We start from the raw sequence: 54,031 nt of genomic DNA on the forward strand, positions 1-54,031 counted from the left end.
GCGAAGGGCGAAGATGAGCCTCGCTCCAAGAGACTTGGCATGAATCTTTGAAAACAGGCCTTCGGTCTATTTCCGCGAAAGCCCGATATACGAAAAGGGCCGGCAGGGTTTCCCCCGCCGGCCCTCTATCGTTTCGCCTGGGCTCGAAGGATCAGACGCCGGCGACTTCCGTCGTATCGATCTTCAGGCCGGGGCCCATCGACGAGGACAGCGAGACCTTGCGGACGTACTTGCCCTTGGCGCCCGACGGCTTGGCCTTGACGATCGCGTCGACGAAGGCGCTGAAGTTCTTCTTCAGATCCTCGTCCGAGAAGCTCATCTTGCCGATGCCGGCGTGGATGATGCCCTGCTTTTCGACGCGGAACTCGATCTGGCCGCCCTTGGCGTCCTTCACGGCCTGCGTGACGTTGGGCGTGACGGTGCCCAGCTTCGGGTTCGGCATCAGGCCCTTGGGGCCCAGCAGCTTGCCGAGACGGCCGACGACGCCCATCATGTCGGGCGTGGCGATGACGCGGTCATAGGCAAGGTTACCGGCCTGCATGTCTTCCATCAGGTCCTCGGCGCCCACCTTGTCGGCACCGGCGGCGAGTGCCTCGGCCGCCTTGTCACCCTTGGCGAACACCGCGACGCGCACGGTCTTGCCGGTGCCGGCGGGGAGCGAGACCATGCCGCGCACCATTTGATCGGCGTGACGCGGGTCGACGCCCAGGTTCATCGCGATCTCGACGGTTTCGTCGAACTTGGTGGTCTTGAGGTCGCGCAGGGTCTGCAGCGCCTCGCCCACAGGATAGAGCTTCTGGTTGTCACCCAGCTTCGCGGCGAGGGACTTCTGCTTCTTGGTCTGCTTTGCCATATCCTCAGCCCTCCACAACCTGCAGGCCCATCGACCGGGCCGAACCTTCGATGATCTTGGTCGCTGCCTCGATATCGTTGGCGTTGAGATCCTTCATCTTCAGCTCGGCGATCTCGGAGAGCTTCGAGCGAGCGATGGTTCCGGCCGAAACCTTGCCGGGCTCCTTGGAACCGGACTTGAGGTTGGCGGCCTTCTTGATGAGGAAAGTGGCCGGCGGCGACTTGGTCTCGAACGAGAAGCTGCGATCCGCGTAGACCGTGATGATGGTCGGGATCGGCATGCCGTTCTCGAGTTCCTGCGTGGCGGCATTGAACGCCTTGCAGAATTCCATGATATTCACGCCGCGCTGGCCCAGCGCGGGACCGATCGGCGGCGAAGGGTTGGCCTTGCCCGCGGGCACCTGCAGCTTGATATAACCTGTAATCTTCTTGGCCATGAGGCCGCTCCTTTTCACACTTTCGCGCCCGCGTTCGCGGACACTCATGTTAAGCGGTCGAGCAGGCGCCAAAGCGCCCTTCCGCACAGAATCGCACCGGCGAGTGCCGGTCCGAAGTGCGCGCGCCTAGCCGAGTTCGCGGCAAAAGGAAAGAGGCGCGGCGCGGTAAAGCGCGCGCCGTTCAGGCAAGGTGGGCATCACGCCCCTTCGCGGCCCGCGCATGGCGCCCCCAGGCCGCCCGAATCGCCCGGCGCGAGGGCAGTTCGACGAAGCGGTAGCATAAGTCGGAAACGGCCAGCACCGCCAGGGCGAAAGCCGCCGTCACCGCCCAGACCATCGCCATGCCGCCGGCAAACGGTGCCCACCAGCGCTCCGCCACCGCCAGCATCGGCCAGTGGGCGAGATAGATCGCATAGCTTCGATCCCCCAGCCAGCGCATCGGCGCACTCCCCATCCACGGCGCGCGCAGCGCCAACAGCAGCAGTGCCGGCCAGGCGTAAAGGCACAGCGGCAGCAGCGAACTCATCGTCCCCATGTCGAGCGCCAGCCCGAAAGCGAGAAGGCAGGCGAGCAATGCGACCGGAGCCGCCATCAGCCGCTCGCGCAAGTGCCACAGCATCTGGCCCATGAAGAAGCCGAGCAGCCCGCGCGGCAACCCGTCGCCGACCCACGGGCCGCCTGGACGACCCTGCACGACGAAGTGCAGCAAGGCGCCGGCGATGGCGATCACGGTAACCCAGCGCAACATCCGCCTGCCGCCGCAAGCACCAAGCGCGAACAGCACGTAGCAGACCACCTCGACCGAGATCGACCAGCTCGGCCCGTCGAACGTATGGGCCACCGGCGGCACGAAGGCCTGCAGCATCAGCAGGTGCGCCGCGAAAGCGAAAGCGGTGTTGGCCGGGTCCGCGCCGAACAGCAGCGCGCACAGGCACAGCATGAGCAGATGGAGTGGATAGAGCCGGGCCACGCGCGCGGCGGCGAAGGCGCCGAGCCGGTCGCGGGTGAGAGCCGGCCTCGTCGATCCGAACGCAACAAGCCCCTCCCCTTCAGGGGAGGGGTTGGGGCGGGGTCTATCGATCGAACGCCGCGCTTGCTGAGAGACCCCACCCTGCCCGCCGTCCCGCAGGTATACATGCGCGAAGATATAGCCGGAGATCAGGAAGAACAGGTCCACCAGCGTCCAGCCCCAGGCCTGGAACCACGCCAGCACGCGCGGTGCATCGGCCAGCGAAGAGGATGTGAACAGCGATTGCGGATGGTAGAGGAACGCGACGCCGCAGGCGGCCAGGCCGCGCAGGCCGTCAAGCTGGGCAAGGCGTTGAACGCTGCTCTTCATGGGGCCGTTCCTCACAGGCCTTCCTCGAAACAACTGGAAAATCCCTCCGGGCCGCAAGCTTGTCGATATCGATGGGCCTGCTCCAAGCCGCTCCAGCATTGCAGCGAATGGTTAAAATCGCGCGACCACGCTTGCCTTGAATTTCCATACCATGCTATATATCACGATATGGAATGGAGGATGGATTGTCCGCGGATCTGATCGCCGAACTGGGTTACTTGTGTCTCGGAAGCCGTTTTCGCCGCCTTGGCGAACGCTTGCAGGCGGGCGTGGCGGAACTGGCAAGCCTCGAAGGCATCGCGATTCAGCCGGCGCAGTTCCCTGTCCTCGCCGCCCTCGCCGACGGCCCGCTCACGGTGGGCACGCTGGCCCGGCGGCTGGACCTCAGCCAGCCGGGCGTGACCCGGGCGGTCGGCAAGCTCGTGAACGATGGCCTGGTCGAACCTGCCGGTGACACCGGCGACCAGCGCCACCGGGCTTTCCGCTTGTCGAACCGGGGACGTGAACTGCTCGAACATGCGCGGCGGCGTGTTTTCCCCCTCGTCGAAGAGACCGTGGCAAGGCTGTGCGCCCGCCCCGACGACGACCTGCTCGGCCACCTCGCGCATCTCGACAAGGCGCTGGCCGAAGTGCCGTTCGAAAAGCGGCTGCGGGCGCGGCGCGATCGCGCGGCCGGGTCATGAGCGAAAACCCGCTCGACAACCCGATCTGGCACGCCCTTGCCGGAGAACAGGCACGGTTCGCGCTGAGCGGCGGCGCGGCCCGGCGCTTCCGCGCCGATATCGGCCCGCTCGCCGCTGTCCGCGACCAGTCCGACGATGGGCTTGCGGACCTTGCCGCGCTGGCCCGCAAACATGGTGCGCTGGTGCTGTTCCAGCCCGACGACGATTCACGGATGCCCAACCGCCACGCCGGCTTGCGAGTGGTGAAACAGGCCCGAGGCGTGCAGATGATCTTCCGGGAAGCGGTATCCTTCCGGGAAACCGACGATGCGCAGGCCAGGCCGCTCGGGCCCGAGAACTACCCCGAGATGCTCGCGCTGGCGCGCTTGACCGAACCCGGTCCCTTCGCCGCGCGCACCGCCGATCTCGGCGGTTTCTGGGGCATTTTCGACGACGGCCGGCTGATCGCCATGGCAGGGCAAAGGCTGCGCATACCCGGCCATGCCGAAGTGAGCGGAGTCTGCACGCATCCCGATGCGCGCGGCCGCGGCCTTGCCGCCCGCCTGACGCGCAAGGTCGTGGGGCAAATCCTGGCTGAAGGACGCCTGCCGATCCTTCACGCCTACGCCGACAACGAAGTGGCGCTGGCGCTTTACCGGCGGCTCGGCTTCGCCGAGCGGACGCATTTCCGCTTGACGGCCTGCGAGGCCGCACCCTGACGGGCGCGGCGCCCGGGCGTCACTTGCTGAGTTCGACGTGCTCGAAATCGAGCTCGACCGGTGTCGCGCGGCCGAAGATCGAAACCGAGACCTTGACCCGGTTCTTGTCGAAATCGAGTTCCTCGACCACGCCGTTGAAGCTGGCGAACGGGCCGTCGAGCACTTTCACCGAATCGCCGATCTCGTAATCGATGTTGATGTGCTTGCGCGGCGCGGCGGCGGCGGCTTCGGCGGCACCGAAGTAGCGCGCGGCCTCCGTCTCGCTGATTGCCTGGGGCTTGCCGCTGGCGCCCAGGAAACCGGTCACCTTCGGGGTGTTCTTGATGAGGTGATAGACATCGTCGTTCAGCGCCAGCTTGGCGAGCACGTAGCCGGGCATGGTCTTGCGTTCGACCTGCACTTTCTTCCCGCGCTTGACCTCGGTGATGGTCTCATGCGGGACCTGCACGTCCTCGACAAGCTGCGACAGGCCCATCCGCTCCGCTTCGGAGAGGATGGATTCCTTCACTTTGTTCTCGAAGCCGGAATAGGCGTGGATGATGTACCAGCGGGCCATGGTTCTCTCTTCGTATCTAGTTTCAGGCGATCACAGCAGCGACAGCAGCGAGCTGACCACCCAGCCGAACAACGCATCGATGCCGAGGAAGAAGGTTGCCAGCAGCACCGTCATGATACCGACGAAGATCGCCGTCGTCACCGTCTCCTGGCGCGAAGGCCAATGGATCTTGCGTGTTTCCGTCTGGACCTGGCGCATGAATTCGCCGGGATTGATCTTGGCCATGTCAGTCGCTCTCGTGTCTCTTGCCTGATGCCTGAGCAATGAATCTCTCGTTTCTTCCGCCTAGGGGCCATCGCCGCCCCGGCCGAGGCCGGGAGGGGCAAATGAAGTCCGCATGTCGGAAGGAATGGGGGACTTAGCTCCCGTCCGCCGGATTTGCAAGGTCCACCGCGTCGGGAAGCCGTGCCAGGAACGAGTTGGGCGTGCTGTAGACTATCCGCGCGCCGTCCGGCAGCGCCACCGGCTGCGCATTGCCGATGAACCACAGGTAGTCCGCATGGCGCGCCGGCTTGAACTTGCGCAGATCGATGTGCTGGGTGGGCGAATAGAGGATGCGCTGGGTGGGATCGTTGAACCGGTATTTCGTCTCGCGCATCGAGAGCATGTGCACGTCGGGCAGCGCGAAATTGGAATTTTCCATGGCACTGCGCCTCACCACCGCGAAGCTGCCGAAATGTTCGAACGGCCCGAACAGCCACTGCGTGCGCGGGATGGCGACGGCGGTGGCGACTCGCGCGCCTTCGGGCACATGATCGAGCGCGCCGATCAACTGCCGCGCGGTCTGCGCATCCTCGTACCAGACCACCGTGGTAACCGCGATGCGCGAGGTGAACAGCAGTCCCGCCAGTGCCAGCCCCCAGCGCGGCACCTGCCAGTCGATCGCCAGGCACGCGACCAGCAGCGCGGCGGTGCTGAGGCGATAGTCGGCATAGTCGCCGCCGAAGATCTGGCGCGGCACGATCAGCGTCAGCACCAGCAGGATCAGCGCGGCCCAGCCAGCGCGCCCGTCGAAGCGCTTGGAGACCAGCGCGAACACGATCACCGCGAGCACGACGCAGAGGCCGGCGATGTCGAACACCGGATCATAGCTGCGCATCGCTTTGTAAAGGATGCCCCACTTGTAATCGAGCACGCCCCAGCGGCCGTAGGAAACCTGCGAATTGGCGCCCATGCCCGCCAGCATCGGCACAAGCGGAAAAATCAGCGGCCAGGGCTTCTGGAATGGCCGCCAGTCCCGCCAGTTCTGGCGCTTGGTCCACTCGTAGCCGAACACCAGCACGCCCATCACCCCCCAGCCCGAGACGTGGCACAGCCATACCCCGAAGCTGATCGGCACGAACGCCACCAGGCGCCATGGCGATCGTTCCATCCGCACCCATAGCGCGAAGGCGAAGAACGCCATCGCCAGCGACAGCGAATAGTTGAGGAAGCCCATCAGCAGCGACGGCGACCAGATCATCGCGAAGGCCAGTATCGCGCCGACGCCGATGCGCCTGCGCAAACTCCAGACGACGGCGATGATCGACAGCCCGGTCAGGAACGGGATCAGCGCGACGATCAGCCGTCCCGCTTGCTCGAGCCCGAAAATCGGCGCCAGCGGCACCATCAGCAATTCGGCGCCGAGGTTGCCGGTCCACTCCCACTTGAACAGGAAATACCGGGTCATGAACGGATCGTCGCCGTGATCCAGCATGACCTTGAAACCCGCGAGATGCGAAGGATAGTCCGTCATCTGCGGGGTCCAGGCCACCATCACGGGCAGCGCGGCCAGAACCGAAAGCACTATGCCGAGCCAGAGCGCTTCGTTGCGCTTGCCGCTGGGCGTTTCGGTTATTTCGTCCGCGTCAGGGTGCGCCGTTCCGTGCATGTGCGACTGAATCTTTCCCCGCTACGCCCGAATCGCCTGGACGCGGTTCTCCTAATCGTCACCGCGTAATTGGCAAGGCATGCACACGCTACAGGCCTTCTCGGCTCGTCGCAAATCCAGCGGCGAACCCGCGTGATTCGAAGGTTCGGATGCCTGCGGAACGGCCGCTTACCGTCAATTCCAGGGAAATACTGGCAGGAGTGGCAGGATTCGAACCCGCGGCCCTCGGTTTTGGAGACCGATGCTCTACCAACTGAGCTACACTCCTGCGGGCGCCGGTGCGTCTAGATTGAGACGGAACGGATTACAAGGGAATCCGGCAAGATATTCCAAGTCGCGCGCAATCTGGTAGAAGCCGCAAGGTGCACGCTCCCCGTTCCGCTCCCCTGATCGAGCCCGACCTGCTCATGCTCGCTTACCGCAGCGGGATATTCCCCATGGCGGACAGCCGCGAGGATCCGGAGATTTTCTGGATCGAACCGAGGCTGCGCGCGGTGCTGCCGCTCGATGGATTTCGCATGTCGCGCTCGCTCGCCCGCACCTTGCGCCGCGGCCGCTTCACGGTGACCTGCAACGCGGCGTTCGAGGAGGTCATGGACGCCTGCGCCGCCCCGCGCCGCGTCCGGCCCGACGACGATGCGGAAGGTGACGGGGAAAGCGGAAGCTGGATCAGCCACCGCATCCAGGCGAGCTATGAGAATCTCCATTATCTGGGCCACGCCCACTCGATCGAGTGCTGGCAGCAGGCCCCGGAGGGCCGCCGGCTGGTCGGCGGGCTCTATGGCGTCGGCTTCGACCGGGTGTTCTGCGGCGAGAGCATGTTCAGCCGCGTGCCCGATGCCTCCAAGGTCGCGCTCGCCTGGCTGGTCGCGGCCTTGCGGCGCGGCGGTGCGAGCCTGCTGGACTGCCAGTTCATCACCCCCCACCTCGCCTCGCTCGGCGCGGTGGAGATGAGCCAGAAGCGCTACCTGGCACTGCTCCAGGCGGCACAATCCTCGGCGCCTCACTCGTCAGTGGTGCCAGCGGCCGTTTCCGGCGCCGCCGTGGCGGTGGGCGAAGAGGACGGAACCGGGGCCGAAGCGGGTCGAGAGGGGGGCGGAGGGGTGCTCACCCTGCCCGAGGCCTTCGCCGCGCTGCTGGAGGACGCAGCGTCCGCCGGACTGGCCTCCTCGCCCGGGAAATGCATCGCGCAGGCCTTGACCCAGACGTCGTAGACCGGGTGCTGAACGACGTTGAGGGCCGGCGAGTTCTTGAACAGCCAGCCCGAAAAAATCCTGTGCCAGGCCAGCTTCTCGTTGGAGTTGCTGCGTTCCTCCACGAAGACCTGGACGAAGGCGCCCTCTTCCTGGGGATGCTCCCAGGGCAGCGTCTTCTCACATGTGGCGACCTTGACCACCAGGTTGCCCAGGCGCTTCGATTCGCCCGGCTTCATCACCACGTCCTGCGTGATGTTGTTGCGCTTGTTGAGAACGCCCAGAGTGACCACGCGGTCCTTGTTGGGCGTGCCGAGCTGCTGCCCCTGCATCGCCTGCGCCGGCCCTGCCTGCATCCCGGCGATGGCGTCGGGAACGCTGGTGTCCTGCTCTTCGGGCTTGGGTTCACCGCTGCAAGCCGCGAGCAGCACGGCGATGCACGACAGACAGGCGGCGGCCCGCTTCACGGGACCGTTCCTCAGCCTTCCGGCGACGCTACAAGACTGTCACCATCCGGCGACCAGGCCTCATAGTCTCCGGTCGCCGCGGCGCGCTTGCCGCCACGTTCCAGCGCGCCCTGCGGACGATAGGCGCTCGGCGTGCCGGTGACATTCGGCGTGTAGTCCACTTCCCAGATCCGCGGCGGCGGCAGATGGCTTTCGGGCACGCCATCATAGGAATGGTGCAGCCAGCCGTGCCATTCGGCCGGGACGTTGCTGGCATCGTTGGCGCCCGCGTAGATCACCCAGCGACGATCATAGCCCTCGGTGGTCTTCGCCTTCGTCGCACGGTAATACTTGTTGCCCTGCGCATCGGTGCCGACGTGCTCGCCGTTCATCGCGCTCCAGAGCGAAGTGCCGATGGTGGCGCCGTCCCACCAGGTGAAGATCTTGGACAGGATTCCCATGAGCCGCGCGTTAGCCTTTCTGGCCCCCTCTAGGCAAGCGTGTTGAGGCCTCCGCGCCGACAGGCCGCGCAAATGACAACGGCCGCTCCCGGAAGAGCGGCCGCTTTGCATTCTTCCCGAAGGAGCTGCCGGGCTCAGGCCTCGGCGTACTCATCAACCTCGGTGTTCACCGGGCCCGAATCCTGGCCCTTGGCATCGGTATCGCGGTCGACCAGTTCGATGATCGCGATCGGGGCGGCGTCCGAGGCGCGGATACCGGCCTTGATAATGCGGGTGTAGCCGCCGCTGCGACCAGCATAGCGCTCGGCGAGGACTTCGAAGAGCTTCTTTTCCTGAGTCTCGTCCAACAGCCGCGCATGGGCGAGGCGGCGGTTCGAGAGGCCGCCATGCTTGGCGAGGGTGATGAGCTTCTCGACGTAGGGGCGCAGTTCCTTGGCCTTGGCGGTGGTGGTCTGGATCTGCTCGTGCTTGACGAGGGCAGCGGCCATGTTGCGCATCAGGGCGGCGCGGTGGCCGGACTTGCGCTGCAGCTTGCGGCCGGACATCTTGTGACGCATTTCTTGTACTCCGTTCGTAAAGGGCCCGTGTCAGGTAGCCCAGTGCTGGTGGCCATTGAGGGCCGCCACCGTCCGCCCGAAACTCATGATCCGAAAACGCGTCATCCCGGCTTTCACCGGGATGACGGTATAGCTTAGCCCAGCAGCTCCTGTTCGAGCTTCTTGGCCATCTCCTCGATGTTTTCCGGCGGCCAGCCGGGGATGTCCATGCCGAGGCGCAGACCCATGGAGGAAAGCACTTCCTTGATCTCGTTGAGCGACTTGCGGCCGAAGTTCGGCGTGCGTAGCATCTCGGCCTCGGTCTTCTGGACCAGGTCGCCGATATAGATGATGTTGTCGTTCTTGAGGCAGTTGGCCGAACGCACCGAAAGCTCCAACTCGTCCACCTTCTTGAGCAGGTAGCGATTGAGCTGGTTGGTGTCGCTTTCTTCCGGAGCCGCGCCGGTCGCCATGCCGATCATCGGCGAAGTACCGACCGGGGTGATGTCCTCGAAGTGGACGAACAGCGCCAGCTGGTCCTGGAGGATGCGCGCGGCATAGGCCACGGCGTCTTCAGGGGTCACGGTGCCGTCGGTCTCGATCGAGAGGCTCAGCTTGTCGAAGTCCAGCTCCTGGCCGATACGGGCGTTATCGACCTTGTAGCTGACCTGGCGGACCGGCGAGTAAAGCGAATCGACCGGAATCAGGCCGATCGGCGCGTCGATCGGGCGGTTCGCGACCGCCGGGACATAGCCCTTGCCGGTATCGGCGGTCAGTTCCATGTTGAGCGTCGCGCCCTCGTCGAGGTGGCAGATCACGAGGCCCTTGTTCATGACCTCGATGTCGCCAGAGACGGCGATGTCGCCGGCCTTGACTTCGGCCGGGCCGGTCACCGAGAGCTGGAGACGCTTCGGCCCTTCGCCCTGCATCTTGAGGGCGATCTGCTTGACGTTGAGCACGATGTCGGTGACATCCTCTCTCACGCCGGCGAGCGAGCTGAATTCGTGCAACACGTTCTCGATCTTGATCGAGGTGATGGCCGCGCCCTGCAGCGAGGAGAGCAGCACACGGCGCAACGCGTTGCCGAGCGTCAGGCCGAAGCCGCGCTCAAGAGGTTCGGCGATGAACGTCGCCTTCAGCTTGGGGTCGGGTCCCGGCTTGATCTCAAGGCTGTTGGGCTTCTTGAGTTCCTGCCAGTTCTTGATGTTGACAGTCATGGACTTCCCCTGGGATTTCGATGGCGGTTACGCCCCACGGCCTGGTGGAAAGGCATGGGGACGTTCCGGAAAACGGGCGACGACCGGTTCGCCGCCCGAAAAGGCTCGATCAGACGCGGCGGCGCTTGGAGGGGCGGACGCCGTTATGCGGGATCGGCGTGACGTCCCGGATCGAGGTGATGGTGAAGCCGACGGCCTGGAGTGCGCGCAGGGCGCTCTCGCGGCCCGAACCCGGACCCTTGACCTCGACCTCGAGAGTGCGCACGCCGTGCTCGGCGGCCTTCTTGCCGGCGTCGTCGGCGGCGACCTGCGCGGCATAGGGCGTCGACTTGCGGCTGCCCTTGAAGCCCATCATGCCGGCCGAGGACCAGCTGATGGCATTGCCCTGAGCGTCGGTGATCGTCACCATGGTGTTGTTGAAGCTGGCATTCACATGTGCGATGCCGCTCGTGATATTCTTGCGTTCGCGGCGCTTAATGCGCTGGGGTTCGCGTGCCATATCCGTGTATCCTGTCGATAATTCGCTGCGGAAACCGAGAGCCGGTTCGGCGGCTTACTTCTTCTTGCCGGCGATCGGCTTGGCCTTGCCCTTGCGGGTGCGCGCATTGGTGTGCGTGCGCTGGCCACGAACCGGGAGACCCTTGCGGTGACGCAGGCCACGGTAGCAGGCGAGGTCCATCAGGCGCTTGATGTTCATCGCGGTTTCGCGACGAAGATCACCCTCGACCGTGTGATCGGCATCGATGGTTTCGCGGATCTGGAGGACTTCGGCGTCCGACAGATCCTGCACGCGGCGGCTGTGATCGATGCCGAGCTTGTCGGCGATCTCGATAGCCTTGGTGCGACCGATACCATGGATATACGTGAGCGCGATAATCACGCGCTTGTTGGTGGGGATATTCACCCCGGCAATGCGAGCCACTTAAATCTCCTGCTCCACAGAGGCGCGATACGCGGCCCCTATCTCAACGCTTGACACCCGCAGCGCACGAAATGGCAAAGGACCGGTTGGCTTCACAGGCGGTGCCGAAGCACGCGCAGCCTGAGCCATCCGGACTTGCCGTTGCTGTCGAGTGAAGGGGGCGCTTAGGATGATTCGCAAGGAGTGTCAACGCCTGCGAGACAGGAAACAACCGTCACCCACCGCAATAGCAGTGCATGGATCGGCGCTGTGTTCATTCTGTAGCGTAAAATGACGCCGCAGTCAAAGCAGGCCGCCGCCTGCTTCCGGTCAGCGCCCAATTTCCTTCCCGGACGCCTGCGGCGGCTGTTCCGAAAGCGGCAGCACGTCGAGGGCCGGCACTTCCGTCTCGGCCTTGGGCTCAACCTGAATCTCCGGCAGCGGAAAGGCCGCCGCGAAAGCCCCGCCCAGCTTGGCCGCGAGGTGACCGACCTGCTCGCCGAGCACGCCGTCCACCGCCGGGGCAAGCTTTTCGAAAGGCGTGCGGACATAGCCGCCGACGACGTATTCGAGCAGGATCTGCGTTCCCTTGCCCTTCTCCGCCGGCTTGAGTTGGATCGTCAACGTGCCGTTCGCCGCATCCGCCTGCAGCGGCCCTAGCGCTCCGACCATGCGCAGCGCGCGCGGCCGCTCGATATAGACGACCCGCATGTGTTCGACGCCGCCGCGCGGCGCCGCCTTCGGGGACGTCTGGTTCGGCAGGACTTCGCAAAAGCAGCCGCCGGCGCGCGGATCGATCGACAAGTGGGCCGCATCGCCCGACCAGGTATGCTCCGAATTCCACCACTCGGCCGGCTTGAGCAGCATGGCCCAGGTCTCGTCCAGGTCGGCGGAAACCTCGGCCACATGACGCACGACGAAACCGCGGTCGGAAACTTCCGCCACCTTGGCGACCGCCGGAACGCTTACCCCCGCGACGACCACGACAGCGGCGACCGCAAAAGTCAGCACCGAGACCAGCCCCCGGGTCAGGACGCGTATGAATGGCTTCATCGACGGCTCCCTTGTCATGGCCCGGCCATGCCCCGGCCTTGTCCCCGGTTATGGCCGAAACCGCGATCAGGAAGCGAGAATCGCCTCGATCGCGGCGGTAACTTCGTCCATATCGGCCATGCCGTCCACCTTGCCGACGATCCCGCGCGCCTGGTAGATCGGCAGGATCGGCGCGGTCTTGGCACGGTATTCGGCCATGCGCGTGCGCACCGTCTCGGCATTGTCGTCCGGACGGCGCTTGAACTCGGTGCCGCCGCACTTGTCGCACGTGCCGGGCACCTTGGGCTGTTCGAACTTGTCGTGATAGCCCTTGCCGCAGGTGGCGCAGGTGAAGCGGCCGGTGATCCGTTCGACCAGCGCGTCCTCGTCAACCCCCAGCTCGATCACATGGTCGAGCTGGCGTCCGCGCGCGGCCAGGATTTCATCGAGCGACTCGGCTTGCGAGGCGGTGCGCGGATAGCCGTCGAAGATGGCGCCGGCATCCGGCCCCATCGCGTCGAGCTCGTCGCCGATCAGCGCCGAAACGATCGCGTCGGAGACCAGTTCGCCCCGTTCCATGACCGCCTTCGCCTCAAGCCCGGTCGGCGTTTCCGCCTTGACTGCCGCCCGCAGCATATCCCCGGTCGAAAGCTGGCGCATGCCATGTTTCTCGACAAGACGCTGCGCCTGGGTTCCTTTACCCGCTCCTGGCGGCCCCAGCAGAATGATATTCACGCCATACCCCTCATTAACGCCCTGCCCTGGCGTGATTCGCCTCAGCGCAGCCGGCCTTTCAGTTTCGCTTTCTTTATGAGGTCGCCGTACTGGTGTGCCAGCAGGTGCGACTGGATCTGCGTGATCGTGTCGACGGTTACGTTGACGACGATCAGCAGACTGGTGCCACCCATGAACAGCAGCGGCAAGCCCGTCATCGACAGGAAATACTCCGGCACCGTGCAGACCACGGTGAGATAGATCGCGCCGATCACCGTCACGCGGGTGAGCACGTAGTCCAGGTAAGTCGCGGTGTTCTTGCCCGGCCGGATGCCGGGAATGAAGCCGCCGTTCTTCTTCAGGTTCTCGGCCGTCTCCTCCGGATTGAAGACGACGGCGGTGTAGAAGAAGCAGAAGAACACGATGCCGGCGGCGTAAAGCAGCATGTAGAGCGGCTTGCCATGGCCGAGGTACTGGTTGAGCGTGACCACGACTTTGCCCATCGTCGAATCCGGGCTCAGCGAATTGCCTGCGAACTGGGTGATGGTCAGCGGCAGCAGCAGCAGCGAGCTGGCGAAGATCGGCGGAATCACGCCCGCGGTGTTGATCTTGAGCGGCAAGTGGCTGCGATCGGCCTGCATCATGCCGCGCTGCGTGGCGCGCTTGGGATACTGGATCAGCAGCCGGCGCTGGGCCCGCTCCATGAAGCAGATCAACAGGATCATGCCGACGATCAGCGCGATCAGCGCGATAATCAGGACCGAGCCGGTGTCACCCGCGCTGTAGGCCTGGCCCAGGTTGCCGGCGAACTTGGGCATCTGCGCAACGATGCCGGCCATGATAATCAGCGAAACGCCGTTGCCGATCCCGCGCGACGTGATCTGTTCGCCCAGCCAGAGCAGGAACATGGTGCCGCCCACCAGCGAAATCACCGCGCCGACGCGGAACATGATGCCCGGATCGACCACCGCTTCAAGGCCATTGGAAGCGCCGTAGGCCTCGAGACTCACGGCCAGGAACCAGCCCTGCAAGGCGCAAAGGCCCACCGTGCCATAGCGCGTGTACTGGTTGAGCTTCTTGCGCCCGGTCTCGCCTTCCTTCTTGAGCGCCATCAGCGCCGGATGGAGCGAGGCCGCGAGTTGCACCACGATCGAGGCAGTGATGTAGGGCATCACGCCCAGCGCAATCAGGCTCATGCGCTCCAGGCTGCCGCCCGAGAACGTGTTGAACAGATCTAGGATGCCGCCCTGCGTCTTGCTGTAGAGCGTTTCAAGGACCAGCGGGTTCACGCCCGGCAGCGGCACGAAGCTCAGGAAACGGAACACGATCAGCGCTCCGATCGTGAACCAGATGCGCTTCTTCAGCTCGGTTGCCTTGGAAAAGTTGGCCAGGCTGAGCGAGCTGGCGATATTGTCGGCGCGGGAAGCCATGACGTTCGGGATGCCTCGAATGATCTCTTGGGATTCGCCCTTAGCGGCTGGTATCCGCCTTGTCGAACCCCGGAACGGAACTGGTCATATAGAGATTCGCCTGATCTCGAAAAGACCCGTGCCCTGAAAAGCACGGGAGGGCGAAGCGCCTGGCGCCCGCCCTCCCCGTTTCAATCGGCGATCGCGATCCGCCCTCAGGCCGCGGCAGCTTCCGGCGCGGGAAGGATGACCGAACCGCCCGCCTTCTCGACCGCGGCGATGGCCCCCTTCGAGGCGCCGGTGACATTGAAGGTAACCTTCGAAGTCAACTCACCCTTGCCGAGCAGGCGCACGCCGTCCTTGCCGCCACGGGCCAGGCCGGCCGCCTTGAGCACGGCGTGGTCGACAGTGCCCGAGATATCCAGCTTGCCGGCATCGATCGCCTTCTGAACCAGGCCGAGGTTGACCTCGGCATAGTCCTTGGCGAACTTCTTGTTGTTGAAACCACGCTTCGGCAGGCGCATGTGGAGCGGCATCTGGCCGCCTTCGAAGCCGGCGATCGAGACGCCCGAACGCGCCTTGGCGCCCTTCTGGCCGCGCCCGGCGGTCTTGCCCTTGCCCGAGCCGATACCGCGGCCAACGCGGAGACGGCGGTGACGGGCGCCGGAATTGTCACGAATTTCGTTCAGTTTCATGTCTTGCACTCGCTTTCGCTTGAAGTCGCGCTTGATGGGAAGTGCGCGCCCCTAGCGGATGCAGGTGCGAATGTCACGCCCCCTTTTCAGCGATTCGCGCAGGGAGTACCGGTCGGCAGCCCCCGCCCGTTTCCCGGAGACCTGTCCTTGCCCCCTTCCCTCGCCGACCACCGGCCCGCCGGCACGTTCGGCGCCTGGTCCTTCGCCATCCTGCTGCTGGCCGCGCTGGCCCTGCGCGCCAGCACGTTCGGCGATCCCAATCTTGGCGGTGACGAAACCTTCTACCAGACTGTGGGCATCGCCATGCACCATGGTGCGGTGCCCTATGTCGACGTCTGGGACAGAAAGCCCTGGGGCCTGTTCTTCCTGTACTACCTGATCGCCGGCATTTCGGCCGCGCCGATCGGCTATCAGTTGGCGGCCACCGCCTTCGCCGCGGCAACCGCCTGGACGATCGCGCGGATCGCGATGCTCTGGACAAACCGGCGAGGCGCGCTGCTGGCAGGGCTTGCCTACCTGATCTTCCTGATCCCGTTCCAGGGCTATGGCGGCCAAAGCCCGGTCTTCTACAACCTGTTCATAGCGATTGCGGTGCTGCTGGCATTGAAGGCGACGCCGGATCTGCGCAGAGGCCATGCGCCCTGGCACAGTCACGCGGCAATGCTGCTGGCGGGCATCGCCATCACCGTCAAGACCACCGCGGTGTTCGAAGCAGCCTTCCTTGGCCTGTGGTGCGCCGCGATGCTGCTGCGCTCGCCGCTGCCGGAAGCCCGGGCATGTCGCACCATTGCCGCATGGGCACTGATCGGCACGGCCCCCGCCCTCGCGATCGCAGCCGGCTATGCGCTGGCGGGCCACTGGCCGATCTACTGGAACGCGATGGTGACTTCGAACTTCACGAAATCACCACAGTGGCTCTCTTCCGCCATTCGCCTGACGATCATGTTCACGCGCATGGCGCCGCTGCTCGTGGCAGCGGTTCTCGCGCTGCCCGACCTGCCGGACGAACGCCGCCGTTTCGTGCTGCTGTGGCTGCTCGCGGCCTTCGCCGGGGTCGCCTCAGTACCCCACTTCTTCCTCCACTACGGCCTGCCATTGCTGGTGCCGATGAGTGTCGCCGGCGCCACCTTCCTCGGTCGCAAGTGGATCGGTCCGCTGGCGCTCCTCCCGCTCGCCTGGCTCGCCCTGCATGACAGCCAGGTGCTCGACTTCGACCATGCCCGCCGCTCGCGCGCCGCCTTCGATATGCTGACCCGGGCGATCCGCGAACATGACGACGGCGGACCGCTATTCGTGTTCGACGGCCCGCACCAACTCTACACGATGACGGGCAAGCCCTTCGCGACCCCGCTGGTGTTCACCGCCCACCTTGGGCATCTCATGGAAAAGGACGTCAGCCACCTGTCTACACTGGGCGAGGTCAAGCGGGTGCTCTCCACCCGTCCCAGCACGATCATCGCCGCGCCCCGGCCCCGTCAGGGGCCACCGAATCTCGAAGCCGATAGCCTGGTGCGCGCCTACTATCACGCCCACTGCCGCCTCGTCGCCCGCGTCTCGACGCCGGACTGGCTCAATGAGAATGTGATCGACGTCTGGGCGGATTGTAGGAAAGAACCCTCGCCCAAGGCTCCCCAGGCCGGTCCCACCGGAACCAACCGGATTTGACGGTTCAATGTCGGCGGCGGTCATGCCGGACACCCCCGGCATAGCCGACTGGACGAAGTGGTGATACCCTGCGGAGAACACGGGGTGGGCGAACCCACCCCAGCTGCTCAAAGACCGTCAAGGCCCTTGCTGACCAGGATATTCACTGCAACGCGGCGGTTCTGTGCCTTGCCTTCGACAGTGTCATTGCTCGCCAACGGGTCCGCTTTGGCCATCCCGGTGGGGGTAAGCATGCGATAGGGTTTCCAGCCACAGGCCTGCTGGAGATAGTTGACGACACGGCCGGCTCGCTTTTCGCTGAGTTGCTGGTTGAGATCATCGCTTCCCGTTGAATCGGTGTAACCTACGACAAGCAGCAGGGCGTTATCCATCCCCTCGGCCGAAGCCGCCGTGGCGCAGAGATCCTGTTTCGCCTGGGCTGACAGCACCGCCTTGCCGGTGTCGAAGTTCACGTTCGTCGTGCTTTTGATATTATATTGGTCGATATCGCCCATGCGCCCACGCAGTGCCTCTGTTGCCGCGGTCTGTTCGGCAAAGCGCTGGTCGGTGCCGTTACGGATCATTTCCGCTGTCTTGAGATCCTTGTTCTTGAGATCGATCTGGCTTGCCACCAGGCTATCGCCAGATTGCATTGTCTCGACGGCAACCGGCAGGCCGTTGAGCAGCGAAGCCGCTGCAAGCTTGCTGCGACTGAGGCCCAGAAAACCGCCCTTGGCCTTGATGCGGGTTGCATCGTTGATGGCGATGATCGTGTTGGTGCCGTCGGCCCTCGTGACCTGCATCTTGTCGCCACTGCGCGCAGAGATGATGCCTTCGATCTTTGGCCCTTCGGTCATCTCAGTTTCCTGAGGCGGAGGTGTGCCGTATACGGTCGCTGTAACGTCAGCCTCGGGCGGGGAGTCCTGCGGCTGCGCGGCCAAGCTGCCAGATGCGGGCGCGGCAAGCACGGAAAGCAGCAGGAGAACTTTTGGGCTTTTGGAAATGACACTCATTACGCAACTCCTCCAATCCATATCAGCCGGCTCCACGTATTCGCGGCCCCCCGATGGCACGCCCGGCTATCAACAACCCCTCTTCATCCCGCCATATGAAATACGCGGCATACATGCCGCACTTGGACACTATGGATTTCCTGGGTGTTCGGGCCATGCTTTCCCGCACATGAACGCACCTGGCACCACCTTGGTTGCGCGGGTAATTTGAGCACACCGTGCGGCGAACCGTGACAGGCCGTGCCGCCGACGCGATCCGGAGCGGCGCCAAAACCCTGGATGCGCGCGCCCCTGCGGCGGTTCGCAAACGCGAAGGGTCACAGCGCCGACGGGTTTCCCCCCGTCTTCAGCGCCCCCCGAAACCCACCACCAGTTTGGCGCTCTCCCGAACCGTGGTGCCGAAGGCGTCGCGTGCAGGGGCCCAACGGACGATGTCGACGGCAAGATCGCAGAGTTCCTTGTCGAAATCGGGTAGATCGGAGGCGGGCTCCAGGCTGCAGGAGGTCGAGTTGCCCTTGGCGTCGATATCGAACACCAGGTCATGACGCGAGAAGCTCTGCCGGCGCAGGGCCTTGTCGTAGCGGTCCATGAGTTCGGTCAGCGCATGGTTGAACTCGATGAGGCTCGCATCGTCCCACCGCGGTTTCTGGCGCAGGCTGGCGAATTCCTCCTCGGTGACGAGCGGTCGCAGACGGCGGATCATCCCGTACCAGCGCATGATGCGCGCGACTTGCAGTGGCGCTTCGCGGTCGATGGCGGTCTGGCACGTTCCCCCGGTGGGGTTCGCCCTGGCCCGCAGCAATGCTTCGGCGGCTGGCCAGCGATGATAGGCGATGGCCCAGGCCAGCGGGGTCATCCCGAACATGTCGGGCATGTTCACGTCCTGCTTGTCGCGATTGAGCAACACGTTGATGTCATGGACCGAACCTCGCCGCGCCGCCGCGCCCAGGCCATGTATCATGCGCGCCGGGCCGAGTTCGGCGAAACCGTAAGGCTGTTCGATGCCCTTGGTGCCCGCCTCCGAGAAATCGGGCTTGGTTCCGGCCCTCTCGAGCTCCCGGCAGACGTCCGCGTAGGGATAGCGCGGATCGGCCAGCACGGCGGCGTTGTAGCGTCGCCCGAAGTCGGTGACCTTGTCGGCCGGCCCCTTGCCCATCGCCGCCGCCTCGTCCGGCACGAAAGCGAGCGCGCGCACGGTCCAGGGTTCGAGCCCGCCCAGCACCCGGCACTGCGCCCCGTAGAGTTCGGTCGAGATGCCCTCGGGTGTGGTTGCCGCGGCAAGGCGATAATCGCCGGCGTCGATCGCCTTTCTCGCCTGGGCGAGCGGATCGGGCGGGGAGCGGTGGGAAAACGCCTTGCGCAGCGCCATGTCCGACTTGCGCATGGCCGCCAGCTTCGCGGTGTCGGCCCGCAAGTCGGCGCAGTTCGTGGCCGGGGCATCGTCCGCCGTGAGGCCGTTCGATGCCGGACGCGGGCTGCATGCCGCGCTGCCCAGGATCACCAGACACAGGAGCGAGCCTGCGAACCGCTTGCCGATCAAGACCTACCCCCGGGATGGAAACTGGGTGCAACGAAAATTGGGGCTCCGCGCATAGCATAGTCGCACGCGGGGGGAAGGGCCTTTGCCCTGGAAAAGACGAAAGGCCCCGGCGTTTCCACCGGGGCCCTCGTGTTTTCGTGCCGATGCCGAAAAGGTCCGGGGAAGGTTCAGTCGATCACGGCCACCATGTGCGGCAGCTTGGCGATCGCACCGCGCACCTCGGCGGTGTCCTCGATCTCGACGACCTTGTGCATCTTGCCCAGGCCCAGACCCACGAGGATCTTCTTCTGGCTCTCCGGGCGACGGATCGGCGAGCCGATCTGCTTGATCTTGATTTTCGCCATGAGACTTACTCCACGATAGCTTCGGCGGCGGCCTCGGCCTCCACCTCGGCGACACCGCCGCGACCAAGCAGGTCGGCAACCTTCTTGCCGCGACGCTGAGCCACCGACTTCGGCGAAGTCTGGTTGGTCAGCGCGTCGAAAGTGGCGCGGATCATGTTGTAGGGGTTCGAAGTGCCCACCGACTTGGTGACGACGTCGTGAACACCCAGGCTCTCGAACACGGCGCGCATCGGGCCGCCGGCGATGATGCCCGTACCGGCGGGAGCCGACCGCACGTTGACCTTGCCGGCGCCGAAGTGGCCCTTGCCGTCATGGTGCAGGGTGCGGCCTTCCTTGAGCGGCACGCGGACCATCTTCTTCTTGGCCGAAGCGGTCGCCTTGGTGATCGCCTCGGGAACCTCGCGCGCTTTCGAGTGGCCGAAGCCGACGCGGCCCTTGCCGTCGCCGACGACGACCAGCGCCGCGAAGCCGAAGCGCTTGCCGCCCTTCACGGTCTTGGAGACGCGGTTGATGTGAACGAGCTTCTCGATCAGCTCCTCACCGCCCTCTTCCTCGTTGCGGTTGCCGCGACGGTCGTCGCGACGGCCACGGCCGCCGCGTTCGCCGCGATCACCACGGCCGCGACCACGACCGCGACCCTCGCGGGCCTCGTGGACTTCGCCGCCTTGGGGGTGCTCGGCCGCAACCGGCTGTTCGATGGTGTTTTCGTCTGCCATTATCAGAACTCCAGCCCGCCTTCACGGGCGGCTTCGGCCAGCGCCTTGACGCGGCCGTGATAGAGAAAGCCGCCGCGATCGAACACGACCGAGGTTATGCCCGCCTTCTTGGCGGCCTCGGCGAGTTCCTTGCCAACGCGGGTGGCGGCATCGATATCGGTGCCCTTGCCACCCAGTGTATTGGCCGAGGCAACGGTGTGGCCCTGCGCATCGTCGATGATCTGCGCATAGATGTGCTGGCCGGTGCGATGCACCGACAGGCGCGGACGCCCGCCCGAACGAGCGCGCAGGGCGGTGCGGACACGCCGACGACGGCGATCGAAAAGAGAAAGCTTCGCCATTACTTCTTCTTCCCTTCCTTGCGGAAGATGAACTCGCCGCGGTACTTGATACCCTTGCCCTTGTAGGGTTCGGGCTTGCGCCAGCGGCGAATCTCGGCCGCGATCTGGCCGACCTTCTGCTTGTCGATACCGGAGATCTCGACCGTGGTGTTGTCCGGGGTCTTGATCTCGATGCCTTCGGGCACGGCGATGTCGACATCGTGCGAGTAGCCGAGCTGCAGCTTGAGGGTCTTGCCCTGCGCCGCTGCGCGGTAACCGACGCCCTTGATCTCGAGCACCTTGGTGAAGCCTTGGGTCACGCCCTCGACCAGGTTGGAAACCAGCGTGCGCTGCATGCCCCAGTGGCTGCGGGCCGACTTGGAGTCATTGGCCGGCTGAACCGAGATCGAACCGTCCTCAAGCTGGTAGGTGACGAGGTCCGACAGGCCCAGCGAGAGGGTGCCCTTGGGCCCCTTCACCGAAAGGCTGCCGTTGTCGATATTGGCGGTGACCCCGCTGGGGATCGCCACCGGCTTCTTGCCGATGCGGCTCATCAGAACACCTCCGCAAGCACTTCGCCGCCGACGTTCTGGCTGCGTGCCTCGGCGTCCGAGAGCACGCCCTTGGGCGTCGAGACGATGGTGATGCCAAGGCCGTTGCGCACGATCGGAAGTTCCTTCGAACCCGAATAGACGCGGCGACCCGGCTTGGAGACGCGCTGCACGTGCTTGATCGCGGGCTCGCCTTCGAAGTACTTCAGTTCGATGCGCAGCTGCGGGTGAGCGCCAGTCGCGTCTTCGCTGAAGCCACGAATGTAGCCTTCGCGCTGGAGCACTTCGAGCACGTGGGCGCGAAGCTTCGAGGCCGGGGACAGGACGGAGTCCTTCTTTGCCCGCTGGCCGTTGCGGATGCGGGTGAGCATATCACCCAGGGGATCGGTCATAGCCATTGCTCAGGTATCCCTTACCAGCTCGACTTGGTCACGCCGGGGATCATGCCCTTGTTGGCAAGATCGCGCAGCTCGACGCGGCACAAGCCGAACTTGCGGTAGTAACCGCGCGGACGGCCGGTCGTGGCGCAACGGTTGCGAACCCGGGTCGGGTTGCCGTTGCGCGGGATCTCGGCCAGCTTCAGACGGGCGATGAGGCGCTCGGTTTCATCGAGCGATTCATCATCGGCAACCGCCTTGAGACGCGCGTACTTGCCTGCGTACTTCTTGACGAGCTTCTTGCGACGCTCGTTCTTGTTCACGGAACTCAGTTTCGCCATGGACTTAAGCTCTCTTCTTCAGCGGCGGCTCACGCCGCTTCCTTCTGTTCCGCATCCTGCTGTTCAGGAGCGGGGAACGGGAAACCGAACAGGCGCAGCAGCTCGCGCGCTTCATCGTCGGTCTTTGCGGTGGTGGTGATGATGATGTCCATCCCGCGCACCTTCTCGATCTTGTCGTAGCTGATCTCCGGAAAGATGATCTGCTCCTTGAGACCCATCGCGTAATTGCCGCGGCCGTCGAACGACTTCGGGTTGAGCCCGCGGAAGTCGCGGATGCGGGGCATCGCGATGGTAATCAGGCGGTCGAGAAATTCGTACATGCGTTCGCGGCGCAGGGTGACCTTGCAGCCGATCGGCATGCCTTCACGCAGCTTGAACTGCGCGATCGACTTGCGGGCCTTGGTGATGACCGGCTTCTGGCCCGCGATGGCTTCCATCTCGGCCGCGGCGGTCTGCACCTTCTTCTTGTCCTGGCTCGCCTCGCCCACGCCCATGTTGAGCGTGATCTTCTCGATCCCGGGCACTTCCATCACGTTCTTGTAACCGAACTTCTCGGTCATCGCCTTGACGATCACCTCGTCGTAGCGCGAACGCATGCGCGGAGTGTATTTGTCAGCCATCGATGGTCTCCCCGGACTTCACGGCCACGCGGACCTTCTTGCCGTCCCTGGTTTCGAAGCGAACGCGCGTCGGCTTGCCGTCCTTGTCGGCCACGGCGACCTTGCTGATCGCCATCGCCGCCGGAGTGCGTTCGATGCCGCCCTGCGGGTTCGTCTGGGTCGGCTTGCGGTGACGAGTGGCGACGTTGACGCCCTCGACCACGACCTTGCCGTCCTGCGGCAGAACCTTGAGGACCGTTCCGGTGCGGCCCTTGTCCTTGCCGGACAGGACCACGACCGCGTCACCCTTCTTGATCTTCGCGGCAGCCATCACAGCACCTCCGGAGCAAGCGAGATGATCTTCATGAAGCCGCGTCCGCGCAGTTCGCGCACGACCGGGCCGAAGATGCGGGTGCCGATCGGCTCCTCGTTCTTGTTGACGAGGACAGCGGCATTGCTGTCGAAGCGGATCACGCTGCCGTCAGCGCGGCGCACGTCTTTCCTGGTGCGCACGATCACCGCGCGGTGAACGTCGCCCTTCTTGACGCGAGCGCGGGGCTGCGCCTCCTTCACCGACACCACGATGATGTCGCCAACGCCAGCGGTACGGCGCTTCGAGCCACCCAGCACTTTGATGCACTGGACGCGCTTGGCGCCGCTGTTGTCCGCGACGTCGAGATTGGATTGCATCTGGATCATCGATCCGGTTCCTTCTCAACTGGCTTGCCGGAACCAGTCCGGCAGTTCCAAAAAACTTCGTCCTGAGCCCGTCGAAGGGTCAGTTCCTAACCCGCCGCCTCGACGTCGAGGTTCGCTTCGAGAGCGGTGCCCTTGCCAGCCTGGAGACGGTCGAGAACCTTCCAGGTCTTGGTCTTCGAATAGGGCTTCGTTTCCTCGATACGGACACGCTCGCCGGTGCGGAACGTGTTGTCCTCGTCGTGGGCGTGGTACTTCTTCGAACGGCGGATGATCTTCCCGTACAGCGGGTGCTTCACCTTGCGCTCGACGAGCACGGTCACGGTCTTGTCGGTCTTGTCGGAAACCACGGTCCCGATCAGTATACGCTTGGGCATCGTGTTTCCTCCTTACGCCTTCGCCACGTTCTGGCGCTCGGCCTGGAGCGTCTTGATGCGGGCGATGTCGCGACGGACTTCCTTGATGCGTGCCGGGCGCTCGAGCTGGCTCGTGGCGGCCTGGAAACGCAGGTTGAACTGCTCGCGCTTGAGATCGACGAGGTCAGCGGTCAGCTGGTCGTCGGTCTTGGCGCGCAGGTCTTCGGTCTTGCCGGCCATCATTCGCCTCCCAGGTGCGAGGTGTCGCCGAGGCGGGCAACGACCTTGGTCTTGATCGGCAGCTTCATCGCGGCGCGGCTGAACGCTTCCGCGGCGAGCGGACCGGCAACGCCGTCCAGCTCGAACAGGATGCGGCCGGGCTTGACGCGGGCAGCCCAGTATTCGACCGAACCCTTGCCCTTGCCCTGGCGGACTTCGGCGGGCTTCTTCGAAACCGGCACGTCCGGGAAGACGCGGATCCAGAGGCGGCCCTGGCGCTTGATGTGACGCGTGATCGCGCGGCGGGCCGCTTCGATCTGGCGGGCGGTGATCCGCTCCGGCTCGAGGGCCTTGAGGCCGTAGGAGCCGAAATTCAGGTCGGTGCCACCCTTGGCATCGCCCTTGATCCGGCCCTTGAAGGCCTTGCGGAACTTGGTTTTCTTCGGTTGCAGCATGGTGCTTACTCTATCCTAAGCCTCAGCGCGCCGGACGGACGCCGGAGGTTTGAGCCTCCATCATCAGCCGGTCTTGCGCCATCGGGTCATGGCCCAGGATCTCTCCCTTGAAGACCCAGACCTTGATGCCGATGATACCGTAGGCGGTCAGCGCCTCGGCCTCGGCATAGTCGATGTTCGCGCGCAGCGTGTGCAGCGGCACGCGCCCTTCGCGGTACTGCTCGACGCGCGCGATTTCCGCGCCGCCCAGACGACCGCCGCACATGATCTTGACGCCTTCGGCGCCCAGACGCATCGCGGACTGCATCGCGCGCTTCATCGCACGGCGGAACGCCACGCGGCGCACCAGCTGATCGGCAATGCCCTGCGCGACGAGCTTGGCGTCGATTTCCGGCTTGCGGATCTCGACGATGTTCAGCTTCACTTCGCTTCCGGTCATCGCCGAAAGCTGCTTGCGCAGCTTCTCGATGTCGGCGCCCTTCTTGCCGATGATAACGCCGGGCCGGGCCGCGTAGATCGACACGCGGCACAGCTTGGCCGGACGCTCGATCACCACTTTCGAGATCGCCGCCTGCGGCAGGGTCTCGATGATGAACTTGCGGATCTTGAGGTCTTCCTCAAGCAGCTTGCCGTAGTCCCGGCCTTCCGCGAACCAGCGGCTGTCCCAGGTACGGTTGATCTGCAGGCGCAGACCGATCGGATTGGTTTTATGACCCATGGATCAGGCCTCCTCGACTTCGCGAACGACGATCCGCAGCCGTGAGAAGGGCTTCAGGATCCGGGTGGACTTGCCGCGGCCACGGGCATGGAAGCGCTTCATGGTGATCGACTTGCCAACCGAAGCCTCGGCAACGACGAGCGCGTCGACGTCGAGGTTGTGGTTGTTTTCCGCATTGGCAATCGCCGAAGCGAGAATCTTGCGTGCTTCGGCCGCCATCGCCTTCTTGGAGAAGGCGAGGATGTTCATCGCTTCCTCGGCCCGCTTGCCGCGGATCAGGCCGGCGACGAGATTGAGCTTCTGCGCCGAACCACGGATCGTGGTGCCGACGGCCAGAGCCTCGTTCTCGCCTACGCGGCGGGGTGCTGCTGCCTTGCCCATTAGCGCTTGCCCTTCTTGTCGGCGGCGTGGCCGGGGAAGCTGCGCGTGGGCGCGAACTCGCCGAGCTTGTGGCCGACCATGTCCTCGTTGACCGAGACCGGGATGAACTTCTTGCCGTTGTAGACGCTGAAGGTCAGCCCGACGAACTGCGGGAGAATGGTGGAACGACGCGACCAGGTCTTGATCGGGCCAGAGCGGTTTCCGGCATCCTGCGCAACCTCGGCCTTCTTGAGAAGGTGCAGGTCGACAAAGGGGCCTTTCCAGACGGAACGTGCCATCGTGTCTTACCTCTTCTTCTTGGCGTGGCGCGAACGGATAATCATCTTGTCCGTCTGCTTGTTGTTGCGAGTGCGGGCGCCCTTGGTCGGCTTGCCCCACGGGGTAACCGGGTGACGGCCGCCCGAAGTGCGGCCTTCACCGCCGCCGTGCGGGTGGTCGACCGGGTTCTTGGCAACACCACGAGTCAGCGGACGACGGCCCAGCCAGCGGTTCCGGCCCGCCTTGGCGAGGGTCTGGTTGGCGTTGTCGGGGTTCGACACGGCGCCCACGGTGCCCATGCAATCGCCGCGCAGGTAGCGCTGCTCGCCCGAGTTGAGGCGAACGATGACCATGCCGCGGTCACGGCCGACGACCTGCACGTAAGTGCCGGCCGAACGGGCGATCTGGCCGCCCTTGCCGGGCTTCATCTCGACGTTGTGGCAGATCGTGCCGACCGGCATCTGCGACAGGAGCATCGCGTTGCCGGGCTTCACGTCGGTCTTTTCGCCAGCGACGACCACGTCGCCCACGGCCAGGCGCTGCGGCGCCAGGATATAGGTCAGCTCGCCATCCGTGTACTTCACCAAGGCGATGAAGGCGGTGCGGTTCGGGTCGTACTCGATGCGCTCGACCGTGGCTTCCATATCCCACTTGCGACGCTTGAAGTCGATGAAGCGGTACTTCTGCTTGTGGCCGCCGGCGATGCCGCGCGAGGTGACATGGCCCTTGTTGTTGCGGCCGCCGGTCTTGCTCTTGCCCTCGGTCAGCGCCTTGACGGGCTTGCCCTTCCAGAGCGACGACTTGTCGACGAGGACCAGGCCGCGACGGGCAGGACTGGTCGGGTTATAGTTCTTCAGTGCCATCGGATCAGCCCCGCACGCCTTCGGTCACGTCAATCGACTGGCCTTCGGCCAGCGTGACGATCGCCTTCTTCACGTCGCTGCGACGGTAAGCCTTACCGCGCCAGCGCTTGGTCTTGCCCTTGCTGACCAGGGTGTTGACGCCGGTAACCTTGACGTCGAACAGCGCCTCCACGGCGGCCTTGATCTCGGGCTTGCTCGCATCGCCGGCAACCTTGAAGACGACCGCGTTGTGCTCGGAGAGCATGGTCGACTTCTCGGTGATGTGCGGCGAGAGGATCACGTCGTAATGACGGATGTCCACGTTGCTCTTAGCCATTGAAACGCGCCTCCAGCTTCTCGACAGCGGCGCGCGTCAGCACCAGCGTATCATGCTTCAGGATGTCGTAGACATTGGCGCCGATGGCGGGCAGCACGTTGACGCCGACAATGTTGCGGGCCGCGCGGGCGAAGCCCTCGTTGACCTGCTCACCATCCACGACGAGCACCTTCCGGCCGAAGCCCGCCTTGGCGAGCTGGCCGGCCAGCGCCTTGGTCTTGCCGTCGGCGACGTCCAGCGAGTCGACGACGACGAGACCGCCCTGGGCCTTGGAAGACAGCGCCATCTTGAGACCGAGCGCGCGAATCTTCTTGTTCAGCGAAACGTTGAACTCGCGGCGACGCGCACCGTGAGCCTTGCCGCCGCCGATGAAGACGGGCGCGGCACGGTCGCCGTGACGGGCGGTGCCGCCGCCCTTCTGGCGGCCGAACTTCTTGCCGGTGCGGGCAACGTCGGAACGCTCGCGCGTGGCGCGGGCGATGCCGCGACGGCTTTCAAGCTGCCAGGTGACGACACGGTGCAGAATGTCCGCACGCGGCTCGAGGCCGAATACGTCATCGGACAATTCGATGTCGCCGGCGGCGACCGAACCGTCGAGGTTGAGGACTTGGACCTTCACGATTTAGCCCTCCTGGCCTTCGGTCGCTTCCGGCGCCGCGGTCTCTTCCGCAGGCGTATCGGCAACAACCGGTTCGTTGGTGTTCGCGGCCTGCTTCAGGCCGGCGGGATACGGAGCCTCGGCGTGACGGGCCACCTTGACGGCGTCCGAAACGGTGAGCCAGGCGTTCTTCGAGCCCGGGACCGAACCCTTGACGAAGATCAGGCCGCGCTCATCGTCCACCCGGACGATCTCGAGGTTCTGCTGGGTGCGCTGACGGTCGCCCATGTGGCCGGCCATCTTCTTGTTCTTGAAGACCTTGCCGGGATCCTGGCGGTTGCCGGTCGAACCGTGGGCACGGTGAGAGATCGACACGCCGTGGGTGGCGCGCATGCCCCCGAAGCCCCAGCGCCGCATGGCGCCCTGGAAGCCCTTGCCCTGGGTGTGGCCGGCAACATCCACCAGCTGGCCCGGCACGAAGTGCGAGGCGGCAATGGTGGCACCGACGTCGAGCAGCGCGTCGTCGGCGACGCGGAATTCGGCGACACGGGCCTTGAGCGGCACTTCAGCCTTGGCGAAGTGTTCGCGCTGCGGCTTGGCGACATTCTTCTGCTTGGCTTCGCCGGCACCGAGCTGGACCGCGACGTAGCCGTCACGTTCCTCGGTGCGGACCGAAACCACCTGGCAATCTTCCAGCGCCAGGACGGTGACGGGCACGTGCCGACCGTCCTCCTGGAACAGGCGGGTCATCCCGACTTTCTTGGCGATCACGCCGGTACGCATGACCTTACTCCTTCAACAGAGGCCTGCACGGGACCATCCCGACAGGCGTGTCCAACCCAAATTGTGATGCGAGCCCCGTCCGGGCTGGGTGCTTCCCGATTGCGCGAAAAGCGCTGGTGGGAAGCGAGACGGGGGACGCATGCCTGAGGCGTGCGCCCCAGAGGTATCCCATGTCAGATGTCGGAAATCAGCGATCAGACATCAGGAAATATGCATTTCCGATATCCGACTTCCGACATCCGATTGCTCGCTCAGGCGAGCTTGATCTCGACGTTCACGCCGGCAGCCAGATCGAGCTTCATCAGCGCGTCGACAGTGGCGGCGTTGGGCTGCACGATGTCGAGCAGCCGCTTGTAGGTGCGAACCTCGAATTGCTCACGCGACTTCTTGTCGATGTGCGGACCGCGGTTCACGCAGAACTTTTCAATCTTCGTCGGAAGCGGAATGGGGCCCCGAATCAGCGCGCCGGTGCGGCGGGCGGTGTCGGCGATCTCGCCAGTGGCCTGGTCGAGTACGCGATGGTCAAACGCCTTGAGGCGAATGCGAATGTTCTGAGCTTCCATGTCCAACTACCGATGAGAAAGAGCGTTCAAAAAAAGCAATCGCCCCATGCTCTCCATTAACCGGGAGAACGGGGCGACCAACTCGAAACCTGCCCGCGAGGAAGAGCGAATCTCCCTCGCGGTGCGCGGCCTATATTACTTCGTGATCTTGCTGACAACCCCCGAACCAACGGTACGTCCGCCTTCGCGAATGGCGAAGCGCAGACCGTCATCCATGGCGATCGGCGCGATCAGCTTGACACCGATGGTGACGTTGTCGCCCGGCATGACCATCTCGGTGCCCTCGGGAAGGACGACCTCACCGGTCACGTCAGTGGTGCGGAAGTAGAACTGCGGGCGGTAGTTGGCGAAGAACGGCGTGTGACGGCCACCTTCGTCCTTCGACAGCACGTAGACTTCCGCGTCGAAGTCGGTGTGCGGCGTGACCGAACCCGGCTTGGCCAGAACCTGGCCGCGCTCCACGTCTTCACGCTTCAGGCCACGGACCAGCGCGCCGATGTTGTCGCCGGCCATGCCCTGGTCGAGCAGCTTGCGGAACATCTCGACGCCGGTGACGACGGTCTTCTGGGTGTTGCGGAGACCGATCACCTCGACTTCGTCGCCAACCTTGACGATGCCGGTCTCGACGCGGCCGGTGACGACTGTGCCGCGACCCGAGATCGAGAACACGTCCTCGACCGGCATCAGGAAGGGCTTGTCGGTCGGGCGCGGCGGCTGCGGGATGAAATCGTCCACGGCCTTCATCAGCTCGAGGATCGAGTTCTTGCCGATCTCGTCGTCACGGCCTTCAAGGGCGGCGAGAGCCGAACCCTTGACGATCGGGATGTCGTCGCCCGGGAAGTCGTAAGAAGAAAGCAGCTCGCGCACTTCGAGCTCGACGAGCTCGAGCAGCTCTTCGTCGTCGACCTGGTCGACCTTGTTCATGTACACGACCAGCTGCGGCACGCCGACCTGGCGGGCGAGCAGGATGTGCTCGCGGGTCTGCGGCATCGGGCCGTCAGCAGCGTTCACGACCAGGATGGCGCCGTCCATCTGGGCCGCGCCGGTAATCATGTTCTTCACGTAGTCAGCGTGGCCGGGGCAGTCGACGTGCGCGTAGTGGCGGGCTTCGGTCTCGTACTCGACGTGGGCGGTCGAGATGGTGATGCCGCGCTCGCGCTCTTCGGGCGCCTTGTCGATGTTGGCGAAGTCGACCGCTTCACCGCCGAACGTCTCGGCCATGACCTTGGTGATGGCAGCCGTCAGGGTGGTCTTGCCGTGGTCGACGTGACCGATGGTGCCGATGTTGCAGTGCGGCTTGTTCCGCTCGAATTTTGCCTTCGCCATCTTTCAAACCTTCTTTCGTCTTGATCTTGAGTCTGCGGATAGTGTGGCGGCGCCCGCTGAATCAGGCGCCGCCCCTAGAACCATTCTTGCCCTCAGGCAAGCTTCTCCTTCACTTCGGCCGCGACGTTCGCCGGAACCTCATCGTAGTGGGAGAAGAACATCGAGTAGTTGGCACGGCCCTGTGTGAACGAGCGCAGCTGGTTCACGTAGCCGAACATGTTCGCCAGCGGCACCATGGCCTCCACGACCTGGGCATTGCCCCGGCTGTCGGTGCCCTGGATCTGGCCGCGGCGGCTGTTCATGTCGCCGATGACGTCACCCATGAACTCTTCCGGTGTGACGACCTCGACCTTCATGATCGGTTCGAGCAGCTTGATGCCGGCCTTCTGGGCGACTTCGCGCATCGCGCCGCGACCGGCGATTTCGAACGCCAGGGCGGACGAGTCGACGTCGTGGTACGAACCGTCATAGAGCAGGATCTCGAAGTCGATGATCGGGAAGCCGACCAGCGAGCCCGAGGCCGCGGTTTCGCGCATGCCCTTCTCAATCGCGGGGATGTATTCCTTCGGAATATTGCCGCCCTTGATCTCATCCTTGAAGATGATGCCCGAGCCACGCTCGCCCGGCGCGACCTTCACCTTCACGCGGCCGAACTGGCCGGTGCCGCCCGACTGCTTCTTGTGGGTGTAGTCGATGTCGACCGGCTTCGCGAGGTATTCGCGATAGGCCACCTGCGGCGCGCCGACATTGGCCTCGACCTTGAACTCGCGGCGCATGCGATCGACGATGATGTCGAGGTGAAGCTCGCCCATACCCTTGATGATGGTCTGACCGGATTCGTGATCGGTGCTGACGCGGAACGAAGGGTCCTCCGCCGAGAGACGGTTGAGCGCGACGCCCATCTTCTCCTGGTCGGCCTTGGTCTTGGGCTCCACCGAGAGTTCGATGACCGGCTCGGGGAATTCCATCCGCTCGAGCACGATCGGCGCGCGTTCGGCGCAGAGCGTATCGCCCGTGGTGGTTTCCTTCATGCCGGCCAGCGCGACGATGTCGCCCGCGAAGGCTTCGTCGATGTCCTTGCGGTCGTTGGCATGCATCTCGAGGATGCGGCCGACCTTTTCCTTCTTCTGCTTCACCGAGTTCAGGTAAGTGCCCTTCGACAGCGTGCCCGAATAGATGCGGATGAAGGTGAGCGAGCCGACGAAGGGATCGTTCATGACCTTGAACGCGAGCGCGCTGAACGGCGCCTCGTCCGAAGGCGGACGGCTGTCCTTCTCGTCGCTGTCGACCTTGACGCCCTGGACGTCCTCGATGTCGAGCGGCGAGGGCAGATAGTCGACGACGGCGTCGAGCAGCGGCTGCACGCCCTTGTTCTTGAACGCCGAGCCGCAGACCACCGGAACGAACGCGTGGCCCAGCGTACCCTTGCGGATCAGCGCCTTGAGCGTCGCCACGTCGGGCTCGTTGCCTTCGAGATAGGCTTCCATCGCGTCGTCGTCCTGCTCGACGGCGAGTTCGATGAGCTTCAGGCGATATTCGGCCGCTTCGTCAACCATGTCGGCCGGGACTTCTTCGTAGAAGAACTCGGCGCCCAGCGATTCGTCCTTCCAGATGATCGCGCGGTTCTCGACGAGGTCCACGAGACCCTTGAGGTCGGATTCGATGCCGATGGGCAGGTAGAGCACCGCCGGCGTCGCGCCGAGGCGGTCGATGATCGACTGCACGCAGTATTTGAAGTTGGCGCCGGTGCGGTCGAGCTTGTTGATGAAGCACATGCGCGGCACGCCGTACTTGTCGGCCTGGCGCCACACGGTCTCCGACTGCGGCTCCACGCCCGCGACACCATCGAAGCAGGCCACCGCGCCGTCGAGCACGCGCAGCGAACGCTCGACCTCGATGGTGAAGTCGACGTGACCGGGGGTGTCGATGATGTTGATGCGATGATCGCCCCAGAAGCAGGTCGTCGCGGCCGAGGTGATGGTGATGCCGCGTTCCTGCTCCTGCTCCATCCAGTCCATGGTCGCGGCGCCGTCATGCACTTCGCCGATCTTGTAGGACTTGCCGGTGTAATAGAGGATGCGCTCGGTCGTCGTGGTCTTGCCGGCGTCGATGTGCGCCATGATACCGATATTGCGGTACATCGAGAGCGGATGGCTGCGTGCCATGGGTCTTTCCTTGGGGTGATTGGAGTGGGAAGCCGACCTTTAGATAGGCTTCCGCCCCATTGATTGAAAGTGTGTCGCCCGGATGACGGCAAGCCGTCCTCCAGGCGCCAAGGTGCCGAATTACCAGCGATAGTGCGAGAAAGCGCGGTTCGCGTCCGCCATGCGGTGCGTGTCCTCGCGCTTCTTGACCGCATTGCCGCGATTGTTCGCGGCATCGAGCAGCTCACCCGAAAGGCGCGCCGACATGGTGGTCTCGGGCCGGTTGCGCGCGGCCGTGATAAGCCAGCGGATGGCCAGCGCCTGGGCGCGCTCGGGACGGACCTCGACGGGGACCTGGTAGGTCGCGCCGCCGACGCGCCGCGAGCGAACCTCGATCTGCGGCTTCACATTGTTGAGCGCATCGTGGAACAGCTGGACCGGATCGGCCTTGGCGCGCGTTTCCATGGTGTCGAGCGCACCGTAGACGATGCTTTCGGCAACCGACTTCTTGCCGTCGAGCATGAGGTTGTTCATGAACTTCGACAGGGTCTGATCTCCAAACTTCGGGTCCGGCAGAATTTCCCGCTTCTCGGGACGACGACGACGTGACATCGCTTGTGTTTCCTTGTGCTTCCGTCCTTACCCCTGCCCTCGCCCTGAACTCGTTTCAGGATCAATCGGGCATTCGGGGCGGACCTCAGTAAATCAAATCGACCTCTGGGCCTGGGGCGGGTGCATCCTGGACAGGATCACTCGTGGCGATCCCTTCAGGACGATCCGTCCCCGGACGGGTCACTTCGGACGCTTGGCGCCGTACTTCGAGCGCGACTGCTTGCGATCCTTGACGCCCTGCGTGTCGAGCACGCCGCGCAGGATGTGATAGCGCACGCCGGGAAGGTCGCGCACGCGGCCGCCGCGGATGAGCACCACCGAGTGCTCCTGCAGGTTGTGGCCCTCGCCCGGGATATAGGTAATGACTTCGCGGCTGTTGGTCAGGCGCACCTTGGCGACCTTGCGAAGCGCCGAGTTCGGCTTCTTCGGGGTCGTAGTGTAGACGCGGGTGCAGACGCCGCGCTTCTGCGGGTTCTGCTCCATCGCCGGGACCTTCGACTTGGCCTTCTGCGGCTCGCGGCCCTTGCGGACCAGCTGGTTGATCGTGGGCATCTATACTCTTCTTTCAAATGGGAGTGCGATGGATCCGGCCCGCACCGCGAGCGGGCAAGCCACGGGACGGACCCGTCGCACCCCGGGTCATCGGGTCCGTCGTCCTGAAGGAATGGAGGAAAATGGGGATCACGAAAGCGGAACGGAAAACCCCGCTTCTCGCCTTCGTCATTCCCGCGCAGGCGGAAACACGGCGAGCAAGCGCGGCACCAGACCGCAGACGTGAGCCGAAAAACACTCCACCCGGTTCACGAACACCGGATTACTTTGCCGCCTGTTACTTCGCCCGGAAGTACCGATGCGGCATCGTTCAGCTCTATGTCGCTCCTCCGGGGCGGACCCGCGAAGGATGGGCGCGCTTAGGCGATCCCGAGGGCAGCGTCAAGCGCGAAGCGGATCGGCACGGAACGAGCCTCGCACGCACTCGCCTGCGGAAACCGCGACGCGGTGCGCGACAAGAGCGCAGCACCGGCGGCACGGGGCCAAGGCGGGCCGGATAGCAGCGGTCGGAATCACGCGATTCTTTCGGTAAACCGATAAGTGATTTCACGTATGGAGAGCATCGTCAATCCCAGCGAGATAACCCCAAGACAACACAGCATTACAGGGGTGTCATGCGATTGACTTTCGCCACGTCGCAGCCAACCATCGATCAACGCCGCGATACGCAGGCCGGCAGCGCGAGGCTGCAGGGAGAGGGAAAGTGCGTAGCGATGAGCGAAGTCGCGAAAGATAACGCCATGCCTACCAAAAGAATGAAAATCCTCGCCGACGAACTCAATTCGCTGATCTCCAGGATGGAGATGAGTGAAATATATGAGGACGATTCCGACGATATACCTTCCACGCCCACGATCGAAGACTGGCTGGAAACCGCGGTCGATACCTACAACATGCGAAGGCATAGAGAAAAAGTCTTCGGCATGCAGCAACTGTTCGGCGAGCCGACGTGGGATATCCTGCTCGATCTGTTCATAGCGGAATTGAGAACGGCGAAAATACAGACCACCAGCGCCTGCATCGGCGCGCAAGTGCCGCAAACGACGGCACTGCGCTGGATTGCATTACTGGAACGGGAGAATCTGGTTCGCCGATACCGGGACAAGGACGATTCGCGTCGCGTCTACATCCAGCTTACGGATCTGGCGCTCAGGAAGATGGTCGAGATATTCTACGACAAATGCTTCTTGACGATGAACAAGAAGAAGTACAGCCTTTCGAGGCTGGGCAAGTTGAATCACGGAACCAGCGAGTATAACGAGGCCAAAGAAATTATTCTGGCCGACACAATTTCCCAGATCAAAATCAGAAGAAACGGCGAAGCAAATTGACCGGATCGACTGAAATAGGTTCCCCTTCCAGAAAATCGGCCGAGTCTATTCAAATGTCGGCGTAGGCCGCAAGCCGCAGCGCCTCGTTCGTGGAGTCCGATTCCAGCTTCGAGATCATGTTCGCCCGATGAATCTCGACCGTGCGCGGGCTGATCCCCAGCTTCATCCCGATGATCTTGTTCGACATGCCTGCGGACATGTACTTCAGCACTTCCCGCTCCCGCTTGGTAAGAAGCACCAATTTGGACCGAGCTTCCGCTTTCGCACGCCCGGTTTCGATCAGCTTGAGCCGTTCTTCCTGATTCGAACCGATCACGCCCATCACGCTTTCAAGATCCGGCAGCTTGTCGATATAGCCGATGCCCCCCTTGAGCATCGCGGAAACGATCTTATCCAGAGACGGCGTTTCGGAATAAAGAATGATCGGGAACCAAAGGGCCTTGCGATGCATCATCGCCAACAGCCGATCAAGGTTATCGCCATCGTCATTTAGCAATACGATGAATTCCGCCCTTCCTTCGGCAACGAATTCTTCGATCTCCTCATAGGGCTCTATATGATAACTTCCATCAAAAAGAGCATTGTTGATCTTTGCCCTCTTCTGGTAGTTGCTCTCTATGACGGCGATGGCGCGATAGTTTTCCATACCCAGAGAGTACGGAAGTTTCCGGTATGGATTAATCCCTAACTCAGTCCACTTGAGAAGTTTTTTCGTCCAAAACGGAACTATCTCCGGGACGCCGCAACAAACGTTTGAAATTTCAAGGGTCGAAGCCTGCCAGGCAAAGCCCGGAATGGCACCGCACACCGATTCCCGCAACGGGATCAGCCCCGCGTTTCTATCCGGCCAGGAACGAATCGGCGGGATGGCTGCGTCTTAAACCCTGCACGCATCATCGTTGCAAGCGGAATCCTGCCGCGTCATCCGGAAACGGAGGCACGGATGCACCGCCCCTCCCGGCATGGATTTACCAAGAATGCGGATCATCGCTTCCCGGATGGCGAGCGGGCCTTGTTCGCACGACTGGTCGCATAGCTTTCCAACACCTCGCGCATCCGTGCCAATGCCTCCGCGCGCGCCTTCTCGCCCTCGATGCGAGTCAGCTCGCGCTTGAGGCCGGTGACGAATTCCGCATAGGCGTTCTGCCAGTCGCGCCCGGTGGCAGAGGCCGGTCCCTCGCGGCCGGTCTTCAGGCGCCGCGGCGGAGCTCCGGCGGGCAGTTCCCAGCACTCGCCGATTTCGGGGACGATCATCGCCGCGCCGGGCGCGCGGGCCGGCGCGAGCCGGCGCATCGCCTCCAGCGCGGCTTCCTCGCCGTGGACCAGGATCAGGCTGCCGTGGATCGGCGCGCGCGCCGCGATCCAATCGAGCAGTTCGCCCTGGTCGGCATGGGCGGAGTAGGAATCGATCCGCCGGATCGCCGCCCGCACGCGCACGTCCTGCCCGGAAATGCGCACTTGCCCGGCGCCGTCGAGGATAACGCGACCCAGCGTTCCCGCCGCCTGATAACCGACGAACAGCACCGTCGATTCGCGGCGATGGAGGTTGTGGACGAGGTGGTGGCGAATGCGGCCGCCTTCGCACATGCCTGAGGCGGCAAGGATGATCGCGCCGCTTACCGCGTTGAGCCGCATCGATTCCTGCACGCTCTCCACGAAATGAACCTGCGGATGATCGAAGACGCCCGCTCCGTTCAAATCCTCCAGTTCTGCGGAATGGCGCTTGAACACCTCGGTGGCGCGGCTCGCGAGCGGCGAATCGATGAACACTGGAACAGGCGGGATAGCCTTCGCGCGCAGAAGCTGAACTATATCGAGCAGCAGTTCCTGCGTGCGTTCGAGCGCGAAACTGGGAATCACGAGGTTGCCGCCGCGTTCGAGCGCGCCGCGAATCTCCGCTTCGAGCAGCTTGCGCCGGGCGGCCAATGTCACCGGCTCCCTTGGCCGGTCGCCATAAGTACTCTCGCATAGGACGTGATCGAAACCGGCGGGGCCTTCCGGATCAGGGTGGAAGGCCTTGTTGTCGGGCCCCAGATCGCCGGAACACATGACCCGCGTCCCACCCGCCTCGATCTCGATCGAGGCCGAGCCGAGAATGTGGCCCGCATTCCACAGCCGCACGCGAAACCCGGGCGCGGGCTCGAACCATTCCTCCAGTTCCACCGGACGGCACATGCCCCAGGCGGCGAGCGCATCGGCCTCAGTATAGAGCGGCTGGAACGCCTCCTCGCCGGCGCGATCGCGCCGCCGGTTGCGGCGGGCGGTGTCCGCCTCCTGGATCCGCCCGGCATCGGCCAGCATATATTCAAGAAGATCAGCCGTCGGCCGCGTACACCAGATCGGACCATTGAACCCGTCGGCGGCGAGGCGCGGCAGCAGCCCCGAATGGTCGATATGCGCATGGGTGAGGATTACCGCGTCGACAGCACGGGGATCGAATTCGAAAGGCTCGGCGTTAAGCCGTTCCAGGGTACGCGAGCCCTGGAACATCCCGCAATCGACCAGGACCCGGCATTTGCCGAGCAGGAATTCGTGGCACGATCCCGTCACCGTCCGTGCGGCGCCGTTGAGGGTAAGGGTGAGAGTCTGGGTCATTCCCGCAGGCTGCTCCGCCCATCGGCACCGCACAACGATCTGGATCAATTCCGCGACGAGCGAAGCCGCGATGCGCAAGGCCGGCCGGAATCGTCCGGGGGATGGCTCGCGCGTCCCTCCCCCGAACTTTCTCCCTCAACCTTCGGGTGCCCGCCTCAGAGCGCGATCACGCCGCCGTCGTCCTTGGTGATCGCGACGATCGCCGAGCGCGGGCGGACCGCCGCCGCCGCCGTGCCGGCCTGGCTATCGGGCCAGTGGCTGGCGGGCGCGGCCGCAGTGCCGTCCTCGCCCGGGTGCTGGATACCGACGAACAGCGTGCGTCCGTCCGGCGTCATGTCGATGCCGGTGATCTCGCACTGGGCCGGACCGACGAGAAAGCGGCGCAGATTGGCGGCGGTGGCTGCAGCGCCTGCGATGGTCGCCTGGGTTGCGGTCGCCCCGGTCGAGTCCTTGTTGGTGATCGATTTCGCTCCGCCGTCACCCAGATGACCCGGAAGCGCCGCGAGCATCATGCAGTTGGTGCGGTCGGTCAGGGCGCCGTCGTCGGTCTGGATCCACAGCACCGGATTGATCTGCCCGGCCGGATTGGTATCGCGCGAGAAATACAGGCCGTCCGGGCTCGAGAAGTCGTTGTCGTTGGTAAGGCCGGAAATGTTGACATTGGCATCGGCCGGATAATCGGTCGCGTCCGCGCCGAACACGTAGATATCCCACTTGAACGTGGTGGCCGAGGTGGTGTCGCCATCCTCGCGCAGGCGGATGATGTGGCCGTTGGGGTTGCCGTACTGCGCGGAAGTGCCCTTCGGGTCGTTGTAGTGACGCGGGTTAGCCGCGTCGGTGCCGCTCAGCGGCCGCCCCGAGGCGCTGTTGTTGGTCAGCGTCAGGTAGATCTCGCCGGTGACCGGGTTGCCCGCGGTCCATTCCGGGCGATCCATCGGAGTCGCGCCCAGCGCATCGCCGGCAAGGCGCGTATTGACGAGGATGTCGGCCTGGTCGGCGAAGACATATTCGGGCGCGGTGCCGCTCGCCGGACGATTGGGCACTTTGCCGAAGATCAGCGGCTTCCACTCCCCGGTGCCATCGGCGTTGAACCTGGCGACATAGAGCGTGCCCTTGTCCAGGTACTTGTCGCCCATCGCGAGGGCATCCGCCGGATGGGCATCCGTCGATTGGTAAGTCGACGCGGAGACGTACTTGTAGAGATATTCCCGCCGCGAATCGTCGCCCATGTAGATGCCGACATTCTGGCCCACGGCGATCCGCACGAAAGCGCCTTCGTGGCCGAACCTGCCGAGCGCGGTGCGCTTGCGCGGGGTCGAGGCGGGATTGTAGGGGTCGATCTCCACCACCCAGCCGTACTGGTTGGGCTCGTTGCGGAAATCGTCGGCAGCGCTGGCGCCGATCACGCTGGCGTTCCAGCGGGTGAACATGGTATTGGTGGAGGCTACCGTCGACCAGGCGTAGTTGCCGGTCTTGCTGGTGACGCCGTAGCGACCGAGCGCGGTCAGTTCGCGGGCGCTGCGCGCCGTGGCATCGCTGGCATCACGGCGGAAATAGCCCGCCCAGTTCTCCTCGCAGGTGAGATTGGTCCCCCAGGGGGTGAAGCCGTTGGCGCAGTTGTTGATGGTGCCGCGTCCCGCCGTGCCGTTCGTCGAATAGGCGGTGACGAGTGCCGCCGAGCCCGCCGCCGGGCCCTTGAACGTCATCGGCGTATTGGGCGTGATGCGGCGGTTGAAGCTGCTGTTCTGCACATAGGACCACTTGCGGTTACCGGCATCGGCATATTCGCACACCGAAACGCCGTGCGCCTCGATCTCCTTGACCGCTTCGGCTTCGGGGCGCGGGCCGGTGGAAACATTGGTCGGGCCATTGGTATGCAGGTATTGCACGCTCAGGTTCTCGTGATTCTGCACCATCAGGCCGCGCGTCGAACTCGCGTCGTCGCGGGCGCCCGCCGCCGACAGGCCGAAGAAGTGCAATGCATCGCCGTGATCGCCGATGCGGTGGGCGAAGTCGGTATCGCTGCCGTCGTTGGCATAGGCGGAGATGCCGGCAGCCAGCGGATCGCCCAGGCGCGTCATGACGGTGACGGAGTAGCCGGCGGGAACGGTCACGATATCGGAAAGGTTCTTGGCCACCGCCACGAAGCCGAGCACCGCGGGCGAGACACGCACGGTCGTGGTTGCCGTCCGGACCTCGCCGAGGACCGATTTCGCCGAGAACTGGAAAGTCAGGTCGGTCGCCGCGGCAACCGCCGGGGCGATGAAGCTGACGGTGCTGCCGCTGCCGCTCAGTTCGACGTCGGGTCCGGCGGTCTGGGTCCAGCCGGTGCTGAAGCCGGCATAGCCGTCTGCCGGAGAGCCGGCCAGCGTCACCACGCGCCCGGCGCTGGTGGCCACGCTGGCGCCGGCGGAAACCTGCACGCTCGATTCGCTGCCGCCATCGCCACAGGCCGCCAGCAGGCTGGTGCCCAGCACGGCCATGGTGGTGGCTCCGGCGCCGCGAAACAGGGTCTGGCGCCGCGAGTACCGTGCCGCCGCCAGCGTCTCGAGCGAGACCGCCGTGGTCTGGTTGGTATCCACGTCGCCGTCGGAATAGCCGTTGGTCGAAAGTATGTCGGTCATGATGTCGCCCCGCTCGTTGTATCGCGGGACCGGTAGCTAGGGCCTCTTCATGGCAATCGCGCGCAAGTCCGGTGACATTGCGATGGCAGTACCGTGACGAGTCCGGGACATCGGCAGGTTGGGGGGGCCGGCCTAGGGTTCGGCCGAATAGACCCCGCCCAGCACCTTGTGGAAGTGCGCGGAGACGCGATCGTTGCAGGTGCACGCCCGCCGGTGCAGGGCCTCGCGGTCGAGCACCTCGATGCGGCCGCGCCGGGTGCGCACCAGGCCGTCATGCTTGAAACGCTGCAGCACCCGGCTGGCATAGCTGCGGCCGATGCCCATGATCGAGGCGAGCTGTTCCTGCGTCATCGTCACGTCGTTGCGGCCGATCCGGTCGACGGCGAGGCCCAGCCACTTGGCGGCGCGCTGCTCGATGGTGTGCACGGCGTTGCAAGCGATCGACTGGAAGACCTGCGCCATCATGCAGTCGGCATAACGCGCGAACAGGTTGGCTATCGTCGGGGACCCGCGCTTGGCCTCTTCGAGATCACCGGCGGCGATGCGCTGGAAGCGGCCCTGGTGCAGCACCTTGGCGCAGGCATAGGCGGGCAGCATGCCCTGGCTGACCACGCCGCCCAGCGCGCCTTCGCGCCCGATCGGGATGGTTTCCACGACCGCCCCGCAATCGAGTTCCACGAAGAACGAGCACATCGCCGAACCGTTCGGGAAATAGCAGTATTCGACGTCGTCGCCCCGCCGGTAGATCACCTCGCCGGCCCCCAGCTCGCACTCCGAGCAGCGATGTTCGATCAGCGCGCGGTCGGCAGGCCGAAGCGCCGCCAGCAGGTCGCTACGCGGTGCGGTGGTGGGCGAAGTGATCGGCTGAGGCATTGTGCGGAACCCTCCACGCAACAGCCCGCCAGGCGGGCCAACAGGCTTGACAACCCGTACTGGCCCATCCGGTTCCCCGATAATACGTCCAGAAGTGGACAGACACCCGACCTGACCAATGGACTTGGCCGCCCGGCCTGGTACGATCGCCTGATATCAATGCCCGTTGATCGCGACTCTCCGCCCCTGCCCCTACGGGGGAGGGCGATGCGCGCCAATCATCGCAGCCCGGTATTAGAACGGAATGTCGTCGTCGAGATCGTCGCCGAAGCCGCCCGCCGAAGAGCCGCCGCCCGATGAACCGCCACTCGACGAGCCACCGCCCCAGTCGTCGTCGCCGGACCGTCCGCCCGAGCGGCCGCCGCCACTGCCGCCGTCGTTCCAGCCGCCGCCACCGCCACTGGCGCCGCCACGCGAACCACCGCCCGGCGCGCCGTCCAGCATGGTCAGCACCCCGCCCATGCCGCCCACCGAGACTTCCGTGGTATAGCGGTCGTTGCCGTTCTGGTCCTGCCACTTGCGCGTGCGCAGCTGGCCTTCGATGTAGACCTTGCTGCCCTTGCGCAGGAACCGCTCGGCCACGCCGACGAGGCCGTCGGACTGGAGCACCACGCTATGCCATTCGGTGCGTTCCTTGCGCTCGCCGGTCTGGCGGTCCTTCCAGCTTTCGGACGTCGCGATGCGCAAGTTGGCGATGCGCCCGCCGTTCTGGAACGACTTGACCTCGGGATCGGCCCCCAGGTTGCCGACGAGAATGACCTTGTTGACGCTGCCTGCCATGATGGAATCGCTTTCTGCTCGAATCTGGGGCTCGGGGTAGCGAATGGGACCGGCCGGGGCCAGTTGACAAGGGGTGTTTTCCCCACCCCGATCCGTCGCCCGGGCCTTACAGCCCCGCCGCCACCGCCAGCCAATAAGTCAGCCCCGCCGCCGCATAGGCGAGGCCGAACAAGTAGGCGAGCATGAAGGCCGGCCATTTCCAGCCGTTGGTCTCGCGCCGGGTCACCGCGATGGTCGACATGCACTGCGGGGCGAACACGAACCAGGCCAGGAAGGCCAGCGCCATCGGCAGGGTCCAGCGGTGCTTCAGCTGGTCGCCCAGTTCCGCCGCCTGCCGGTCCTCGTTGTCGGAAGCGTCGACCGCGTAAACCGTCGCCAGCGAGGAGACCGCCACTTCGCGCGCGGCCATCGCCGGGATCAGTGCGAGCGCCATGTCGCGGTTGAAGCCGATCGGCTCCACCACCACGGCCAGGCCATTGGCGATGCGGCCGGCGATCGAGGCGTCAACCTGGCTCTCGCCCGGTTTCGCCTGCGGGAAGTTGAGCAGGATCCACAGCACCACGGTGACGGTGAAGATGATCGTGCCGGCGCGGCGCAGGAATATCCAGGCGCGCTGCCACAGGCCGATCGCCATGTCTTTCAGCCGCGGCATCTGGTATTTAGGCAGTTCCATGATGAAGCCCGAGGCCTCACCCTTGGTCACCGAACGGCGCAGCACCAGCGCCACCACCATCGCCCCCAGCACGCCCGCGACATAGAGCGCCAACAGCACCAGCCCCTGCAATCCCACCCCGATGCCGCCGACGTTGCGGTTGGGAATGAAGGCGGCGATGATGACCGCGTAGACCGGCAGGCGCGCCGAACAGGTCATCATCGGCGCGATCAGGATCGTCGTCAGCCGATCCTTGGGATCGGTGATCGAACGCGTCGCCATGATTCCGGGAATGGCGCAGGCGAAGCTGGAGAGCAGCGGAATGAAGCTGCGGCCGGACAAGCCGACGCTCGCCATCATCCGATCCATCAGGAAGGCGGCCCGGGCCATGTAGCCCGAAGCCTCCATGGCCAGGATGAAGGCGAAGAGGATGACGATCTGCGGCAGGAACACCACCACCGCACCCACGCCCGCGATGATGCCGTCGGTAATCAGGTCGCGCGGGAGGCCGGCGGGGAGCGCCGCCTTCACGGCATCGTGCAGCCAGCCCACGCCGGCATCGAGCGCGTCGGCGAACGGCGTCGCCCAGGCGAACACCGCCTGGAACACCACGAAAAGCAGCGCCAGCAGGATCACTGGCCCCAGCCACGGATCGAGCAGCAAGCGGTCCAGCCGCGCATGCAGGCGGTGGCGCTTCGATTCGGACAGGATCGCCGCATCGGCCATGGCATGCGCGGCCACGCGCCGCTCGGTCTGGGTGAGCTCGGTCAGGCCGGGCCCCGGCTCGCGCGTTTCGGCCGAGGCGATCGCCTCGCCCAGTTCGGCAAGGCCGCGCCGGCGCACCGCGACGGTCGGGACGACGCGCACGCCCAGTTCTTCCTCCAGCACGGCGGGATCGAGCACCAGCCCGTCGCGCTCGGCCAGGTCGACCATGTTGAGCGCCACCACCGTCGGCTTGCCCAGCGCCAGCACTTCCTGCGCGAAGACGAGGTGCTGTTCCAGGTTCGAGGCGTCGAGCACCAGCACCAGCACGTCGGGCACCGCCTCGCCCGGAAAGGCGCCGCGAATCACCTTGGACGTCACTTCCTCGTCCGGGCTGGTGGGATCGAGGCCATAGGCGCCCGGCAGGTCGGTCATCTCCACCGGCTCGCCGGTCGGCAGCTGGAAGCGGCCGGACTTGCGCTCCACGGTGACGCCGGGATAGTTGGCGATCTTCTGGCGCGCGCCGGTGAGCGCGTTGAACAGCGCGCTCTTGCCCGCGTTGGGATTGCCGACCAGGGCGACCTTGCGCTGGCGGCTCATCGGAAGGATGCTTCGCTCACAGCGCTTCCACCTGCATGGCGGCGGCATGGGCGCGGCGCACCGCCACGACCATGCGGCCCACGGTGATCGCGATCGGATCCCTGCCGCCCAGCACGCCGCGATGCGCGACCGAAACTTTCGCCCCCTCCTCAAGCCCGAGCGCGCGCAAACGGCGCGCCTCTTCCTGGACGAGCGCGGCCCAGTCCACCGCGACGATGCGGGCGCCCTGGCCGAAGGGAAGCAGATCGAGAGTCATGCGGCTGCGCTGCCAGATTACGAGGTTAATTGCAACTAGCTCGCAATAACTCCGGACACCTGTCTTTGTCCGCGATCAAATCGCATGGGCAAGTTCACGCGGCGGCGCGGGAGATTTGGCGGGTGGATGCCGCCGGACGCATGTGGGATGACAGGTCGGGCGGGAACCCGTCGCAGCGATTTCCCGTTTCCAAACGACCGCCTTGCGGGGCGCCCCGCCACCATCCGGAGCCATTCCATGACCCCCATCATCACCGCCTTCGAATGCTCGCCCGATCGCGGCAAGGGACTGGCGCGCGACATGCGCGTCCGCTGGGCGCTCGAAGAAGTGGGCCAGCCCTACGATGTCCGCCTGCTTTCGTTCGAGACGATGAAGCAACCCGAGCACCTGGCGCTTCATCCCTTCGGGCAGATCCCGACTTACGAGGAAGGCGATCTCGCCCTGTTCGAATCGGGCGCCATCGTGCTCCATCTCGCGGAGCGCCATCCGGGCCTGCTCCCGCAGGATGGCCATGCCCGGGCCCGCGCGATCGCATGGATGTTCGCCGCGCTCAACACCGTGGAGCCGCCGATCTTCGACCACGCCCTGGTCAGGATACTGGATAGCGACAAGCCCTGGTTCGCGCCGCGCCTGCTTGCTCTCGAGGACAGCATCCGCAACCGGCTCGGCCAGCTTTCCCACCATCTCGGCAGCGCCGACTGGCTCGATGGCGCATTCAGCGCCGGGGACCTGCTGATGGTGACGGTGCTGCTGAGGTTGAAGGGATCGGAGCTGCTGGAGGAATATCCCAACCTCGCCGCCTACCTCGCTCGCGCCGAAGCACGCCCCGCCTACCAGCGCGCGTTCGACGCCCAACAGGCAGTCTTCATCGCGGCGTCGGGTTCGGGGCAGTCGGCATGACTCCAATTCATACCGAGGCTTCCGGAACCGGACTCATCCCCTCTACCTTTGTCGTTGCGAGGCGGCAAAGCCGCCGAAGCAATCCAGGGCGACGCGAACCGCCCTGGATTGCAGCACCACCTGCGGCGGTTCGCGACGAAGCAGGGGGCAGATTTGCAGATTTTGGGACGCAGATTTTGGGACGATGCTCTGGTTTGGAAAACCCGCCCCCAAAACTCACCGCGCCGGGTAGCGCAGCCTTCCCAGCAGCCGGGTCATGCTGAAGCGTTCGTCCGGGGTGCGCAGCAGTTGCGCCTTGGCTTTTTCGAAGCGCATCACGCCTTCGATCCGGCGGTCGAGGAATGCGCGGGTCTCGGCCTTGCCGTCGCTGGTGTCGCGGGCGAAGACGTGCAGCGTCGCGGCGTAGATGCCTGCCAGGATCGCGCGCTTGGTGTAGTGGTTGTAGTCGGTCGCGGTATCGCCGGCGAGGCGCCACATGGCGTCGGCGCTGCGCCAGCCCAGCCGCGCCGAGGCGGCGAGGTTGTGGGGCATCGCCATGATCGAGAGCGCCCGGGTGAGCGCCTCCTCGCGCCCGGCGACCGCATCGAGCCGCGCCATGACCAGCCGGCGGATGCGCTCGCGGATCGGCAGGCCCGAAAGCGCGGCGGCCGGCGCGGTTTCGGCCATTCGCGCGTCGACATGGCCGATCCAGGCGGCGATCATCGCCATCGGCCCGTCGCGAAAGGCCAGGGCGGCCAGATCGCGGTTTACACCCGTCGCGGCGGCGGCCTGGGCGACCGCTTTCGTGTTCCAGCCGTCGAACACGGCGGCATCGGCGATGACCGGGCCCAGTTGCAGCCGCAGCGCTTCCAGCGTGCCGGGGGGGGTGGCCGGCGGGGTGGCAGGTTCCTCCATCGTGCGCGCCGTCAGAACACGGGGCCGTAGGTCGGCTTGGAGGACTTGGCGGCATCCTTCCTGGCGTAAGTCTCGATCACCGAAACCAGGCTGTTGCCGTCCCCTTCCAGTTTCGCGTAGTCGCGCGCGCTGCGGCCCGAATTGTCCGCCCGGTCCGGGTCCGCGCCGGCCTGGAGCAGCACTTTCATCAATTGCATGTCATGCCGGTGCACGGCGGAAATCAGCGGTGTTTCGCCCGCGTCGTTCGAAGCGCTGGTCCGCGCCCCATGCTCGACGAGGAACTCCGCGCCTTCGCGCCAGCCCAGGTTGACCGCCAGCTGCAACGGAGTGCGGCCGTGATCGTCCGACTGGTTCACGTTGGCGCCGTGCCCCACGAGATAATTGAGCCAGGTCAGGTCGCGCCGCTGGGTGACGATGTGCAGCGCGGTCTCGCCGGTCGACACGTCCCGCGAGTTGATGATCTGGGCGGAATCCATGATCGCCTGCTCGACCTTCTCGCCCTCCTTCTTCTTGACGGATTCGAGGAACTTGTAGCCATCGGAGAAATCGGCCCGGGCCGGGGCCGACACCAGCAGCCCTGCCGCGAGCGCGGATACCGCGAGCTTCCCGACCAGGCCTTTCAGGAACGCCCGCGGGATGGCCATCCTGTTTCCGGTCCGTTTCGTACCGGCAATCATCTTCGACACCTTGAAATTCCTCCGAACTCTTTCAGTTTGCGCGGGTTCCGCCAGCCATGCCCTTGCATCCGGCGGTTTAGCAGAGCATGAACCGGCGCGCCATGACCTACCTCCACAATCGGTTCGTTCCGCGTGCCTTCGGCCTCATCCTCGGCCTCGCGCTCGCCGCCTGCCAGCAGCCGGCGCGACAGGCCGAAACGCCGCCGCTGGAAGGCGCCGCGATCGGCGGCCCCTTCACGCTGGTGGACAAGCAGGGCACCGCCGTCACCTGGGAACAGTTCAAGGGCCGATGGCGCATCGTCTACTTCGGGTATACCTTCTGCCCCGACGCCTGCCCGCTGGATGTCCAGGCGATGATGCGCGGCTTCGACCTGTTCGACAAGGCGCACCCGGCGCTGGCCGCGAAAGTCCAGCCGATCTTCATCAGCATCGATCCCGCGCGCGATACCCCCGCGGTGGTCGGCGAGTGGACCGCCGCCTTCGGCCCGCGCCTGCTGGGCCTGACCGGGACGCCCGCGCAAGTGAAGCAGGCCGCCGGCGCCTTCGCCGCCTATTACGGCAAGGGTGCGGAGACCGCCGGCGGATACCTGATGGACCACAGCCGCATCGCCTACCTGATGGACCCGGACGGCAAGCCGATCGCCATGCTCCCGGTCGACAAGGGCCCGCCGGCAGTGGCGGCCGAGCTGGCGAAATGGGTGAAGTGAACCACCGCCAGCCGTTCTGGCAGCGCCCGCTCGGTTCGCTCAGCCGCACGGAGTGGGAAGCGCTGTGCGACGGCTGCGGCCAATGCTGCCTGCACAAGGTGGAAGATGCCGACAGCGGCGAGATCTTCCACACCAACGTCGCCTGCAAGCTGCTCGACCTCAAGACCGCGCGCTGCTGCGACTACGCCAACCGCCGCAACTTCGTGCCCGACTGCCTGCGGCTGACTCCCGAGATCGCCGGTTCGCTGTCCTGGCTGCCGCCAAGCTGCGCCTATCGCCTGCGCGCCGAGGGCGATCCGCTGCCCGAATGGCACTACCTGATCTGCGGAGACCGCGAGGCGGTGCACCGCGCCGGCATGTCGGTGGCCGGCAAGGCGATCAGCGAAACCGTTGCCGGGCCGCTCGAACACCATATCGTCTGGCCCTATGGGGAAGAGGACGACGACGAATTCGTGGACGACGAAAGCGTCCCCTGGGCCGGTCCCCGGGACCCCGGCTGACGGCCATGCTCGACTGGCTGCGCCGCGATCCCCACGCCCTGCCCACGGTGGAGGTTGCCGGGCGCGCCCTGCCGGTGGTGATCCGCCGGCTCGACCGGGCCCGGCGCCTGACCATGCGCCTCGCGCCCGACGGCGGCGAAGTGCGCATCTCGATCCCGCGCTGGACCCGCACCGCCGAAGCGCTCGCCTTCGCGCAGGCCCGCCGCGACTGGCTGGCGCGGCAGCTGGAGGCCCTGCCCGCCCGAGCCCCGCTGGCCCATGGCGCCGCGCTGCCGTTCCGGGGGCAGGCGCTGCTGCTGACCCACGATCCCGGGGCCCCGCGCCGGCCGGCGGTGGCGCAGGGCGCCCTGCGCGTCGGCGGCCCCGAAAGCTCGCTGGTCCCGCGCCTCGCCCGCTGGCTGCAGGCCGAGGCGCGCGAGATGCTGGCCGCCGACCTTGCCGAATATTGCGCCCGCGCCGGAAAGCCGGCGCCGCCGCTCGCCCTCTCCAACGCCCGCAGCCGCTGGGGATCATGCGCGCCCGACGGGACGATCCGGATCAACTGGCGGCTCATCATGGCGCCGGACATGGTTCGCCGCTCGGTCGTCGCGCACGAGGTCGCCCACCTCCTCCACTTCGATCATTCGCCGGCATTCCATCATTGCCTGAAGGAACTGTTCGAGGGATCGGTCCAGGAAGCCAACCGCTGGCTCAAGGCGCAAGGCAGGTCGCTCTATGTGCCGTTCGGCTAGGCCCGGTCATAAACGCGCGAACCGGGAGTCGTTTTCCGGTCAAAGCAACCGGGTGCCGGCCCCCCGCTAGGCCCCCGCTAGACCCCCATGGGACCCCGTTGGGGTAGCCTTGGGAGCGGTTAGGGTCTACATGGCGGCCATGGCTTTATTCAAACGCTCGGGTTACTGGAAAGACGTCAATCCCACCGGGATGGTCGCGGATTTCCGGGAGGTCTGGAAGCAGGCCGGGCACAACCGCTGGCGCTTCGCCGCGGTTTCCGCCGCCTGCACCTTCGGTGTGTTCTACCTGATGAGCACGCAGGAAGCGAAGGGACCGCACCCGCCGCCGCGCATCACTTATATCACCACCCTGCCCGCGCACCGCACGGACGCTGAAATCATGGCGGAAAACATCGCCAACCAGAAGCGCAAGGAAGCCTGGGCGGCCGAACAGGCCCGGCGCGACAAGGAAGTGCGCGACATCTACAAGACCATCGGCCGCATGTCCGGCATGGATGTCGACAAGATCGCGCGCGAAGCCGATGCCGAGGAGGTGGCCCGCGCGAAGGCGGAAGCCGAACGGATCGGCAAGCCGAAGCTTCCCGAAGGCGCCGCGCTCCCCACGATCGATCGGCGGCAGGGCCCGCAGCGCCAGTGAGCGAAGCCGTGAGCGAGGACGCGCGCTGGCTTGCCGCCGCGGCCAGCCTGGCCGCGCGCGCCCGGCCGCTGAGCCGGCCCAATCCGGCGGTGGGCGCGATCATCGTCGGCCATGGCCGGGTCGTCGGACGCGGCTGGACCCGGCCCGGCGGACGCCCGCATGCCGAGGCGTCGGCGCTGGAGGCGGCCGGCGAGGCGGCGCGCGGCGCCACCCTCTACGTCACGCTCGAACCTTGCGCGCACCAGTCGCCGCGCGGCCCGGCCTGCGCCGACCTGGTCTGCGCGTCGGGCCTCGCCCGCGTCGTCATCGGCTGCATGGACCCCGATCCGCGCACCGCCGGCACCGGCCTGGCCCGCATCCGCGAGGCCGGGATCGCCGCCGGGCACCTGCCCTCTCCCGCCTGCGCCGCGAGCCTTTCCGGCTACCTCGCCGCGAAACGCCTGGGCCGGCCCGAAGTCACGCTCAAGCTGGCCCTCTCGCTCGACGGGTGCATCGCGCTGCCCGGCGGCGAGAGCCAGTGGATCACCGGGCCCGAGGCGCGCGCGCATACCCATGCCATGCGCGCCAGGGCCGACGCCATCCTGGTCGGCGGCGGCACCTTGCGCGCCGACGATCCGCGCCTCGACGTGCGGCTGCCCGGCCTTGCCGCGCGCAGCCCGGAGCGCTGGGTGCTGACGCGCGGCAAGGCGCCGGGGGGCTGGCACGCCCTCCCCGCCCCCCAAGCGATCTTTGCCATGGAGGGCGTGCAATATCTCTTCGTCGAAGGCGGCGCGCGCGCCGCCACCGCCTTCCTTGCCGCCGGCCTTGTCGACCGATTGCTGATCTACCGCGCGCCGATCCTGATGGGCGGCCGCCCGGCGCTGGGCGACATCGGCCTCGCCTCGCTCGCCGAGGCGCATGGGAAATGGCGCATGGCCGAGCGGCGGCGACTTGGCAGCGACACGCTCGAAGTCTACACGCGCTTGCCATGTTCACCGGAATAGTCACCGCCATCGGCACCATCCGCGAAACCCGCAAGAGCGGGGACCTGCGCGCCGTGATCGCCTGCCCGTTCGATCCCGCCGGCATCGCCATGGGCGCCTCGATCGCCTGCTCGGGCGTGTGCCTGACGGTGGTCGGCAAAGGCGATTCCCGGGGCGGCGGCGAGGGTGACGGCGAGGGCGACGCCTGGTTCGCGGTGGACATTTCGGAGGAGACCCTGGCCCGCACCGTTCCCGGCCGGTGGCAGCAGGGACGCCGCCTCAACCTCGAACCCGCGCTCCGGCTGGGCGACGAGCTGGGCGGACACATCGTCACCGGCCATGTCGACGGCGTGGGCAGGATCGCGAGCGTGACGCCGGTGGGCGATTCGAGGCGCTTCGTGATCGCCGCGCCGGGGGACCTGGCGCCCTACCTCGCCCCCAAGGGTTCGATCACCGTCGACGGCGTCTCGCTGACAGTGAACGAAGTCTCCGACGAGCCGGACGGCACTTGCCATTTCACGCTCAACATCATCCCCCACACCGCGGAGGTCACGACCATGGGCGCGATGCGGGCGGGCGACGCGGTGAACCTGGAGATCGACGTACTGGCGCGTTACCTCCAGCGGATGCAGTCGCTGCGGGGATAGGGTTTGCCGCCCGATATGGGCTGAAATATCCACACGGCCGAATCCCCTGCTTCCCGGCGGCCCCGGCGCCACCGCCCGCGCACCATTTCGTCGCTGTCCCGCCTCCATCCGCCGCACATTCCGCGCATTGCACGATCGTTCATCTCCCGTTGTGGATCAATGAACGAGATACGCGATCAGCCACAGCGTCGAATGCATAGCAATGAGGGTCTGTTTCATGCGTAAAGCCATTCTCGCCGCCGCCATGGCGGCTCTCGCCATCTCCGCCGCCACCACGATTTCCGTCCCGGCCGAGGCACACAGCCGCCACGATCGAGACGAGCGCCGGTATCATCGTACCGACAACGGCATCCGCTACTGGCGCGGCAATGACGGGCGCTATCACTGCCGCAAGTCCAACGGCACGACCGGGCTGTTGATCGGCGGGGTCGCCGGCGCGTTGGTCGGCCGGGCGATCGATACGCGCGGCGATCGCGCCACCGGAACGATCGTGGGCGCCGCCGCGGGCGCCCTGCTTGGGCGGGAAGTGGATCGCAACAACTCACGCCCGCGCTGCCGCTGAAGCCCGCCGCGCCAGGTCCGGTGGAACGGTCTCCTCCCAGGCATAGCGGCCACCATGAAAGCGCGTCGTCCGGGCGGACGGCGCGCCTTTCGCCGGCCGGGCCGTTGGCACGATCGCGCGCGGAGCACCTGCCTTGGGACTTTCCTACCGCGCCCGGCTATGCTCCAATGCGCGCATGCTCGAAGTAACCGCTTTCATTGAATTCCTTCCCCGGCCAGCCGCGCCACGCTCCATCGAGAAAGGCCGGTTTCATCCTCCAGGACCAGGCAGACCCGCGCCGGAAATGGTGGCCCGTCGATGAGCGCGCGGCCCGCGATGCTGGTAACGGGCGGGGCCAAGCGGCTCGGCGCCGCGATTGCGCGCGCCTTCGGCGCGGCGGGTTGGCACGTGATGATTCACTACGGCCGATCGCGTGCACAGGCAGAGGCGCTCGCTGCCGAACTGCCCTCGGCCGAAATCGTCGCCTGCGAACTGGACGACTGGAACGAAGGCCCGGCCATGGTCGAGGCCCTGGCCGCGCGGCTGGAGGACTGGCGGGTCATGGTCAACTGCGCCGGGGTGTTCAACCTCGATACCGCGCAAGCGCTGGCCCCGGCGGTGTTCGAAAGCGCCATGCGGGTCAATGCGGCCACTCCGGCGCGGATCGGGCAGGCCTTCCTCGCCCACGCACGCGCCAGCGGCGGACGGCGGCTGATCCATGTCACCGACCAGAAGCTGCGCAATCCCAATCCGGACTTCTTCTCCTATACGATGAGCAAGCACGCGCTGGCGGCGACCATCCCGATGCTCTCGATGGCCCGCGCCGACCCGCGCGACCGCGTCTACGGCATCGCGCCCGGCGCGATCCTGGCGAGCCACGACCAGACCGAGGCGGAAACCGAAGTGTCGCACCGGATGAACCTGCTGCGCCGCAAGACCCTGCCCCAGGATATTGCCGGAACCGCCCTGTTCCTCGCCCAAGGCTGGCTGGCAAGCGGGGAGACCGTCTACGTCGATTCGGGCCAGCACCTGCTCTCCCAGCCGCGCGACGTGTTGTTCCTGGCCCGGCAGGACGCGGAATGAGGAACGCCGATGATGCGATGCGCCGCTGGCCATAGCCGCGAATGACTGTAGAACCACCTGGCGTTTCCCCTGGGGTACTCCCCACGACCGATTGACAAATATGGCTATTCTTGACCGTTTTCTGAAACGCGGTGTCCGCCAGGGGATCCTGGAAGTGGCCCGCCCCGACGGCAGTGTGAAGCGCTTCGGCACGCCTGCCGAGGGTTTCCCGCAAGTGCGCATCCGCCTGGCCAGCGCCAAGGCCGAACGCGGCATCCTCTCCGATCCCCGGCTCGGCGCGGCCGAGGCCTTCATGGACGGGCAGCTGACCATCGAGCAGGGCGACATCATGGCGCTGATCGAACTGCTGCGCGCCAACAGCCGCTGGGACAAGGGCGGCGAGGTCAAGGAAAGCTCGGCGCTCAAGAAGACGGCCGCGCGGCTCGTCACCCTGGTCGACGGGATCAACCGCGCCGCCGGGGCCAAGGCCAACATCGCGCATCACTACGATATCGGCAACGATCTCTACCGCCTGTTCCTCGATGCCGAGCACATGCAGTACAGCTGCGCCTACTGGCCGCGCGAGGGCATGAGCCTGGAAGAGGCCCAGACCGCCAAGCTGGCGCACATCGCCGCCAAGCTGGCGCTTGCACCCGGCGCCGACGGGCCGCTGCGCGTGCTGGACATCGGCTGCGGCTGGGGCGGCATGGCGATCTACCTGGCGCGCCATGCCGGCGTGATCGTGAAAGGCATCACGCTGAGCGAGGAGCAGCTCGCGCTCGCCCGTGAACGCGCCGCCGAAGCGGGCGTGGCGGACCGGATCGATTTCGAGCTGGTCGATTACCGCGACCTGGCCGCGCGCGGCGAGCGGTTCGACCGGATCGTCTCGGTCGGCATGTTCGAACATGTCGGCCAGGCACAGTTCGCCCGCTACTTCCGCGACTGCGCGACCATGCTCGCCGATGACGGGGTGATGCTGCTGCACACGATCGGGCGCATGGGCGGGCCGGGCGCGACCGACGCCTTCACCCGCAAGTACATCTTTCCCGGCGGCTATATCCCCGCGCTGAGCGAGACCGTGGCCGCCAGCGAGCGCGTGCGCCTGATCGCAGCCGACGTCGAGAACTTGCGGCTGCACTACGCCATCACGCTGCGCGAATGGTACAAGCGCTGCGTGGAGCACCGGGACGCGATCGTCGCGCTCCACGACGAGCGCTTCTACCGGATGTGGACCTTCTACCTCGCCGGGGCGACCGCCGCCTTCGAAAGCGGGAGCATGTGCAACTACCAGATCCAGTATATCCGCGACCGCCGCACGCTTCCCCTCGCCCGCGACTATATCCGCGAGGCCGAGCAACGGCTGCCCGGCGGCTGAGCCCGCCATTGCGAAGCGGGGATGCACCTGTTAGGCGCGCGTCCCGAATCAGGCCCAATCCAGCCCCAATCCAAGGGAGCGCGCAGAGCTCATGTCCGAAATCAAGAAGGTCGTCCTCGCCTACTCCGGCGGCCTCGACACCAGCGTCATCCTCAAGTGGCTGCAAGTCACCTACAACTGCGAGGTGGTGACTTTCACCGCCGACCTCGGCCAGGGGGAGGAGCTGGAACCGGCGCGCGCCAAGGCCAAGCTGATGGGCCTGCCGGACGAGCACATCTACATCGACGACTTGCGCGAGGAATTCGTGCGCGACTTCGTGTTCCCGATGATGCGCGCCAATGCCCGCTACGAGGGCGACTACCTGCTCGGCACCTCGATCGCCCGCCCGCTGATCTCCAAGCGCCTGATCGAGATCGCGCACGAGACCGGCGCCGACGCCGTCGCCCATGGCGCCACCGGCAAGGGCAACGACCAGGTCCGCTTCGAGCTGTCCGCCTATGCGCTCGATCCGAACATCAAGGTCATCGCCCCCTGGCGCGAGTGGGATCTCACCAGCCGTACCGCGCTGATCGCCTGGGCCGAGCAGCACCAGATCCCGGTGCCCAAGGACAAGCGCGGCGAAAGCCCCTTCTCCACCGACGCCAACCTGCTGCACACCTCG

The 54,031-nt window shown here is 65.4% G+C and carries 66 protein-coding genes, 1 tRNA gene and 1 pseudogene (1 of these 68 only partly in view); 16 read left to right on the forward strand and 52 right to left on the reverse strand.

Annotated elements, in window-relative coordinates; all coding sequences use genetic code 11:
• Positions 1-151 precede the first annotated feature (151 nt).
• From rplA to BM052_RS10280, 3 genes are all read right to left on the reverse strand, one after another.
• The gene (gene rplA / locus BM052_RS10270) at positions 152-853 is read right to left on the reverse strand and encodes a 50S ribosomal protein L1 (RefSeq protein ID WP_091146315.1); all 702 of its coding nucleotides are present in this window, start codon (positions 851-853) and stop codon (positions 152-154) included.
• Positions 854-857: 4 nt separating this feature from the next.
• On the reverse strand, positions 858-1,289 hold the full coding sequence (gene rplK / locus BM052_RS10275; RefSeq protein ID WP_091146528.1) for a 50S ribosomal protein L11: 432 nt from the start codon (positions 1,287-1,289) through the stop codon (positions 858-860).
• A 181-nt stretch (positions 1,290-1,470) separates the two neighbouring features.
• A complete protein-coding gene (locus tag BM052_RS10280; protein ID WP_091146318.1) occupies positions 1,471-2,628 on the reverse strand; it encodes an acyltransferase family protein in 1,158 nt (385 codons plus the stop codon).
• Positions 2,629-2,813: 185 nt separating this feature from the next.
• On the opposite strand from BM052_RS10280, the gene BM052_RS10285 reads away from it, so the two are divergent.
• On the forward strand, positions 2,814-3,311 hold the full coding sequence (locus BM052_RS10285) for a MarR family winged helix-turn-helix transcriptional regulator (protein ID WP_255406070.1): 498 nt from the start codon (positions 2,814-2,816) through the stop codon (positions 3,309-3,311).
• Positions 3,308-4,009, forward strand: a complete 702-nt coding sequence (locus BM052_RS10290) for a GNAT family N-acetyltransferase (RefSeq protein WP_091146323.1) — start codon at positions 3,308-3,310, stop codon at positions 4,007-4,009. Before BM052_RS10285 ends, BM052_RS10290 begins: the two co-directional genes overlap by 4 nt.
• A gap of 19 nt (positions 4,010-4,028) precedes the next feature.
• Here BM052_RS10290 and nusG read toward each other — a convergent pair whose 3' ends face one another.
• The 4 genes from nusG to BM052_RS10310 all read right to left on the reverse strand — a co-directional run bounded on the left by nusG (position 4,029) and on the right by BM052_RS10310 (position 6,703).
• Positions 4,029-4,565 carry a transcription termination/antitermination protein NusG gene (gene nusG / locus BM052_RS10295; RefSeq protein WP_091146324.1) on the reverse strand — a complete coding sequence of 179 codons (537 nt, stop codon included), beginning with the start codon at positions 4,563-4,565 and terminating at the stop codon, positions 4,029-4,031.
• Positions 4,566-4,595: 30 nt separating this feature from the next.
• Positions 4,596-4,790: a preprotein translocase subunit SecE gene (gene secE, locus BM052_RS10300; RefSeq protein WP_091146327.1), complete on the reverse strand. Its 195-nt coding sequence runs from the start codon at positions 4,788-4,790 to the stop codon at positions 4,596-4,598.
• A 133-nt stretch (positions 4,791-4,923) separates the two neighbouring features.
• Positions 4,924-6,435, reverse strand: coding sequence for a hypothetical protein (locus BM052_RS10305; protein WP_091146328.1), 1,512 nt, complete (start codon positions 6,433-6,435; stop codon positions 4,924-4,926).
• 192 nt (positions 6,436-6,627) lie between these two features.
• Positions 6,628-6,703 (reverse strand) — tRNA-Trp (locus tag BM052_RS10310).
• A 139-nt stretch (positions 6,704-6,842) separates the two neighbouring features.
• Here BM052_RS10310 and aat point away from each other — a divergent pair.
• On the forward strand, positions 6,843-7,649 hold the full coding sequence (gene aat, locus BM052_RS10315; protein WP_218151543.1) for a leucyl/phenylalanyl-tRNA--protein transferase: 807 nt from the start codon (positions 6,843-6,845) through the stop codon (positions 7,647-7,649).
• A gap of 35 nt (positions 7,650-7,684) precedes the next feature.
• Here the strand turns inward: aat and BM052_RS20425 are convergent.
• The 10 genes and pseudogenes from BM052_RS20425 to rplO form a co-directional block, all read right to left on the reverse strand.
• Positions 7,685-7,984, reverse strand: a pseudogene (locus tag BM052_RS20425) (DUF2155 domain-containing protein); the annotation flags it as partial.
• Positions 7,985-8,106: 122 nt separating this feature from the next.
• On the reverse strand, positions 8,107-8,535 hold the full coding sequence (locus BM052_RS10325) for an NADH:ubiquinone oxidoreductase subunit NDUFA12 (protein WP_091146331.1): 429 nt from the start codon (positions 8,533-8,535) through the stop codon (positions 8,107-8,109).
• Positions 8,536-8,669: 134 nt separating this feature from the next.
• Positions 8,670-9,092: a 50S ribosomal protein L17 gene (gene rplQ, locus BM052_RS10330; protein WP_091146334.1), complete on the reverse strand. Its 423-nt coding sequence runs from the start codon at positions 9,090-9,092 to the stop codon at positions 8,670-8,672.
• A 134-nt stretch (positions 9,093-9,226) separates the two neighbouring features.
• Positions 9,227-10,288, reverse strand: coding sequence for a DNA-directed RNA polymerase subunit alpha (locus tag BM052_RS10335; protein ID WP_091146336.1), 1,062 nt, complete (start codon positions 10,286-10,288; stop codon positions 9,227-9,229).
• A 109-nt stretch (positions 10,289-10,397) separates the two neighbouring features.
• Complete coding sequence (gene rpsK, locus BM052_RS10340) at positions 10,398-10,787, reverse strand: 30S ribosomal protein S11 (protein WP_007011846.1); 390 nt, start codon at positions 10,785-10,787, stop codon at positions 10,398-10,400.
• Positions 10,788-10,841: 54 nt separating this feature from the next.
• The gene (gene rpsM / locus BM052_RS10345; RefSeq protein WP_091146338.1) at positions 10,842-11,210 is read right to left on the reverse strand and encodes a 30S ribosomal protein S13; all 369 of its coding nucleotides are present in this window, start codon (positions 11,208-11,210) and stop codon (positions 10,842-10,844) included.
• Between the two features lie 309 nt (positions 11,211-11,519).
• Positions 11,520-12,242, reverse strand: a complete 723-nt coding sequence (locus BM052_RS10350) for an SRPBCC family protein (RefSeq protein ID WP_255406071.1) — start codon at positions 12,240-12,242, stop codon at positions 11,520-11,522.
• A 66-nt stretch (positions 12,243-12,308) separates the two neighbouring features.
• Complete coding sequence (locus BM052_RS10355) at positions 12,309-12,956, reverse strand: adenylate kinase (RefSeq protein WP_091146340.1); 648 nt, start codon at positions 12,954-12,956, stop codon at positions 12,309-12,311.
• A gap of 41 nt (positions 12,957-12,997) precedes the next feature.
• The gene (secY, locus tag BM052_RS10360; protein ID WP_091146343.1) at positions 12,998-14,365 is read right to left on the reverse strand and encodes a preprotein translocase subunit SecY; all 1,368 of its coding nucleotides are present in this window, start codon (positions 14,363-14,365) and stop codon (positions 12,998-13,000) included.
• Positions 14,366-14,559: 194 nt separating this feature from the next.
• On the reverse strand, positions 14,560-15,039 hold the full coding sequence (gene rplO, locus BM052_RS10365) for a 50S ribosomal protein L15 (RefSeq protein ID WP_091146346.1): 480 nt from the start codon (positions 15,037-15,039) through the stop codon (positions 14,560-14,562).
• 147 nt (positions 15,040-15,186) lie between these two features.
• Here rplO and BM052_RS10370 point away from each other — a divergent pair, with 147 nt between their 5' ends.
• Positions 15,187-16,704, forward strand: coding sequence for a hypothetical protein (locus BM052_RS10370; protein ID WP_255406072.1), 1,518 nt, complete (start codon positions 15,187-15,189; stop codon positions 16,702-16,704).
• 107 nt (positions 16,705-16,811) lie between these two features.
• Here BM052_RS10370 and BM052_RS10375 read toward each other — a convergent pair whose 3' ends face one another.
• The 26 genes from BM052_RS10375 to rpsL all read right to left on the reverse strand — a co-directional run bounded on the left by BM052_RS10375 (position 16,812) and on the right by rpsL (position 33,324).
• The gene (locus BM052_RS10375) at positions 16,812-17,696 is read right to left on the reverse strand and encodes an OmpA family protein (protein WP_091146347.1); all 885 of its coding nucleotides are present in this window, start codon (positions 17,694-17,696) and stop codon (positions 16,812-16,814) included.
• A gap of 346 nt (positions 17,697-18,042) precedes the next feature.
• Positions 18,043-19,236: a hypothetical protein gene (locus tag BM052_RS10380; RefSeq protein ID WP_091146350.1), complete on the reverse strand. Its 1,194-nt coding sequence runs from the start codon at positions 19,234-19,236 to the stop codon at positions 18,043-18,045.
• A 167-nt stretch (positions 19,237-19,403) separates the two neighbouring features.
• Positions 19,404-19,580, reverse strand: a complete 177-nt coding sequence (gene rpmD, locus BM052_RS10385) for a 50S ribosomal protein L30 (protein ID WP_091146351.1) — start codon at positions 19,578-19,580, stop codon at positions 19,404-19,406.
• 5 nt (positions 19,581-19,585) lie between these two features.
• On the reverse strand, positions 19,586-20,296 hold the full coding sequence (rpsE, locus tag BM052_RS10390) for a 30S ribosomal protein S5 (protein WP_091146354.1): 711 nt from the start codon (positions 20,294-20,296) through the stop codon (positions 19,586-19,588).
• A 2-nt stretch (positions 20,297-20,298) separates the two neighbouring features.
• Positions 20,299-20,637 (reverse strand): 50S ribosomal protein L18, encoded by a 339-nt coding sequence (rplR, locus tag BM052_RS10395; protein ID WP_091146355.1) that lies wholly within the window; start codon positions 20,635-20,637, stop codon positions 20,299-20,301.
• Positions 20,637-21,170 carry a 50S ribosomal protein L6 gene (gene rplF, locus BM052_RS10400; protein ID WP_091146358.1) on the reverse strand — a complete coding sequence of 178 codons (534 nt, stop codon included), beginning with the start codon at positions 21,168-21,170 and terminating at the stop codon, positions 20,637-20,639. The genes rplR and rplF overlap by 1 nt, the downstream gene beginning before the upstream one ends.
• Entirely contained in the window at positions 21,170-21,565 is a 396-nt protein-coding gene (rpsH, locus tag BM052_RS10405) for a 30S ribosomal protein S8 (protein WP_091146360.1), read from the reverse strand. Before rpsH ends, rplF begins: the two co-directional genes overlap by 1 nt.
• A gap of 14 nt (positions 21,566-21,579) precedes the next feature.
• Positions 21,580-21,885: a 30S ribosomal protein S14 gene (gene rpsN / locus BM052_RS10410; RefSeq protein ID WP_091146363.1), complete on the reverse strand. Its 306-nt coding sequence runs from the start codon at positions 21,883-21,885 to the stop codon at positions 21,580-21,582.
• 29 nt (positions 21,886-21,914) lie between these two features.
• A complete protein-coding gene (gene rplE, locus BM052_RS10415; RefSeq protein ID WP_091146365.1) occupies positions 21,915-22,505 on the reverse strand; it encodes a 50S ribosomal protein L5 in 591 nt (196 codons plus the stop codon).
• A complete protein-coding gene (gene rplX / locus BM052_RS10420) occupies positions 22,498-22,815 on the reverse strand; it encodes a 50S ribosomal protein L24 (RefSeq protein WP_091146368.1) in 318 nt (105 codons plus the stop codon). The genes rplE and rplX overlap by 8 nt, the downstream gene beginning before the upstream one ends.
• A complete protein-coding gene (gene rplN / locus BM052_RS10425; RefSeq protein ID WP_091146370.1) occupies positions 22,815-23,183 on the reverse strand; it encodes a 50S ribosomal protein L14 in 369 nt (122 codons plus the stop codon). Before rplN ends, rplX begins: the two co-directional genes overlap by 1 nt.
• 86 nt (positions 23,184-23,269) lie before the next feature.
• Entirely contained in the window at positions 23,270-23,557 is a 288-nt protein-coding gene (gene rpsQ, locus BM052_RS10430; protein ID WP_091146372.1) for a 30S ribosomal protein S17, read from the reverse strand.
• A gap of 12 nt (positions 23,558-23,569) precedes the next feature.
• Positions 23,570-23,776 (reverse strand): 50S ribosomal protein L29, encoded by a 207-nt coding sequence (rpmC, locus tag BM052_RS10435; protein ID WP_091146537.1) that lies wholly within the window; start codon positions 23,774-23,776, stop codon positions 23,570-23,572.
• Complete coding sequence (gene rplP / locus BM052_RS10440) at positions 23,776-24,210, reverse strand: 50S ribosomal protein L16 (protein ID WP_021233439.1); 435 nt, start codon at positions 24,208-24,210, stop codon at positions 23,776-23,778. The genes rpmC and rplP overlap by 1 nt, the downstream gene beginning before the upstream one ends.
• A 22-nt stretch (positions 24,211-24,232) precedes the next feature.
• Positions 24,233-24,928 carry a 30S ribosomal protein S3 gene (rpsC, locus tag BM052_RS10445; RefSeq protein WP_091146373.1) on the reverse strand — a complete coding sequence of 232 codons (696 nt, stop codon included), beginning with the start codon at positions 24,926-24,928 and terminating at the stop codon, positions 24,233-24,235.
• 3 nt (positions 24,929-24,931) lie between these two features.
• A complete protein-coding gene (gene rplV, locus BM052_RS10450) occupies positions 24,932-25,309 on the reverse strand; it encodes a 50S ribosomal protein L22 (protein WP_091146375.1) in 378 nt (125 codons plus the stop codon).
• Entirely contained in the window at positions 25,309-25,587 is a 279-nt protein-coding gene (gene rpsS / locus BM052_RS10455; protein WP_091146377.1) for a 30S ribosomal protein S19, read from the reverse strand. The genes rplV and rpsS overlap by 1 nt, the downstream gene beginning before the upstream one ends.
• A gap of 6 nt (positions 25,588-25,593) precedes the next feature.
• Entirely contained in the window at positions 25,594-26,430 is an 837-nt protein-coding gene (gene rplB, locus BM052_RS10460) for a 50S ribosomal protein L2 (protein WP_091146380.1), read from the reverse strand.
• A gap of 4 nt (positions 26,431-26,434) precedes the next feature.
• Positions 26,435-26,746 (reverse strand): 50S ribosomal protein L23, encoded by a 312-nt coding sequence (locus BM052_RS10465; RefSeq protein ID WP_091146383.1) that lies wholly within the window; start codon positions 26,744-26,746, stop codon positions 26,435-26,437.
• On the reverse strand, positions 26,739-27,365 hold the full coding sequence (gene rplD, locus BM052_RS10470; protein ID WP_091146385.1) for a 50S ribosomal protein L4: 627 nt from the start codon (positions 27,363-27,365) through the stop codon (positions 26,739-26,741). The genes BM052_RS10465 and rplD overlap by 8 nt, the downstream gene beginning before the upstream one ends.
• Positions 27,366-27,368: 3 nt before the next feature.
• On the reverse strand, positions 27,369-28,127 hold the full coding sequence (gene rplC / locus BM052_RS10475) for a 50S ribosomal protein L3 (protein WP_091146386.1): 759 nt from the start codon (positions 28,125-28,127) through the stop codon (positions 27,369-27,371).
• 251 nt (positions 28,128-28,378) lie between these two features.
• The gene (rpsJ, locus tag BM052_RS10480; protein WP_091146544.1) at positions 28,379-28,690 is read right to left on the reverse strand and encodes a 30S ribosomal protein S10; all 312 of its coding nucleotides are present in this window, start codon (positions 28,688-28,690) and stop codon (positions 28,379-28,381) included.
• A 135-nt stretch (positions 28,691-28,825) separates the two neighbouring features.
• Positions 28,826-30,016 (reverse strand): elongation factor Tu, encoded by a 1,191-nt coding sequence (gene tuf, locus BM052_RS10485; protein WP_091146389.1) that lies wholly within the window; start codon positions 30,014-30,016, stop codon positions 28,826-28,828.
• A 92-nt stretch (positions 30,017-30,108) separates the two neighbouring features.
• Entirely contained in the window at positions 30,109-32,181 is a 2,073-nt protein-coding gene (gene fusA / locus BM052_RS10490; RefSeq protein ID WP_091146390.1) for an elongation factor G, read from the reverse strand.
• Positions 32,182-32,301: 120 nt separating this feature from the next.
• Positions 32,302-32,772 (reverse strand): 30S ribosomal protein S7, encoded by a 471-nt coding sequence (gene rpsG / locus BM052_RS10495; protein WP_054440295.1) that lies wholly within the window; start codon positions 32,770-32,772, stop codon positions 32,302-32,304.
• A gap of 180 nt (positions 32,773-32,952) precedes the next feature.
• Entirely contained in the window at positions 32,953-33,324 is a 372-nt protein-coding gene (gene rpsL / locus BM052_RS10500) for a 30S ribosomal protein S12 (RefSeq protein ID WP_091146392.1), read from the reverse strand.
• A gap of 620 nt (positions 33,325-33,944) precedes the next feature.
• On the opposite strand from rpsL, the gene BM052_RS19915 reads away from it, so the two are divergent.
• Positions 33,945-34,655: a MarR family transcriptional regulator gene (locus tag BM052_RS19915; protein ID WP_177198421.1), complete on the forward strand. Its 711-nt coding sequence runs from the start codon at positions 33,945-33,947 to the stop codon at positions 34,653-34,655.
• A gap of 49 nt (positions 34,656-34,704) precedes the next feature.
• On the opposite strand, the gene BM052_RS10510 is transcribed toward BM052_RS19915, so the two are convergent.
• The 7 genes from BM052_RS10510 to BM052_RS10540 all read right to left on the reverse strand — a co-directional run bounded on the left by BM052_RS10510 (position 34,705) and on the right by BM052_RS10540 (position 43,737).
• Positions 34,705-35,475: a response regulator transcription factor gene (locus BM052_RS10510; RefSeq protein WP_177198422.1), complete on the reverse strand. Its 771-nt coding sequence runs from the start codon at positions 35,473-35,475 to the stop codon at positions 34,705-34,707.
• 164 nt (positions 35,476-35,639) lie between these two features.
• Positions 35,640-37,250: an MBL fold metallo-hydrolase gene (locus BM052_RS10515; RefSeq protein WP_091146546.1), complete on the reverse strand. Its 1,611-nt coding sequence runs from the start codon at positions 37,248-37,250 to the stop codon at positions 35,640-35,642.
• 155 nt (positions 37,251-37,405) lie between these two features.
• Positions 37,406-39,874, reverse strand: a complete 2,469-nt coding sequence (locus BM052_RS10520; RefSeq protein WP_091146396.1) for a PhoX family protein — start codon at positions 39,872-39,874, stop codon at positions 37,406-37,408.
• A 132-nt stretch (positions 39,875-40,006) separates the two neighbouring features.
• Positions 40,007-40,747 (reverse strand): Crp/Fnr family transcriptional regulator, encoded by a 741-nt coding sequence (locus BM052_RS10525; RefSeq protein WP_091146399.1) that lies wholly within the window; start codon positions 40,745-40,747, stop codon positions 40,007-40,009.
• 234 nt (positions 40,748-40,981) lie between these two features.
• Positions 40,982-41,527 (reverse strand): single-stranded DNA-binding protein, encoded by a 546-nt coding sequence (ssb, locus tag BM052_RS10530; protein ID WP_177198423.1) that lies wholly within the window; start codon positions 41,525-41,527, stop codon positions 40,982-40,984.
• 106 nt (positions 41,528-41,633) lie between these two features.
• Positions 41,634-43,481 (reverse strand): ferrous iron transporter B, encoded by a 1,848-nt coding sequence (locus BM052_RS10535; RefSeq protein WP_091146403.1) that lies wholly within the window; start codon positions 43,479-43,481, stop codon positions 41,634-41,636.
• Positions 43,482-43,497: 16 nt separating this feature from the next.
• Positions 43,498-43,737: a FeoA family protein gene (locus tag BM052_RS10540; RefSeq protein WP_091146406.1), complete on the reverse strand. Its 240-nt coding sequence runs from the start codon at positions 43,735-43,737 to the stop codon at positions 43,498-43,500.
• A 237-nt stretch (positions 43,738-43,974) separates the two neighbouring features.
• On the opposite strand from BM052_RS10540, the gene BM052_RS10545 reads away from it, so the two are divergent.
• On the forward strand, positions 43,975-44,637 hold the full coding sequence (locus tag BM052_RS10545; protein ID WP_091146407.1) for a glutathione S-transferase family protein: 663 nt from the start codon (positions 43,975-43,977) through the stop codon (positions 44,635-44,637).
• Positions 44,638-44,853: 216 nt separating this feature from the next.
• On the opposite strand, the gene BM052_RS10550 is transcribed toward BM052_RS10545, so the two are convergent.
• On the reverse strand, positions 44,854-45,531 hold the full coding sequence (locus BM052_RS10550) for a COQ9 family protein (protein ID WP_091146410.1): 678 nt from the start codon (positions 45,529-45,531) through the stop codon (positions 44,854-44,856).
• A gap of 11 nt (positions 45,532-45,542) precedes the next feature.
• Positions 45,543-46,175: an ankyrin repeat domain-containing protein gene (locus BM052_RS10555; protein ID WP_091146411.1), complete on the reverse strand. Its 633-nt coding sequence runs from the start codon at positions 46,173-46,175 to the stop codon at positions 45,543-45,545.
• A 134-nt stretch (positions 46,176-46,309) separates the two neighbouring features.
• Here BM052_RS10555 and BM052_RS10560 point away from each other — a divergent pair, with 134 nt between their 5' ends.
• The 10 genes from BM052_RS10560 to BM052_RS10605 form a co-directional block, all read left to right on the forward strand.
• Positions 46,310-46,915: an SCO family protein gene (locus BM052_RS10560; RefSeq protein WP_255406073.1), complete on the forward strand. Its 606-nt coding sequence runs from the start codon at positions 46,310-46,312 to the stop codon at positions 46,913-46,915.
• On the forward strand, positions 46,903-47,415 hold the full coding sequence (locus BM052_RS10565) for a YcgN family cysteine cluster protein (RefSeq protein WP_091146416.1): 513 nt from the start codon (positions 46,903-46,905) through the stop codon (positions 47,413-47,415). Before BM052_RS10560 ends, BM052_RS10565 begins: the two co-directional genes overlap by 13 nt.
• 5 nt (positions 47,416-47,420) lie before the next feature.
• Complete coding sequence (locus tag BM052_RS10570; RefSeq protein ID WP_091146418.1) at positions 47,421-48,146, forward strand: M48 family metallopeptidase; 726 nt, start codon at positions 47,421-47,423, stop codon at positions 48,144-48,146.
• Positions 48,147-48,285: 139 nt separating this feature from the next.
• Positions 48,286-48,783: a hypothetical protein gene (locus BM052_RS10575; protein ID WP_091146549.1), complete on the forward strand. Its 498-nt coding sequence runs from the start codon at positions 48,286-48,288 to the stop codon at positions 48,781-48,783.
• On the forward strand, positions 48,780-49,766 hold the full coding sequence (gene ribD, locus BM052_RS10580; RefSeq protein WP_369821520.1) for a bifunctional diaminohydroxyphosphoribosylaminopyrimidine deaminase/5-amino-6-(5-phosphoribosylamino)uracil reductase RibD: 987 nt from the start codon (positions 48,780-48,782) through the stop codon (positions 49,764-49,766). The genes BM052_RS10575 and ribD overlap by 4 nt, the downstream gene beginning before the upstream one ends.
• The gene (locus tag BM052_RS10585; protein ID WP_091146421.1) at positions 49,751-50,392 is read left to right on the forward strand and encodes a riboflavin synthase; all 642 of its coding nucleotides are present in this window, start codon (positions 49,751-49,753) and stop codon (positions 50,390-50,392) included. The genes ribD and BM052_RS10585 overlap by 16 nt, the downstream gene beginning before the upstream one ends.
• Positions 50,393-50,609: 217 nt before the next feature.
• Positions 50,610-50,954: a glycine zipper 2TM domain-containing protein gene (locus tag BM052_RS10590; protein ID WP_091146424.1), complete on the forward strand. Its 345-nt coding sequence runs from the start codon at positions 50,610-50,612 to the stop codon at positions 50,952-50,954.
• A gap of 297 nt (positions 50,955-51,251) precedes the next feature.
• On the forward strand, positions 51,252-52,016 hold the full coding sequence (locus tag BM052_RS10595) for an SDR family oxidoreductase (protein WP_177198424.1): 765 nt from the start codon (positions 51,252-51,254) through the stop codon (positions 52,014-52,016).
• Between the two features lie 100 nt (positions 52,017-52,116).
• Positions 52,117-53,370: an SAM-dependent methyltransferase gene (locus BM052_RS10600; RefSeq protein WP_091146426.1), complete on the forward strand. Its 1,254-nt coding sequence runs from the start codon at positions 52,117-52,119 to the stop codon at positions 53,368-53,370.
• Between the two features lie 91 nt (positions 53,371-53,461).
• A protein-coding gene (locus BM052_RS10605) for an argininosuccinate synthase (RefSeq protein ID WP_091146429.1) crosses the window boundary here: on the forward strand, positions 53,462-54,031 show its start. The gene runs 645 nt beyond the window's last position; 570 of the gene's 1,215 nt are visible here — the first part of the coding sequence; its start codon is at positions 53,462-53,464; its stop codon lies beyond the right edge, outside the window.

Origin of the sequence: Novosphingobium sp. CF614 (genome assembly GCF_900113255.1) — a bacterium.
Classification (GTDB): domain Bacteria; phylum Pseudomonadota; class Alphaproteobacteria; order Sphingomonadales; family Sphingomonadaceae; genus Novosphingobium.

Bases quoted from the DNA above. Each gene is read 5' to 3' on its own strand.
- rplA (WP_091146315.1), bottom strand. From the start codon at position 853: ATGGCAAAGCAGACCAAGAAGCAGAAGTCCCTCGCCGCGAAGCTGGGT.
- rplK (WP_091146528.1), bottom strand. From the start codon at position 1,289: ATGGCCAAGAAGATTACAGGTTATATCAAGCTGCAGGTGCCCGCGGGC.
- BM052_RS10280 (WP_091146318.1), bottom strand. From the start codon at position 2,628: ATGAAGAGCAGCGTTCAACGCCTTGCCCAGCTTGACGGCCTGCGCGGC.
- BM052_RS10290 (WP_091146323.1), top strand. From the start codon at position 3,308: ATGAGCGAAAACCCGCTCGACAACCCGATCTGGCACGCCCTTGCCGGA.
- nusG (WP_091146324.1), bottom strand. From the start codon at position 4,565: ATGGCCCGCTGGTACATCATCCACGCCTATTCCGGCTTCGAGAACAAA.
- secE (WP_091146327.1), bottom strand. From the start codon at position 4,790: ATGGCCAAGATCAATCCCGGCGAATTCATGCGCCAGGTCCAGACGGAA.
- BM052_RS10305 (WP_091146328.1), bottom strand. From the start codon at position 6,435: ATGCACGGAACGGCGCACCCTGACGCGGACGAAATAACCGAAACGCCC.
- aat (WP_218151543.1), top strand. From the start codon at position 6,843: ATGCTCGCTTACCGCAGCGGGATATTCCCCATGGCGGACAGCCGCGAG.
- BM052_RS10325 (WP_091146331.1), bottom strand. From the start codon at position 8,535: ATGGGAATCCTGTCCAAGATCTTCACCTGGTGGGACGGCGCCACCATC.
- rplQ (WP_091146334.1), bottom strand. From the start codon at position 9,092: ATGCGTCACAAGATGTCCGGCCGCAAGCTGCAGCGCAAGTCCGGCCAC.
- BM052_RS10335 (WP_091146336.1), bottom strand. From the start codon at position 10,288: ATGACTGTCAACATCAAGAACTGGCAGGAACTCAAGAAGCCCAACAGC.
- rpsK (WP_007011846.1), bottom strand. From the start codon at position 10,787: ATGGCACGCGAACCCCAGCGCATTAAGCGCCGCGAACGCAAGAATATC.
- BM052_RS10350 (WP_255406071.1), bottom strand. From the start codon at position 12,242: ATGAAGCCATTCATACGCGTCCTGACCCGGGGGCTGGTCTCGGTGCTG.
- secY (WP_091146343.1), bottom strand. From the start codon at position 14,365: ATGGCTTCCCGCGCCGACAATATCGCCAGCTCGCTCAGCCTGGCCAAC.
- rplO (WP_091146346.1), bottom strand. From the start codon at position 15,039: ATGAAACTGAACGAAATTCGTGACAATTCCGGCGCCCGTCACCGCCGT.
- BM052_RS10375 (WP_091146347.1), bottom strand. From the start codon at position 17,696: ATGAGTGTCATTTCCAAAAGCCCAAAAGTTCTCCTGCTGCTTTCCGTG.
- rpmD (WP_091146351.1), bottom strand. From the start codon at position 19,580: ATGGCGAAAATCAAGATCAAGCAGATCGGCTCGCCGATCCGTCGCCCG.
- rpsE (WP_091146354.1), bottom strand. From the start codon at position 20,296: ATGGCAGACGAAAACACCATCGAACAGCCGGTTGCGGCCGAGCACCCC.
- rplR (WP_091146355.1), bottom strand. From the start codon at position 20,637: ATGGCGAAGCTTTCTCTTTTCGATCGCCGTCGTCGGCGTGTCCGCACC.
- rplF (WP_091146358.1), bottom strand. From the start codon at position 21,170: ATGAGCCGCATCGGCAAGAAGCCGGTGGCGATCCCCAGCGGGGTCACC.
- rpsH (WP_091146360.1), bottom strand. From the start codon at position 21,565: ATGGCTATGACCGATCCCCTGGGTGATATGCTCACCCGCATCCGCAAC.
- rpsN (WP_091146363.1), bottom strand. From the start codon at position 21,885: ATGGCGAAACTGAGTTCCGTGAACAAGAACGAGCGTCGCAAGAAGCTC.
- rplE (WP_091146365.1), bottom strand. From the start codon at position 22,505: ATGGCTGACAAATACACTCCGCGCATGCGTTCGCGCTACGACGAGGTG.
- rplX (WP_091146368.1), bottom strand. From the start codon at position 22,815: ATGGCTGCCGCGAAGATCAAGAAGGGTGACGCGGTCGTGGTCCTGTCC.
- rplN (WP_091146370.1), bottom strand. From the start codon at position 23,183: ATGATCCAGATGCAATCCAATCTCGACGTCGCGGACAACAGCGGCGCC.
- rpsQ (WP_091146372.1), bottom strand. From the start codon at position 23,557: ATGCCCAAGCGTATACTGATCGGGACCGTGGTTTCCGACAAGACCGAC.
- rpmC (WP_091146537.1), bottom strand. From the start codon at position 23,776: ATGGCCGGCAAGACCGAAGACCTGCGCGCCAAGACCGACGACCAGCTG.
- rplP (WP_021233439.1), bottom strand. From the start codon at position 24,210: ATGCTGCAACCGAAGAAAACCAAGTTCCGCAAGGCCTTCAAGGGCCGG.
- rpsC (WP_091146373.1), bottom strand. From the start codon at position 24,928: ATGGGTCATAAAACCAATCCGATCGGTCTGCGCCTGCAGATCAACCGT.
- rplV (WP_091146375.1), bottom strand. From the start codon at position 25,309: ATGGGCAAGGCAGCAGCACCCCGCCGCGTAGGCGAGAACGAGGCTCTG.
- rpsS (WP_091146377.1), bottom strand. From the start codon at position 25,587: ATGGCACGTTCCGTCTGGAAAGGCCCCTTTGTCGACCTGCACCTTCTC.
- rplB (WP_091146380.1), bottom strand. From the start codon at position 26,430: ATGGCACTGAAGAACTATAACCCGACCAGTCCTGCCCGTCGCGGCCTG.
- BM052_RS10465 (WP_091146383.1), bottom strand. From the start codon at position 26,746: ATGGCTAAGAGCAACGTGGACATCCGTCATTACGACGTGATCCTCTCG.
- rplC (WP_091146386.1), bottom strand. From the start codon at position 28,127: ATGCGTACCGGCGTGATCGCCAAGAAAGTCGGGATGACCCGCCTGTTC.
- rpsJ (WP_091146544.1), bottom strand. From the start codon at position 28,690: ATGGAAGCTCAGAACATTCGCATTCGCCTCAAGGCGTTTGACCATCGC.
- tuf (WP_091146389.1), bottom strand. From the start codon at position 30,016: ATGGCGAAGGCAAAATTCGAGCGGAACAAGCCGCACTGCAACATCGGC.
- fusA (WP_091146390.1), bottom strand. From the start codon at position 32,181: ATGGCACGCAGCCATCCGCTCTCGATGTACCGCAATATCGGTATCATG.
- rpsG (WP_054440295.1), bottom strand. From the start codon at position 32,772: ATGTCACGTCGTCGTCGTCCCGAGAAGCGGGAAATTCTGCCGGACCCG.
- rpsL (WP_091146392.1), bottom strand. From the start codon at position 33,324: ATGCCCACGATCAACCAGCTGGTCCGCAAGGGCCGCGAGCCGCAGAAG.
- BM052_RS10515 (WP_091146546.1), bottom strand. From the start codon at position 37,250: ATGACCCAGACTCTCACCCTTACCCTCAACGGCGCCGCACGGACGGTG.
- BM052_RS10520 (WP_091146396.1), bottom strand. From the start codon at position 39,874: ATGACCGACATACTTTCGACCAACGGCTATTCCGACGGCGACGTGGAT.
- BM052_RS10525 (WP_091146399.1), bottom strand. From the start codon at position 40,747: ATGCCTCAGCCGATCACTTCGCCCACCACCGCACCGCGTAGCGACCTG.
- ssb (WP_177198423.1), bottom strand. From the start codon at position 41,527: ATGGCAGGCAGCGTCAACAAGGTCATTCTCGTCGGCAACCTGGGGGCC.
- BM052_RS10535 (WP_091146403.1), bottom strand. From the start codon at position 43,481: ATGAGCCGCCAGCGCAAGGTCGCCCTGGTCGGCAATCCCAACGCGGGC.
- BM052_RS10540 (WP_091146406.1), bottom strand. From the start codon at position 43,737: ATGACTCTCGATCTGCTTCCCTTCGGCCAGGGCGCCCGCATCGTCGCG.
- BM052_RS10545 (WP_091146407.1), top strand. From the start codon at position 43,975: ATGACCCCCATCATCACCGCCTTCGAATGCTCGCCCGATCGCGGCAAG.
- BM052_RS10550 (WP_091146410.1), bottom strand. From the start codon at position 45,531: ATGGAGGAACCTGCCACCCCGCCGGCCACCCCCCCCGGCACGCTGGAA.
- BM052_RS10555 (WP_091146411.1), bottom strand. From the start codon at position 46,175: ATGGCCATCCCGCGGGCGTTCCTGAAAGGCCTGGTCGGGAAGCTCGCG.
- BM052_RS10560 (WP_255406073.1), top strand. From the start codon at position 46,310: ATGACCTACCTCCACAATCGGTTCGTTCCGCGTGCCTTCGGCCTCATC.
- BM052_RS10565 (WP_091146416.1), top strand. From the start codon at position 46,903: ATGGGTGAAGTGAACCACCGCCAGCCGTTCTGGCAGCGCCCGCTCGGT.
- BM052_RS10570 (WP_091146418.1), top strand. From the start codon at position 47,421: ATGCTCGACTGGCTGCGCCGCGATCCCCACGCCCTGCCCACGGTGGAG.
- BM052_RS10575 (WP_091146549.1), top strand. From the start codon at position 48,286: ATGGCTTTATTCAAACGCTCGGGTTACTGGAAAGACGTCAATCCCACC.
- BM052_RS10585 (WP_091146421.1), top strand. From the start codon at position 49,751: ATGTTCACCGGAATAGTCACCGCCATCGGCACCATCCGCGAAACCCGC.
- BM052_RS10590 (WP_091146424.1), top strand. From the start codon at position 50,610: ATGCGTAAAGCCATTCTCGCCGCCGCCATGGCGGCTCTCGCCATCTCC.
- BM052_RS10595 (WP_177198424.1), top strand. From the start codon at position 51,252: ATGAGCGCGCGGCCCGCGATGCTGGTAACGGGCGGGGCCAAGCGGCTC.
- BM052_RS10600 (WP_091146426.1), top strand. From the start codon at position 52,117: ATGGCTATTCTTGACCGTTTTCTGAAACGCGGTGTCCGCCAGGGGATC.